This window comes from Psychrobacter sp. CX97, assembly GCF_057396285.1.
The window spans coordinates 1-51,029 of record NZ_JBXYJE010000015.1 but is presented as its reverse complement, the minus strand read 5'-3'; the positions used below and the strand labels follow the sequence as shown (position 1 = coordinate 51,029).

Here is a 51,029-nt window from a genome sequence, read left to right as displayed (position 1 = left end):
TTTGCTGACGACAATAGCACGATGGAACCACCTGATCCCTTCTCGAACTCAGAAGTGAAACATCGTAGCGCCAATGGTAGTGTGGGTCCGCCCATGTGAGAGTAGGTCATCGTCAGCTCCCTATACCTAAAAGCCCCCCTTCATTCGAAGGGGGGCTTTTTCCTTTGCGTTAGTTTCCTTTTATTAATACTAAGTATCATTATGATTTTAGTGACAAAATGATTTGACATATATCGTTTTAGCTGTTAATTTTGGTAAATATTCTTAAAAGGAGTTAAGAGTATTCGATATTAATCTTTAGTGCAAATTGTTACTAAAGTTTTTTGTGTAATATGCTTGTTAGCTCTAAATAAAATATGCAACAATATGTTTGTTAATCTTAGCAAGCATTAACCTCAATTATCAAAAGGAATTGGTAATGAAATTACGCACTTCACTATCGCTAGCTGCGTTAATCACACTTAGCATATCTGGTTGCTCTAAAGAAGCTACTACAGAAACCCCTGAAGAAAAAGCTAACACTTCTGCTACCACTACCGCCGCCTCAAGCGAATCAACTACTCTACGTTTCTCTCATTTTTGGCCAGCTACCTCTTCATTTAGTAAAGAGGTATTAGAGCCATGGGCTAAAAAAATTGAAGCCGAATCTGATGGGCGTTTAAAAGTGGAATTGTACCCATCTGCCACGTTAAGCAAACCACAGGTTACCTATGAAGCTGCTGTGAAAGGTACAGTTGATATCGGTTCACAGGCGCATGGATACACCAATGGTCGATTCCCACTGACACAAATTGCTGAGCTTCCTGGTTTGTCTAGCTCGGCTACTCAAATGGGCTGTATTTTACAAACATTGTATGAAGATGGCACCATAGCAAGCGAATATGAAGATTCACATATTTTATTCATGTACGGTGCTGGTCCAGGTGCTTTGCACACAACCAATAAATTAATCAAAACCCCAGAAGATATGAAAGGTATGCGTATTCGTCGTCCTTCAGCCGTAGCTGGTGATATTATCGAAAGTATGGGTGCCTCTCCAGTTGGGCTACCGGCAAATGATATGTATACCTCTCTACAACGTGGTGTTGTTGATGGTTTAAGCTTTCCTTGGGAGGCCGTTACTACTTTTAAGATTGACGAAGTCACTAAGTATCATACTAATATCCCATTCTACAGCTCAGGTCTAATGGTAGCAATGAACAAGGATACCTATGAAAAGTTACCGGATGATTTGAAAATAGTAATAGATGATAACTCAGGTATGGCTCTCGCTAAAAAAGTTGGTGAGGTATTTGACAAGCATGACAAGACAGCGCTGCAAAATGCTAAAGATTTAGGTCATGAAGTTGTTGAAATTCCAGATCCTTTGAATGATCCGGCATGGAAAGGTCCACTAGAAAAAGGTACCAATAAATACCTAAGTGATGTAGAAAAGCTTGGTCTTGATGCACAGGGTGTTTATGAAAAAGCCAAAGCTGCTAGTGCTGCCTGTAAAGTATAATTGAATAAGGTGGAATGAATTATGCCAGTTTTGGCTAGTATTAGTAATTTTTTGAAAAAAATATGTGAGGCTATTGGAGGCATAAGTTTAGTTATTATTGTTCTAGTAACTATTACAGATGTAATCACTCGATATATATTTAAGCTCACTGCAGGGGGCTTTGGTTTTACCATAAAAGGTACAGTTGAAATTGTATCTTATATGATGCTATTTGCCTTACTGGCTGCTTTTGCGGGATATGTCGAACGATCACAAGTAATCGTGGATGTTTTCACTCAAAAAATGCCACAAAATGTAAAAGGTTATTTTATGGGTGTTTTCATGATTGGTTTTTTTGCCCTAGGTGTTATTTTCGTGTGGGGCCTATATGAAAGTGCTCTTGATGCAGCAGAGTTCGGCAAGGTAACACAAGATCTTAGAATTTCAATGACACCTATTTATGGTTTTAGCGCTTTTATAAGTGTCATCCTAGCGGTTAGAGCACTGATTGAATCTATCAATATTTTTAGAACGGGTGAGTTTTATGACGCCGAGGAGACAGGCTCATGAGTCCAGAAATTATTGGTGCGATTGGTTTAGTGTGCATGATTTTATTGGTATGTTTGAGAGTACCTGTTGCTTTAGCTATGTTAGGTGTGGGCTTGGTTGGCTTTGGCGCAGTAACCAGTCCTGATAGTGCTTTACAAATGCTTCGTGATATTCCAACAGATGTTTTGGCTAAGTATGATTTTAGCGCCATTCCTTTGTTTATTTTAATGGGTGTTTTTGCAGCTCACTCAGGAATGGCGGGTAAACTCTTTGATGCTACTAGGACTATATTTGGTGGTGTAAGGGGGAGTTTGGGTATTGCAGGTATAGGGTCGTCTGGTATTTTTGCTTCTATTTCTGGTTCGTCTCTAGCGACAGCATCTACAATGACGCGCGTCGCTTTACCACAAATGGAGAAATACGGATATCAGCCTGGCTTTGCATGCGGTATTTTAGCCGCAGGTGGTACTCTTGGTATCATGATACCACCGAGTATTGCTTTGCTTGTCTATGCGATTCTAACTGAGCAATCTGTTGGGGACATGTTTATAGCTGGCTTCCTACCAGGTATTTTAGGCATGGTCATGTATTCGATTACCGTAATGATTATGGTGCGTTGGAAGCCGCATCTTGCAAAGCGTGGTGAACCAACAAGTTGGAAAGAGAAATTTCTGTCTTTAACGGGTCTTATACCGTTTGGATTTATATTTGTGGTCATTATCTTTGGTATTTTCTTTGGTTTATTTACCCCAACCGAAGGAGCAGCCGTAGGTGCCTTTGCATCATGGCTTTATGCTGTGTTCAAAGGCATGCGCATTAAGGGCTTAAAGCAGTCTTTGATTGAAACACTTGCGCTTTCTGCTGTTGTTTTCTTTATGTTATTAGGTGCAGAAGCGTTAGGTTATTTCATTTCAGTATCTAGATTATCTTATTCGTTAGCTACCTGGATTGGCGGTTTAGCGGTAAGCCCAATGACAGTAATGATTTGTATTTTAATCATGTACTTTTTGCTTGGGTTGTTCATGGATGCACTGGCTATGTTAGTTATTACCATCCCAGTTGTATATCCGATTATTCTTGCATTAGGATTTGATCCTGTATGGTTCGGTATTATTGCCGTTTTAACCGTCGAACTTGGTTTAATTACACCGCCAATGGGTATGAACATCTTTGTGATTAAAGCCATGGCACCCCATATAAAACTTGGTGATATGTTTAAAGGGGTAACTCCATTCATTGTTTCGGATGTTTTAAGACTGATTATTTTAGTTTCATTCCCTGCTATATCACTGATTCTCTTGAACTAAAATAAGCCTAAATATTTTATAATCAAAAGCCACTCTGTCAAGTTAACAGGGTGGCTTTTTTATAGGGTAAATACAGTGTTATTATAGGGATAAGATTATTAAGTTATACAGTTATCAGTATTAGGCTTCCAAAAGGTCAGCCTTTTAGAATGCGAAATGATACTATACGAATAATATTGCGATAAACTATAGGACGATAGTGAATACTTATGGCTGTTGATTTATCTAACACACTTATTGTGGCAATTTCTGCTACCGCACTTTTTGACTTATCTGAGTCCGAAGCCTATAGAGAAGAGTTATTAAAGAATAACCCACATGATGCAGTTTGGCAGTTTCGTGAATACATGCAAAAGCGAGAAAATGAGCCTTTAAATATTGGTGCAGGATTCCCACTTATTCAAGCCATTTTAAACTTAAATACGTGTATAAACCGTACTAACAGTTACGAAAATGAAACCCCATTGGTAGAAGTTGTTATTGTCTCAAAAAGCTGCCCTGAAACGGGTATTAGAGTTTTAAATGCGATTCGTAAGCGCTGTATGTCAATTACTCGTTCAGCATTTATCTCTGGAGCTCAGGTGGCAGACTATATTGAAGACTTTAAAGTTGATCTATTTTTAACGACTAACAGAGATGATGCGCAAAGTGTGGCTGATAGACAGATATGTGCATGCGCTATACTCGATGCTACCCCTGTGAATACCTATACACTCGATACACATCAATTGAGAATTGCTTTTGATGGAGATGCGGTATTATTTGATGATTCAGGTGAGCTACTTTATAAAAAACAGGGTCTGCAAGCTTTCCATGCTAGAGAAGCTGAAATGACAGACTTACCTATCGACAAGGGTCCTTACGCTGAGTTATTGATCAAACTGTCACATTTGCAAAAAAGTTTGCAATTAGATCAAGAAAAGCAGCCTATTCAAATTGCATTAGTCACTGCTCGTAATGCTCCGGCAGATTTACGTGCTATTAAAACGTTACGCCAGTGGGGTGTTAATGTTGATATGGCATTTTTTTTAGGAGGACTCGAAAAAACGTCGGTATTAAAGACTTTTGCACCGCATATTTTCTTTGATGATTCGATCAAGCATATTGATGCGGTAAAACAGTTTGTTCCAACAGGGTTAGTACCTTATCATTCTAAATCAGAGCTTAATACACAAACTTGGCATTTAGCCGATGTGTCAGAATAGAAAGCTTAGCTGCACGAGACCTTCCTAACGTTAGTTTTCAATACAACCATACTTCAATAAGCGATATTATGAACTGGCAAAAAATTTTCACAGTCATAAAGCATCGAGGATCTCAGGTTATCGGTTTGTATGCATTCATTCTGATACCCATGTGGGTTATGTACTTTTTGAATCGTACAGTACTTTTTAATATTTGGAATGCTTTCGGTATTATTCCTCGTACCTTAGAGGTTACTAGTGTAGTGGGTATTGTTGCGTCATGGACCATGCACGGTAGTTTTGCTCATTTAATGGGAAATACGTTAACCCTAGTTCAAATACTTTTTTTGTTTGGATTATTTGAGCACAATGCTTATAGCACAGTTGTTAAGCTGATTATTGGTGCGGGCTTAATGACTTGGGGCCTAGGGTCTCCTTTTTCGTTGCACATTGGCGCATCAGGGCTAATTTTTGCTATGCTAGGTTATATGATTGGTGGGGCGATTTTTGCAAGACGATGGGGGTATCTTGTTGCTTGTATGATAATGGGAACGAGCTACTGGTTTGTTTTGAAGCAAGGGTTGGTGCCACAGTTGGGTATTTCTTTTGCAGCGCATTTTGGCGGTCTCTGTATTGGCTTACTGATTGGGTCAAATTCACAATATAAGCAAAATACTGCTTATTTAGACCGTTAACTTTGAGTATATCGGGCAACAGAGTTTAAAATTTGTTAAACTAGCGCATATATATACCTAGCATTGCCAATGAGAGAGTCATTTGAGTGATGCTAGGCTTTTTTCAGTTTGTAGGGAGTAGATGCATGGCAGAGCGTTCAGCCAAGCAATTAGGGTTAAGTAAGGCGGATTTGCCAAATTCCATTATAGAAGTCATTGCAACTCTTACCAAGAGTGGTTTTGAAGCATTTATAGTGGGGGGTGGTGTCCGAGATACACTTCTAGGATTAAATCCGAAAGATTTTGATGCGGTGACTGATGCCAAGCCCCATGAAATCAAAGATTTATTTGGTAAGAGATGTCGTATCATTGGGCGTCGCTTTCAATTGGCTCATGTTTATTCTGGTCGTGACATGATCGAGGTAGCCACGTTTCGCGCTCCACCTACTGGCAGTGAGAATACGACCAGCGATGGAATGATTGTCAGAGACAATGTATGGGGGGATATACACCAAGACTTTGAACGTCGCGATTTTTCAATTAATGCAATGTACTATGAGCCTCTAAAAGGGGTGGTATATGATTATTGTAATGCATATGATGATATACAAAGCAAGACTTTGAGACTGCTAGGTCATGCACCTACTCGCATTGAGGAGGATCCAGTTAGGCTTTTAAGAGCACTTCGATTTAAAGCTAAGTTGGGCTTTGAGTTTGATTCAGCCTTGGCAGAGCAATTTAAAGATGAGAACTGGGGGTTATTGGATCAAGTTTCTCCACATAGGCTGTATGACGAATCACAAAAAATGTTTACTGGCGGTTATCTTGTTCCGTTATTGCCATTATTATTTGAATACGGGGCCATAGAACATCTGATCATATATCCACCTAAACAGCCGACAGCATTGGTAAGTCAGGTTGCCATTAACACGGATAAACGCATTGCCATGGGTAAAAGTATTAACCCTGCATTTTTTTATGCCGCTCTATTATGGGATAACTATTTATATCAGCTGGCAAAGTTTAAGAAAAAGAATATGCCGTTTCATGATGCACAAATGCAAGCGGCAAGTAAGGTAATTGACCGTCAGCGTATCAAAACAGCAATCCCCAAGTTTGCTGAACAGTTTATTCGTGATATTTGGTTAATGCAACCAAAACTGGCTAATCCTCGCGTAAAACAAATTGCCCAGCTTGCTGAGCATTCGCGTTTTCGTGCGGCTTTTGACTTTTTATTATTACGTGAACAATGTAATGATGAGGCAAATCCGTTGTCAGAATCAACTAATGGTATGGGAGAATGGTGGCAAACCTATCAGACTCTTTCTGAAAAACAAAAACAGAAAGCGATGGATGATTTTGCTAGCGATACCCGACGCGGTAGTAACAAGTCAAGTCGTAATCGTAGCCGAGCGCGCAACCAAAATAGAGATGTTGAGCAGCAACTCTCTAATGATGATATGTCATTAACCGAGCCACATCAAAACGATGCTATAGATAATAAGCAGCCACTCAATAAGCGAGCTACAAAGAAGCATAGCAAAACATCGCATGATACAACTCGAGATAAACTATATTCTCAAGAGCGAGCACAGCTACAAAAACTATCTTTGGGTAAGGTGGCAGGTGAGCAAGCTCAGCTTAGTCATCAGCCTAGTCCTCTATTTACTATCAATGCCGATAAATTAGCGAAGCAAGTACCGAAGCAGCTAGAGGTAGATGCACAGTCAGCAATAAAGAGTGCAAGCTCTAAGCCGGCACAGCAGTCTCATGGGCGTTTACAAAAGAATGCAACCGATAAAGGTAACAACCCTACCAAAGAGCTGGCTGACTCTCAGTTAGAAGCTGAAAATGTTCAGCGTTATAAAAATGGTAGCGTACCGAGTAAGCGCCGTCGTCGACTACCTAGCCAAACTTTAACCCAAATTGAGAGGGCACGTCTGAGGGCAGATAATACCGATGGGAGCACGGCAACAGTTACTAACAATGCGGTCGATAAAACGACTAGGAGCGTCACTGAAAGAGTCGTTAAGAGTAGCCCTACGAATAAGCCCAAAGCAACGGCTGAAGCCCAAGTTGATTCTAAAGCTAAAGTAGTTCGTGCTACTTCAACATCTAAGTCATCCTCAAAAGCTACCTTAAAAGTCAGTAATCAAACGTATCCTAGTCAACAGAGTGAGGTGGTTGTCGCAAAATCGGTTGACTCGATGAATAAAGAACAACCTATAAGTAAAGACATGATACCTAAAAATGAGCGAGTGCCTCAAACACGGCGTAGACGTCAACCTAGCTCAACGCAAACAGTAAAAGAGCGGTTGAGTTTGTAATCGATGAAGTATCGTTGTTATCTTGGTCTGGGTGGAAACTTAACGAATGAATTAGGTACCCCAAGCGAGCATATTTATAAAGCTGTTGATAGCTTGTCCTCTCATATAAATGTGGATAATGTAAGGTTGTCATCATTGTACGCTTCGCAACCTATGGGCCCGCAGGACCAGCCTGATTTTATTAATGCTGTGGCTGAGATCGATACGGATTTATTACCCTATCAGTTATTGGCATTATGTCAAAAGTTGGAACAGGATGCACAACGAGTGCGTAAGCGCCACTGGGGCGAACGTAGTTTAGATGTTGATATTTTACTGTATGGCGACGAACAGGTAACATCAAAGACTCTGACCATACCGCATCAAGGTATTTCTTCACGCAATTTCGTTCTGGTGCCCTTATTGGAGCTTAATCCTTCATTAAAAATGAATGGCAAATTAGTTAGCGATCTACCAATGAGTCAAGATTGGACGGGTTTGAAAAAATTATGTTAACCCTTACTGTGTGAATCAGAAGTGACCTCAAATAGTTATAAATTAATATTAAGTCTTTATCTACTTTAACTGAACTTTAACTGCAAATAATATTTTTCGTAGCGTCTGTTACGATTTTTTATGTCATGTTATCTTAACGAGTTACCCTTATGATTACCTTATCTACACTTAGAGAATTCAAAAAAGAAGGTCGGAAGTTTAGTTGTTTGACTTGTTATGACGCATTATTTGGCAAAATGATGGAAGTTGCACAAGTCGATACGATATTAATTGGTGATAGCTTGGGTATGGTGGTGCAAGGGCACGATTCTACCTTACCAGTAACGGTTGATGATATTGCTTATCATACTGCTAATGTGGCAAGGGCAAACAAGCATGCACTAATTATGGCAGACTTGCCGTTTATGAGCTATGCAACGCATGAAGATGCCATTACCAATGCTAGGCAAGTTATGCAAGCGGGTGCACATGTGATTAAAGTGGAAGGTGGCTCTGAGCTATGCGATATAGTGACAATACTAGCGAATGCTGGTACGCCGACATGTGTGCATCTTGGACTAACCCCCCAATCCGTAAATGTGTTTGGGGGATACAAAGTGCAGGGCAAATCAGAAGACAGTGCCATTCAGCTATTAGATGATGCAATAGCAGTGGTGGAAGCTGGTGCTGCTTTGTTGTTATTGGAATGTGTACCTGCACCACTTGCTAAAAAAGTAACAGACTCTGTAGACGTTCCTGTCATAGGAATAGGGGCAGGCGCCGATACGGACGGTCAAGTCTTGGTTATGCATGATATGTTGGGTGTGACACATGGCAGGGTCGCTAGATTTGTCCATGACTTTTTGACAGATGAGCGTAATCAAAATGGCGACAACAAAGGCAGTGTTGAAGGTGCTTTTGCCTTATTTCATCAGTCCGTCATCGAAGGAAGTTATCCTAAAATTGAGCATCAGTTTAATTAGGGATTGGATAGTTTTTAAGAAGACTTTTAGTCTATTTATATTACCCTAATTGTTACTGATATAGTTGTCTCAACACTTATTTGACAATGCTTACTTAAGAATAGTCACTAGATTTGTGGATTCAGTATTTTTTGCTTATGGATGCATCGCATGACAATAACCCTAACTTCCATTGAATCTATGCGTAATGCACTTGAACCATTACGCAATCAGCAAAATCCTGCCAAAATTGCTCTTGTTCCTACAATGGGTAATTTGCATGCAGGTCATATATCATTGGTGGAGCTTGCTCAAAAGCATGCAGATTTGGTTATCGTCAGTATTTTTGTTAATCCAACTCAGTTTGGGGTTGGTGAAGATTTAGACAGTTACCCACGTACTATTGAAGCAGATACTCAAAAATTAACGGACATAGGCGCTGATTATATTTTTACACCAACGGTAGCTGATATGTATCCTGTCATGCCACCACCAACTCGTGTTTTGGGTGGAGGTATTAGTCAAAAGCTATGTGGTGTATCACGTCCCACTCATTTTGATGGCGTCGGGCTTGTGGTTGCTAAGTTGTTCAATATTGTGAAACCTAACGTTGCAGTATTTGGTCAAAAAGACTATCAGCAACTTGCGATTATAAGGCAGTTAGTAAGAGATTTAAGTTACGACATAGACGTGATTGGCTCTCCTATAATACGGGCACCAGATGGCCTAGCATTATCTTCACGTAATCAATATTTGACTGAGTCTGAGCGAAAGATTGCGCCTATGCTCAATCAAGAGATCACTCGGTTAGCGGCGATGCTGACCGAGGCTCGACATATTAATCCTATGCAACCAAATAGTTTAATAGAGTTAAGTCGTTTAATAAATGAAAGTATTGAACGCATCGAAAAAGCAGGTTTCGAAATTGACTATTTAGAGGTTTTGAATCAGGACTTGACGGATATTTGTGATGTCATTCAAGACCGACATCTTGTTATTGTAACGGCAGCTTGGTTGGGTAAAGCGCGCTTACTTGATAATCAAGAGGTAGTAGTCAATGACCACAGTATACGATAAGTTAATTCCTGAAACTGAGTAATTTCTAAGCTGAGTTCAGCTTAATATCCAACCAGTTATTCGTTATCTTATATAATAACTATAAATATCAGTAAGTAGGCATGAGTGATATCAATAAACACACCTAAAATGAGTAAATTATCATGGATGTTGCGAATAGTGATGTTAAGCAAGTGTTAGTACAGAATAAAGATGATGTGCTTGTGCTTATTGTTTCTGGACGTTCGGGTTCTGGCAAATCCTCTGTATTGCAGATTTTAGAAGACTTTGGTTATTATGCTATTGATAATATGCCATTATCGTTGGTGCCAGATGCCGCAACTAAACTGATAGAAGATGGCTCAATTAGAAAAGTAGCATTGGGTGTCGATGTACGTACCCCTAAAGCCGACTTAAGTAACTTCCAAAATATTCAAGATAGTCTGGTTAGTCGTTACGGAAAAAATAATGTAAAAATTATATATGTTACAGCGCAAGAACCTGTATTGGTTGCCCGTTTTGATGCAACCCGTCGTGTACATCCGCTAATGGCTACACAGGACGGCCCTGTCTTTAATCTACCAAATGCTATTCGGAAGGAAATCGGTATATTAAAGCCGATTTCAAGTCGAGCGGATATTAAAATTGACACCAGCCAATTAAACATTCATCAATTGAAAGAACGGGTACGTGAACATATTGGCGTGGATAATAAAGTGACAGTAAATTTGCTATCCTTTGGGTTTAAACATGGTATCCCTATCGATGCCGATTTCGTCTTTGACGTTCGAATTCTACCTAATCCACATTGGAAACCTGAGTTACGTTCAAAAACGGGCAAAGACGATGAGGTTAAACAGTTTTTTTCCGAGTATCCAGAAGTAGACGAGATGAAAGAAGATATATTTGAATTTTTGAATCGTTGGCTTCCTGATTTTTTGCACAACAATCGCCATACCGTAACGGTGGCCATAGGCTGTACAGGTGGGAAACATCGCTCAGTGTTTATCACTGAAGGAGTATGCACTAAGCTTTCAAACAGCCTACCTGCAGAGTTGAAGGTAGTCGCTAAACACCGAGAAAAACCAAATTGGGGCGTATAAAGTCCTTTTGCTTTTGATGGTACCGCGCGTTTATTAACTCTAGATCTAATACTCCTAGCATTTGTCATTATCTTATCGAATGTGCTTTTAGGTGAGTATAAAACCTTATGGATATTGAATTAATAAACCGAACATTTTTATATGATATTAACAACTATTTGAGAGTTTTATGATTGATTGGTCAGAACATGATATGCGAGTTTCTCGTACCGAGCTTAAAAAAGCGCATGAGCGTTTACAAGCATTAGCTGCACCATTGGCTGAATTATCCAAAAAGCAGATGAAAAAATTACCAGCCAGTGATTATTTTTTGGCTGAATTAACGGCATTAGCTGATATCACTAGTGCAAATGCCCGTAATCGTCAGATCAAGCGGGTAGGTAAGCTCATTAGTGAAGAGGACCGCCATGCTGTGATCAACGCTCTATTCCAAACTCGCTTTAGCCCAGAGCAAGCAGCTAAAGTGGAAGGCTGGTATACGCGGTTGAACATTAATGATGAAGGTACACTTAAGCAATTTTGTAATCAATTCAAAGCTGCCGAGCGAAATAGTGTTTATCAGCTTCTACTATGGATTGAGTATGCTAAGCATATGGATGATGATGAGCTACTTTCTGAATCTCAGGCAGATTTAGTCAGCTATATTAAAGAAGTTGCTATTCTGACACAGCTAATGTGATCTGGCACTAATAAGAGGTATAAGCACTATTCCATACCTGCTTAACTTAAAGGTTTAATACCCGTATCACATCATACGCCGGCGTTTCATATGGATGCGCCTGTTTCAATGCTCTAATGACCTGATGGATGTGATCATCGTCAATTACCATTTCAACACGCCACTCTTCCACCTGCTCAATATTATCTTGTTCTCCAATATGCGGGGTACTGCCTGCAAGTGGTTTAAACTGCCCCGTCCCTTGTACTTGCCAACAGCAATGTGAATAATTACCAATATGTCCTGCACCAGCTTCAAATAAAGCGGTCTTGACCTTCTCTAGGGCCGTGGATGGGATAAATACAGTTAATTTATACATGCTGCAAACCTGTTTTCTACTAGAATCTTAGGAAAGAGATGATCATAAAATATTAAATTAAAAAGCTGAATATGATAACGATCACATTCAGCTATTGTGGGGGTTGGTTTTATACAATCTGTGTAATCAAGGCAGAGGCACACCGATACGTTCTGCAACCTCTTCATAAGACTCAATAACGTCCCCTAAGCTTTGACGAAAACGATCTTTATCAAGTTTCTTTTTGGTTTTCTTGTCCCAAATACGGCATCCATCAGGCGAGAATTCGTCACCTAATACAACTCGGTCATGGAAGACCCCAAATTCTAGTTTAAAATCCACTAGCATTAATCCACCATCATCAAACAACTCTTTTAATACATCGTTAACTTTATAAGTAAGCGCTTTCATTTCTGTTAACTGTTCAGGTGTAGCCCATCCCAAAGATACTGACAAAGATTCATTAACCATAGGATCGCCTAATGCATCATCTTTAAAAAATAATTCGTAGGTAGGCGGGGTTAGCGGTTGACCTTCCTCCAGACCTAGACGACGCACTAAGCTCCCTGCTGCGAAGTTACGAATGACGCATTCAACAGGAATCATATGCAAACGTTTGACTAGTACCTCATCATGGGATAGTTGCTTCTCAAAGTGCGTTTCAATACCTGCTTCAGCGAGCTTTTGCATGATAAATGCATTGAATCGGTTATTTACCTGTCCTTTACGACCCAACTGCTCAACTCGTTCACCATTAAACGCAGAGGTATCATCACGAAAATGCAGAATCAGAAAGTCTGGATTGTCTGTTTCATAAACAGATTTGGCTTTGCCTTTATACAGTAGTTCTTGTTTTTGGATTTGCATGATGACTGTCCTATACAGATTGCTAAGCATTATATTAAAGTGAATAAATATTAAAGCGTATGAACGACACGATTGTATTTGGGACGCTTCTATAGAATACGTAACGAAAAAAAGCTATTTGTTGAATGAAAAATTTATACCTGTCCCAAAAACCAATCAACAGTACCAAATTTGCCAAGCCTACTGCTGGTAAAGTTGGAGATTCTGTTGCTTGCTAATTAGGTTTTTGGTTTTGGTATTACCTACCAAATGGTTATTTGTTATTGTAGTCGAAAAGTAATCATCCGCTATTGATTAGCTGATGTTGTTGGTACTTGGCGGTAGGGCTTAGGTAATTTATAACGTTTACCACTTTCGTTTGCTAATTCTAAAGTATTCACACCGACATCTGGGGTGGGGTATAGAGGTATAAATGGTGCTGTCTTTTGTTCAGCAGGTAGCTTAAGGGGTGGCAATTGCTCTGCCTGCTGATATTCTAAACTACCATCATCTATCTTGTTAAATAAACCTCTACTGGTTTGACATCCAGCTATAACACTCACACTAGTAACTATTAAAAGCGATGTTTTCAAAATAGTACGGAATAGGCTGTTTTTTGAGGAATAGATGTTGTTTAATAAGTGCATTGGTCAACCTTAATAAGTCGCAGAGATTTGCCAGTGTTAAAAGTATGAGTAAAAATAAATAATGTGAGGCAAGTAAATAAAGGCAAAATATAAAGTAAAATCAATCGTTATGCCATAATAGCATTAAGTATATGATTATTAAGTCAATTCTAGTCAATTAGTCCAGCATTACGTAGTCCTTGATCTACCTGATCATGAAACTTAGGGTCAAGCCATGTTAATGGTAGACGAATACCCTGCTCAATTTTCCCCATTTTATGCAGTGCATATTTTGCTGGAATAGGGCTAGACTCAACAAACATAAGGGCGTGTAATGGCTCGATACTATCATGAATCTGTTTGGCTGCTGCAAAATCGCCGTTTAATGCCGCTGTGAATATTTTACTCATAGCCCCTGGCACAATATTGGCAGTAACGGAAATATTACCTTTGCCACCATGTCCCATTAACGCCAACGCGGTACCATCATCACCTGATAGTACCGACATACGATCGCCCAGTGTGTTAATGAGAAGCTTACCGCGCTCAACCGAACCTGTGGCATCTTTAATAGCGACAATGTTATCAAAGTCGGCCAATCGTTCAACGGTTTCTTGAGCAATATCGACCACAGTTCGACCAGGTACATTATAAAGCATTTGCGGCATATCAACAGCTTCTGCAATCATTTTATAATGCTGATAAAGACCTTCTTGGGTTGGTTTATTGTAATAAGGCGCCACCAATAAAGCACAGTCTGCGCCTGCTTTTTTTGCCTCAGACGTCAAATGAACCGCCTCTTTAGTATTATTAGCACCTGTACCAGCGATAACAGGAACTCGTCCATTCACATGTTTGACAAAATAGCGGATAACCTCACTATGCTCTTGCATAGATAAAGTGGCTGATTCGCCAGTTGTACCAACGGCAACTAAACAATGAGTACCTTGCTCAATTTGCCAGTCGATCAATGACGCTAAGCGAGCATAATCGACTTCGCCATTTTCGAGCATTGGGGTAATTAAGGCAACCATGGAGCCTTGCAGTTGGTTTTGAATGTCAGAATATAGGTTACTCATACTTTTGCCTTATTGTCTTACTAATTTTCGTGTTTATACGCTTGTGTAAGCCTCTCATCCTGATAGAGCGTTAACTCAATATAGAATGCTTAAATAGTGGGGTAATACTTATATGTTATATAGATAAAAGAGTTCATAATCAAGCTTAATAGACGAGCGTATTGACATACCGTTATTTTGCATAGCTTATTGCATAGATCTTTGAATCGCCCTTTCGGCTAATAACTATTATATTGGCATTTAAGTATTTGCATTTAAGTTTAGCACATTCAACCTTAACCAATCATCAAGCTATTTATCGTTTATATTAATGACAGTGATACTTGGTTTAGATAAGCGAAAGGGAGCACCTCGCTGCCCAAATGAGGGAATAATTTGTATCACTTTAACCCATTTAGCCGTTAACTTGTTTTGAGTTGTTTTGTAGACTTTGTAATACGCCTTAGATACAACAGACTCATCTGGTGCTATTAAAAGTAATAAAGACGATTTTAATGTTGATAAGTTTAGGTCTGCTTCTACTTTATTCTTATTACTGGCAACACTTGCCTCTACTTGACTAGAAGTATCTTGGATAGATAGATAGGGCTTAATACCATTTACTGTATTAGTTAAAAGGATATGGGGTTGGCTTTCTATTTCTTGATTTGTTATTGCTTGATCAAAACCCGATTGATCTCGTATTATTTTAGCGATTAAGGGAACACCAAAGTTTGTGGGAGTCGTGCCAATGACCTCCGTAATACCCAAAGATTCAAAGACGTGGTTTAGGTCATCTTCATGCAAAAATTGGTCAGCATTTTCAGGGTAATAACGATGATCGTGTTCACCTTGAATCGCATAAATAGGTTTATTGATGCCTTTAAGTAGCATCAAGTTACCCACCAAGTCAGCTGGAGGATTGTATAGCCACTCTCCTACAATAATGACAGCTTCGACGTTTAATTGATTTAATCTATCCACCAATTTTATAAATTGGTTGGGATGACTAAATAAACCTAGCCTTAGATTTGCAATGACTGCAATATTTAGAGGTTGTGACGTCTCATTTGTAGCTGGAGAATTGTGGTAGGAAGCATAGTGAACGGTAATTTGTCGAGGGATATAATAAGCACTGTAGAAATACAGAACAATAATGGCTAATAATGTAGCACTAATAAAAATAGATAGAACACTGTTGATAGTCAACATAACCACTAATAATGCCCACCAAGGCATCGTAGGTGCAAGATAATATAAAACCAATTGACCCCAAACCCGTACAAAATGTGCAGGAGGATTATGATTATAGGCTTGCATTAGAGACCATAGAATGACACCTATAATAACGACAATGCTTATTGTAGATATAGCAGGTATCATTAATCCATTACTCAATGAGGCTGTGTTAGCTAAGCTTAGCAATAAAGCGGTACTCTTAAAAGTTGGGTTATCAGAGATTAGGGGCATTTGTTTAATTGCATGACATAATACTCCATGTAAACGGTTCACAATGTTAGAGCATACTGAAACTCCACAAATGTTAGCTTAGTGCATCATCTAAAAAAAATTGCCATACTAAAATCTAAACACACATTATACGACCTATACACAGCATTACAACAGTTTAACGTTACCTTACAATATGATGTATCGTTTCTGACTATCCTATCTTGAGTTCAAATTGTAATTATCTAAAATTATAACTATCTAAATAAGTCAATCCCGATAAACAAGTTAAGACGTTTATGCGTTGGTATATAAAGTTGCTATACTAATAAGCTAAATGTATTAATTTAAACTAGAGTGCTGTTAACGTGATATTTCCACAGTAATGTTTTTGAAGCCATTTTAATTAAACACCTCTATTAAAAAGAAATGCTATCAGAAATCACAGCTTATGAACCTTGCTAACATCACTCTCTTTAAGGCTTTATTTATTATTTAGTTTTGAGTTGCTGATATTAAAAAGATAACTTATAAATACAGCATATAAAAAGTGACATATACAATAAGGATAAAACACATGCCTAATATGAGTAGTGGAGCACCGCATATTAATGAAAATAAGCGTGAGCATGATATTGTCGTTTATGGCGCTACTAGCTTCGTAGGCAAACTCACAGCTCTGTATATTAATGAGTTTGTGTCAGAAATTAACTGCTCTGAAGGCGGTGCTAAAATAAAATGGGCAATAGCTGGTCGGAATTCTAACAAATTAGATGAATTAAAAAAAGAAATAGGCAATGAAAGTTTGCCTATCATCATCGCTGATAGCACAGATAGTGATAGCCTTGATGCCATGACCTCTAAGACAAAGGTAATTATATCAACAGTTGGGCCTTATCTTAAATTTGGAGAACCTTTAATTAAATCCTGCGTAGATAATGGAACCGATTACGTTGATTTAACTGGTGAGACCCTTTTTATTAAAGACATGATGGATAAGTATCAAGAAACAGCAAAAAAGAGCGGAGCGCGTATTGTAAATTCGTGCGGGTTTGATTCTATACCATCCGATTTAGGTGTCTTATTTACTCAAGACTGTGCTTTTATAAATTGGGGTGATAGGTGCGATACAATTAATATGCGTGTCAAGGCGGCTAAAGGTGGGTTATCAGGTGGCACGATTGCGTCAATGGCGACAATCTTTGAAGAGGTAGGAAAGGACAAGTCACGTCGTAAGCAGTTGGCGAACCCATACCTGCTAAATGATGATGCTAATCCGCCCAAATTTCAGCAAACTGATATAAAAAGGCCTAAGTGGGATTTTCAAAATGAGCGTTGGTTAGCCCCCTTTGTTATGGCGTCTATTAATACACGTATTGTACATCGTAGTAACCAACTACTTGGATATGAATATGGGCGTGACTTTAAATATGATGAGGCCATGTGGATGCCCTCAGGTATGAAAGGCCGAATAATGAGCTATGGGATGACTGCTGGCCTAGCGGGGTTTGCAGGTAGTATGGCGTTTAAGCCAAGTAGAGAGTTATTGAACGAGTATGTGCTGCCGAAATCTGGATCGGGGCCTTCTAAAACAGAACGTGAGAAAGGGTATTTTGATATTCGCTTTATTGGATTTACAACGGAGCATCATCAGATACGCACTAAAGTCACTGGTAAAAGAGATCCAGGTTATGGCAGTACTTGTCGAATGTTGGCTCAAAGTGCAATTTGCTTATTCCAGGACGTACCAAAAAGCAATATCAAGGGAGGGTTTTGGACGCCAGCATCTGCAATGGGAGATAAGCTGATTGAACGACTTCAAAAATATGCGGGTATAACATTTGAAGAAGTGGCTACCCCTTAACCCACTTCAATCCAGTGTCTACTTGCATGATATAAATAAAGAGAGGGCAACCTATGTGGTTGCCCTCTCTTTATATGCTTGATGGGTACATTTAATTCAATGTAGTCGGCTAAATTATAAATCACTAGGGTGTTAAGCTAGCGTAGCCTACAATTGTCGCACTTTCACTCGTTTACCTAGTATCCATTTAAGGTTCTTTGACTATGCCAGTTGATTTACCAGCTCTGGAATTGCACATACTCTGAACGTCATTTCTTAAGTCCAGCTTGTTTTAATAACGCACCCAGAGAACCGATCTTTTCAGGGGCTTTCGGGCTTGGTTTGCTAGGTTGACCTCGATTTGAACGTTCATTTTTGCCCGTTGTAGTACGATCTTTGGCTGATCGATTAGCTGTGCGGCGTTTTGATTTTATGGGCTTGCCCTTATCCGTAGTATCGGCTCTATCTGTTTTAGCTTCTAGACTGCGTTTTTCAGTATCAGAACGTTTAGCATTACCAGTATTACCAGAGGCTTCAGATTTCATACTAAAGCCTATGCGATTACGTTTCTCATCAACAGATAAGACCCGAACGTTGACGATATCACCCGGTTTGACCAAATTGATAGGGTCTTCAACAAAGTCATTGGCCATTTGTGATATATGAACCAAACCGTCTTGGTGTACACCCACATCCACAAAGCAGCCAAAGCCTGTTACGTTAGTGACAACCCCTTCAAGTTGCATACCTTCTTCTAGATCACTAATACTATTGACGTCTTCTCTAAATTGAGCCGTTTTAAACTCAGGACGTGGATCATGGGCTGGCTTGGCAAGCTCTTGTTTAATAGAAGCGATACTAATATTGTCATCATTTGCAGCTTCTAAGCCGTCAACATCTAATGTATTAATAATACTATCGTTACCCAAAACCTCTGATATAGATTTACCAGATTTTTCTAACATTTGGGTCACTAATGTATAGCTTTCAGGATGTACACCCGTTGCGTCCAAAGGATTTTCGCCGTTACGAATACGCAAGAAGCCAGCCGCTTGTTCAAATGTTTTAACCCCAAGTCTTGGTACATCTTTTAATTGTTCACGGTTTTGAAAAGCGCCATGCTCTTTACGGTAGTTAACAATCTGCTGCGCAACATTACGGTTTAAACCTGCAATATGAGCCAAGATAGCTGGACTGGCGGTATTAACATCAACACCAACCGCATTCACACAATCCTGTGTGACTTTATCCAAGCTATCAGACAGCTGAGTTTGGTTGACATCATGTTGATATTGACCGACACCAATCGCCTTTGGCTCAACTTTAACCAGCTCTGATAAAGGATCTTGTAGGCGACGGGCTATAGACACCGCGCCGCGTATTGAAACATCTAAATCCGCAAGCTCATCACTGGCAAGTTCACTAGCTGAATAAACAGAAGCACCAGACTCATTGACTACAACAGCGGTTGCTTGAATATCACTATCTGCATCAATGACTTGTTTAATCATGGCATCGGTTTCGCGGCTAGCTGTACCATTACCAATTGCTACCAATTCCACATTATTGGATTTTAAAAGCTCGGATATAGTGGCTTTAGCCTCATCCATTTTATTATCTGGTGCAAACGGATAGACAGTGGCAATAGCAAGGTTACCTTCAGCGTCATGTGCAACATGACCTTGAGCATCAATAACTGCCATTTTGACACCATGTCGTATGCCAGGGTCTACACCAAGTATAACTTTATTGCCTGCTGGTGCTGCCATTAACAAGTGTTGCAGGTTACCGGCAAATACATTAATTGCATCGGCCTCAGCAGCCAAACGTTTTTCGGTTAATAAACGATGCTCAATATGTGGACGCCATTTGTCTTGCCACAAGCTGTTTGCTGCTTGCTGTAAGAATTGGCGACGGGCTTCAGGCTGTTTAGCGTCTAGTTCAAATTTATTAAGTATCTTCTCGATAAATGGGGTATCTTCGCCATCGACCTTTAGGACCAATACATTTTCTTGACGACCACGTAACATAGCAAGCAAACGATGATTGGGCAGTCGAGCTAAACTTTCGCTATGCTCAAAATAGTCACTAAACTTCTCGCCAACTTCACGTTTTTCTTCATTCGCGAGTACAGAATTGATAGTCGCAGTTTTAGCAAAGCCATTACGTAACGTGTCGAGCAGTTCAAGATCTTGAGTCCAGTTGTCAATAATAATGGCTTCGATGCCCGCAAGCTGTTTCTCGGTATCTGAAAAATCGACGTCAACCTCATTACCGCTATCATCTGTGATAGTTGTGGGTTGAGTGTAGCCTTCAAGCGCTTCAACAGGGATAACTTCCTGATTTAATACTTGCTCGGCAATAGTCTCTAAGCCAGCAGCACGTGCTTTGGCAGCTAAAGAGCGTCGACGGGGGCGGTAGGGTAGGTAGATATCCTCAAGCTCAAGCTTAGAGGTCGCATTTTCGATCCGTTTTTGCAAGTCCTCAGTTAGGTTTCCTTGGTTTTGCAGTAAATCAAGAATCTTAGCACGGCGGGTTGCCATATCGCGCTCGTAATTAAGACCTTTTTCAAGCGCTCGTAATTGGCTATCGTCTAACCCTTGCGTTTTTTCTTTACGATAGCGGGCGATAAACGGTATGGTAGCACCGTCATCATATAGCTCTACAAAGGCATTAACTTGAGCAGGTCTAATACCAAGCTCTTTTGCAAGTTTATTATGAATATGGGTCATAACATCAGTCGATAGCGTCGATGTATTTTGGCTTGAGTTATTATTTAAGCTCGTGTTTTGGGTATTGGTTTGGATCATAGCCAGCATCAAAGTTGATAAATGTGACAGGCATTATAACAAATGCTGACTGAATAGAAACGATTTTGCCCATTAATGTTTATTAAACAGGGTGTTAACCCCTAATTATCCGATAAAACCCCTTATTTTATATAGTTATTAGTCAGGCATCCCATTAGTCTCAAATAGATATTAAGGGTTTTTTGACCAGTCACTAGATCATTAAGAGGTATTTAAAGATAAAAGTTCGGTTATGTTTAGCTTTAGTTGACCTTAATTTGATATGGTATACACTTGTTAACTGAGAAAACCAAATCGATACAGCTTTATTGTTTAATAGGCGTGTAATTCTGCTGAGAATCTTATACACTAAATTAAGATCAAATCATTATCCGATATTAGGTTTCCAGAAAGGTTAGCTTTATAAAAAGGAATGTACACCTATAAAAACCTTAACTGAATTATGCTACGCCTGTTTTTAATAGACATAAGTACAAATCCATACCTTAAAATTAATAAGTAACAGTAAAGGAAGGAATCATGACAGACAGCAACGTTAATAACTCTGATACGTTAACCCATCGTATTTTAGTGGTGGATGACGATGCCAGATTGCGCTCGCTATTACAGCGTTTTTTAGAAGATGATGGTTTTGTCGTGCGTACTGCCCACGATGGTGGTCAGATGGATAAGTTAATGCAGCGTGAATTGTTTTCGCTTATCGTACTGGATTTAATGTTGCCAGGTGAAGACGGCATCAGTATCTGTAAGCGCTTGCGCGAAGAAAATGCCGATGTACCGATTATTATGCTAACCGCCAAGGGTTCTGATAGTGATAGAATTGCTGGTTTAGAAGCAGGTGCCGATGATTATTTGCCGAAGCCATTCAATCCCAAAGAGCTCTTGGCACGTATTAAAGCAGTTCTTCGTCGCCACAGCCGTGAGTTACCAGGTGCACCTTCTCAGCAAGTAGAAGTAGTTCAGTTTGGCCCTTGGGCGCTTGATTTATCAACCCGCACGCTTAAACGTGATGGCAACGTAGTAACCCTAACGACTGGCGAGTTTTCTGTATTAAAAGCTTTAGTACAGCATCCACGTGAGCCCTTAACCCGTGATAAATTAATGAACTTAGCCCGAGGTCGCGAGTGGGGAGCGATGGAGCGTTCAATCGATGTGCAAGTCTCACGTCTGCGTCGTTTAATTGAAGACAACCCGTCTCAAGCCCGTTATATTCAAACGGTATGGGGTGTTGGTTATGTGTTTGTGCCAGACGAAGAAGAAAGCCATTAGACCTATTCCATGATTTATTTATAAGTCATAAAATTATTAGGGCCTCTTTGATCCTTAAGACATGTAGCAGATGTAGCTGACCGTAACTATTTTTTAGTCAATATTTCGTGAAATTTTGCATGTTTAACAGACTTCAGTTAAGAGCTAATGTTAAAAAGGGCTGTCGATTGCTATTATAGTCGACAGCCTTGTTTGTTGCTAACAGTGTTTTGATAGATAGCTCATTGTGAATAATTGTAGGGTGTTTAGATTTAATCAGCTTAGCTTAGCGCAGTTGACTATCTTTACTGCCTCGGCGATTAAATAATTCGCGTGTTTTAATGTGAGCTTCAATCTCGCTTTGACACGTGACACAATGCTCAACACCAGATAGAGCCAGTCTTCTTGCTTCAGGAATTGGCTGACCGCATTCGTCACAAAACTCAAGACTGATACCCTTTGGTAAAGAAGCTCTTGCCCTTGCTAAGGCATCACTAACGGTTGCATCCATTTGTTCATGTTCTGCACCGTCTTTTGCCCATCCTCCTGCCATTATGGATTACCTCCTAAAGGTATATTATATGAGCTCCTCATTCACATGGTAATCATCTAAAATGATTTTGACTATATAAAACCTCTGTTACTCAATCTTTTGGCTGCAAGTTAATGACTTGACCCCGAACACCAATGCTATCATCACTCATCAGGTATACGTAAGCTGGCATTAACGCTTCAGGTGTTTTAAGTGACATAGGATTTTCGCCAGGGTAGGCATGAGCACGCATGTTGGTACGCGTAGCGCCTGGGTTGATACAATTAAATCTTAGAGAGGTTGTGTTTTGAGTTTCTTGGGTCAGGATATCACACATCCCTTCAATAGATTGTTTTGATAGAGCATATGCCCCCCAAAAAGCACGAGGTTTGCTGCCTACTGAGCTGGTAGTAAAGACGATAGAGCCATTGTCAGACTCTTTAAGCTGTGGCATAAAGACTTGGTTGAGCATAAAGGTTGCCGTCAAGTTAATGCGCATTACCTTCTCAAACGTCATCACATCGTACATCTCAAGTGGGGTTAAGGCACCCAATACGCCAGCATTGTGTAACACGCCATCAAGTGTGCCAATTTCAGTTTGAATTAAATTTGCCAATTGCTGCATCTCGCTATAATTTGCCATTTCTAAATCCAAAGGCATCATAGCGGGTTGCTTACCGCCCTGTGCTTCGATTTCATCATAAACGGCTTCTAGCTTACTGGCTGTTTTGCCCAGTAGTAATACGGTAGCACCGTATTTTGCATAGGTTAGGGCAGCCACTCTGCCGATGCCATCCCCCGCCCCAGTGACTAAAATAGTTTTATCGGCTAAGCACTGCGGCGTTGGATTGAAAGTGTGAATTTGCTCGTGCGATATTGGATTAGTTGTCATAAGCTCACTTATTATTAGTCAAATATAATACCTTTCGGAAACGGTCTAGGCTTTTCAAACCGAGCTAGACCCTAAAGGTTGTAGCGTTAGGATTGCTTGTCTAATCATACTACTAGTTAAATCAGCATATAATCAGTTAGGCAACTTTTGCGCTAGGTATAGGGTCGTTTAAACATTATATATAATGGAAATTAGCAAATAGGGGTTAACCATAAAAAAGCTGGATTACAGATAATCAAATTTTTTGGACTTAAGCAGTTCGACTAATGCTTCTGGTGTTTGGCTAATATAATCTGCTCCCCACGCCTCTAAATCATCTTGATCTTCAGGGGGAATGTATCCGTAAGCAGCAAGCACAGTTATCATGCCAGCATGGTTACCAGCATGAATATCTCTAATATGATCGCCGACATATATCACGCTATTAGCAACACCGCGCGGTAGACCAAGTTTCTCTAATGCTAAATACATAGGCTCAGGGTCGGGTTTTGTTTTTCGCACATCCTCAGGGCAAACCAAGACTTCGCACCGTTTGTCAAGTTTAAGTGTCTCAAGCAATTTGCTGGCAAGACCACGAGGCTTATTAGTAACGATGCCCCAAGGCGTATCTATGTTTTCTAGATGACGTAAGATTTGCTCGAGTCCTGGAAATATACGACTCTCAACACAAATGGCTGCTTCGTATTCATCCAAAAACTGTTGACGAAATTGCTGTACTCTCTCATCTGAGATAGGCTGATTATTGTAAGTCAGCATTAATTTTACCATAGCGGCAGCACCGGCTGAAACTTGTTCGCGTATGGCAGTACTTGGCGGAGCTTGCCAATTATTTTGTTCAGACATGCGTGTAATGATACGTATAAAGTCGGTGGCGGTATCGATTAGAGTACCGTCTAAATCGAATAAAACAGCTTTAATATAGTGAGTTGACATAAAGGGCATCTAATCTTAATTTAAGTGAGTAATAATAAATAAGTATGAGTTTGATAAGGTTTAATCGCTTTAATAGGATAAAGGCTTGAATCATAAGTCACCAAACCTGATAAGTTACCAAACTAAGTCTACTTAATCTGGTTTAACCACCGCCATCATATAATTAACATCAACGTTTTGTGCTAACCAGTAACGCTTAGTAATAGGGTTGTAATGTAGGCCAATAAGATCTTGACGATGAAACCCTGAGTGAATGGCCATTTTATCCAACTCTGCTGGAGTAATAAATTTTGCGTAATCGTGGGTGCCGCGGTCCAATAAACCCAATACATATTCGGCACCGATAATGGCGAATAGATAAGATTTAGGATTGCGGTTAATTGTAGATAGGACACAAACGCCGCCGGGTTTTAATAAATCATAACAAGCTTGCACGATTTGTTTGGGATCTGGCACATGCTCTAGCATCTCCATACAAGTCACAACATCATAGCTTTCGGGCTGCTGCTGAGCTAACTTTTCGATAGCAATGTGCTGATAACGCAAACGCTCATTTAAGCCGCTCTTCTGAGCATGAACAGTGGCAGCTTTTAGATTTTCAATACCTAAATCAACACCAGTAGCATCTGCTCCACGGCGCGCCATAGCTTCAGTCAAAATGCCACCGCCACAGCCAACATCTAAAACATTTTTGCCAGCTAGGCCTTCTCCAATATACTGAGTAACATTTTGCTCAATCCAGTTTAAACGTAGTGGGTTAATATCGTGTAGGGTAGAAAAAGCGCCATGTTTATCCCACCACTCATCAGCAAGTTGAGTAAATTTACCCACCTCACCCAAATCAACATTATTACCCATATCTAGAGAGCTCTCCTGATTGTCATAACGTTCCTCAAAGGTTTTATATTGAGGTGTTGTGGTACTTTCTGCTGTGCCAGTTGCTGCTGCAATAGTTTCTGTTTCAGAAGTCGATGAGGGGGCACTCGTATTAGATTGTGTCATGAGCTATCCTGATTTAGAATATGAGTTTAGAGCATTATTATGATTGAGATTATACAATAGAAGGTATGATAACGTATTTTAGTTGTTACCCTATATTATCATTATTAGCATGCATGAGAAATGAAAGCGGGATTATAAAAGGTTGTAAAACAGTTTGTTTGAATGTTTTTAGCGCTAAAATCTATCTTATTTTATTTTATCCACATCATTTTACTTACATACTCTGTACGAGGATAAGCCGTTGAATAAATCGTAAAATATGACTAACGTGAAATATGGCTAACAATGTCACAACGTTTAATTAACTTTTCATTAAGATTATTCGGGTGTATCTGGTTCACATGGTAGTAGTAAATACGTTATCATATTCTATAATAGTTAATTATGATTATTTGCCTGTTATAAGTTAATTAAATATCTTAAGTTAGTTAATTATCAATTTATATGTCTGATGAATATCAATATAGATAATCAGTCTTTTTAGAAGCAGTTTTATTAAAAGTAGTCATTCTACTAGACGTTATTTTTATAAAACAGTTAACTTACTGATCATTTTAAACTGAGCCTATTTATTAATGAGTATGTGTTATTAATGAAGTATGTGTTATTAATGAGTATGTGCGCAAAGTGTTTTCATTTATATATAGTTTTACTACTTTATACTAATTTCTCAAAAAGTTTTTTAAGGATTAATAATGAAATTTGATACCAAACGTGGCTTTGCTATAGCCACCCTAGCAGCCGCTGTCGGTTTAGCATCTTTGCCAGCATCTGCAGCAGAATATAGCGCAGGTAAAGATTTTAAAGTCCTCAATAATCCTGAAAAAATTAGTGGCGATAATATTATTGTTCGAGAGTTTTTTTGGTATGGTTGTCCGCATTGCTACTCTCTGAATCCATACATGCAAAAATGGGAAAAAACCAAAGCAGATGATGTGATTTTCTTTGAAACACCCGCTGCGCTGAACCCTAAATGGGAAGCTAATGCTCGAGGTTTTTATGCCGCTCAGCTCATGGGGTATCAAAGTAAGACGCATAATAAGCTATTTGATGCCATTCATAAACAGAATAAAACGTTGTTTGATCAAAACTCGCTGGCAAAATGGTACGCTAGTCAAGGCGTCGATCAGAAAAAATTTAATAGCCTTTATAATTCATTTGCGGTAAGTACCAAGATTGCCCGTTCTAAAGCGGGTGCTAAGCGCTACCAATTAACAGGTGTGCCCGCTGTTGTGGTACAGGGCAAATATGTGGTTCAAGGCGATCCTGCTGAAGTACCAAAGGTAGTTGATTATCTGGTCAATAAAGTACGCATGGACTTAAAAGCAGGTAAATAGCTGTTTATTATAACCTCTTATTATTATCCTTATTTATAGGTAAGCTTTTACAAGTAACCTTTTGATAGGTAACCTTTTATAAGTAACCTTTTGATAGGTAACCTTTTATAAGTAACCTTTTGATAGGTAACCTTTTATAAGTAATCTCTTGATAAGTCAGTTATTATAAATAACCTGCTTTTAGTTTTGCTTTAACCCTGTCTGAAAGTCGTGCGGTATTTTTATTGTTATATATCATTCGATATATGTCATGAAGATGCTGATGTTATCGTGAATCGGTCTTCAATAAACAGGCCTCTGATAAAACGCGATGAATAACAAGCCAGCTTAATCATTAAGCTGGCTTTTTTGCGGTTTTACTCTTTAAGTGGTTATGGCTATACTTAAAGAAATTTAGAGAAAGATAGGCAAGGTAAAACATTGACCCTTTACCCAAACAATAATTGAAACAATAATTGAAGCAATAGGAGCCATTATGCCAGCATTACGCCCAGATGTAGATCCAGATGGTTTATTAGAGTACTCAGTGGTTTACACTGATCGAGCTTTAAACCATATGTCGCAGGTGTTCCAACAAGTGATGAGAGACTTATCAAGCAATTTAAAGGACGTATATGCTGCTGATGCGGTTGCTATCGTACCAGGTTCGGGTACATTTGCTATGGAAGCAGTGGCCCGTCAACTAGCAAACGATAAAGACTGTTTAGTAGTGCGTAATGGTTGGTTTAGCTATCGTTGGACACAAATTTTAGAAAAAGGCAAAATCGCTAAATCATCCACCGTTTTAAAAGCCACTCAAGTTGATGAAGGTGTTGAAGGCGCACCAAATCCATTCGCTCCCATTGCTATTGATCAGGCTGTTGCTGCGATTAAGGAGCAAAAACCTGCCATCGTCTTTGCGCCGCATGTTGAAACGGCATCAGGCATGATTTTGTCAGAGGATTACATTAAACAATTAGCAGATGCGGTGCATAGCGTTAATGGCCTGTTAGTAATTGACTGTATCGCATCAGGGTGTATCTGGCTAGATATGAAGGCGCTTGGCATCGATGTTATTATTTCTGCACCGCAAAAAGGCTGGAGTAGTACCCCTTGTGCTGGCCTTGTCATGCTTAGTGAAAAAGCAGTGGCTCAGGTAGAGACAACTGAATCAGATAGCTTCAGTATTGATTTAAAACAGTGGCTAAATATCATGCGTGCCTTCGAAAATGGTGGCCATGCTTATCATGCCACAATGCCAACAGACGGCCTACGAATATTTCGAGATGTGATGCTAGAAGCTAAAGAAATCGGCTTCGATACCTTAAAAGAAGCTCAGTGGGAGCTTGGCAATCGCATTCGTGATTTGCTTGAAGACCGCGGTATTCAAAGTGTTGCTGCCGAAGGCTATCAAGCACCAGGTGTTGTGGTTTGTTATACCGAAGATGATGGCATGCACAAAGGCAGTGCCTTTGCTGAGTTTGGTATGCAAATTGCTGCGGGTGTGCCACTTAAAGTAGGCGAGCCAGAGAGCTTTAAGACATTCCGTTTAGGTCTATTTGGTCTTGATAAACTAAAAGATGTGGATGGGGCGGTAAGTCGCTTTAAGGCAGTGCTGGATAAGGTAAAACCTGCCTAACTTTGGTAGATTTTAAGGTGGTAACATAAACCAACTCGTTGAGTTGGTTTTTTTGTTTGGTTATTTAGGTTCTGGCCAACGTTAGTCAATGATAGTCACAATAACTGTAAACGCTTGCCTTGTATCGATTTTAAAGTTATTTGACACAGATGACATCTTAGATTACTTCGGCTGTAGCCATCTATGAATGTTAATGCCCCACTTTAGGTTCTTCATGCGCCATAGAGCGTGCCGCATTACGCAGCTCATACTTTTGCACTTTACCGGTACTGGTTTTGGGGATTTCGGCAAATATAATATGCTTAGGTACCTTAAACTTAGCTAAATTTTGATGGCAATGCTCAATCACTTGGTCACGGGTTAAGGTGGAACCTTCGGTAATTTCGATAAAGGCGACGGGCACTTCGCCCCATTTTTCATTAGATGCCGCCACTACGCCGCAGCTACTGACTTCTGGAAGCTTATACAGCACATTTTCAATCTCAATACTTGAGATATTCTCGCCACCAGAGATGATAATATCTTTTAATCTGTCCATAATTTTGATATAGCCATCTGGGTATTTGACCCCTAAATCACCAGTGCGGAACCAGCCTCCTTCAAAGGCCTTTGCAGTTGCTTTCGCATTTTTTAAGTAGCCTTTCATGACCATGTTACCTTTTAACGCAAGCTCGCCCATTTCTTCTCCATTAGGGGAGACAGGCTCTGTGGTACCCTGTTTAAATACTTCAAAACCAGTCATAAGATGGGAGGCAACACCTTGGCGAGATTTTTTTGACGCTCGTTCCGAAATGGTTAAGGCCTCCCAAGATTGATGTTCGGCACAAATAGTAACGGGACCATATACTTCGGTTAAGCCATAGACATGAGTAATATTGAAACCCATTGCTTCCATCTTCTCTAACATAGCTTCTGACGGTGGTGCCCCTGCGACAAAGCCTTTTACTTCATGGCCAATCGCTTGTTTAAGCGACTCGCTACCAGCGGCAATCATATTATGTACAATGGGTGCAGCGCTATAATGTGTGATCTTGTATTTAGCGATTAGCTTTAAGATAAGCTCGGCATCAATTTGGCGTAGACAAACATTAACACCAGCCCGTTCGCCAATAGTCCAGGGGAAGCACCAGCCGTTACAGTGGAACATAGGCAGTGTCCATAAATAAACGGCATGCTTTGGCATATCCCAATCTAAAACATTAGACACTGCATTCAAAGCCGCACCTCGGTGATGGTATACAACGCCTTTTGGCACTCCTGTTGTGCCAGAGGTATAATTGAGTGAGATGGCATCCCACTCATCACTGGGATAAATCATCTGATCAAAGGCTTCTATTGCCTTTTCATCTGCAAACTTGCCTGATGCAACTAGCTCCTCATAAGTCATTGTGCCAAACGGCTCTACATTTGGTAGCGCTGCATCAGTGGCATGGATAATAATAATATTGGGAAAGGTTTCTTCGATAAGCTCAATGAAATGAGCAAATTCGCTATCTATAATAAGCACTTTTGATTCTGAATGTTGTAAGCAAAAGGTCAGGGCGTTGATATCGAGGCGAGTATTGAGTGTGCACAAAACGCCTTGTGACATGGGAACACCATAGGCGACTTCTACCATAGCAGGCGTGTTTGGCATCATAACCGCCACGGTATCGTCTTTGCTAACGCCCAGATTCTTTAAAGCATGAGCAAGCTGGCGACAACGCCTTTGTGTTTCTGACCAAGTGTAAACAATAGGGTCATCTACTAGATTGTCGTAAATTATAGAGGGGCTGTCAGGGTAGACAGCGGCGGTACGCGAAAGAAATTGCAAAGGCGTTAAAGGTTGGTGATTGGCTGGTGTTTTTGTCAGCCCAGTACTGTAGTCGGTCATATTCTGATAATCCTTTATCTGTGAGGTATAAGGGTATGTTAGGAGGTATATACTTTATTTCTTTAAATAGTGATGATTACGCATTCAAATTCGTGTGTTTAGTGTATAAATTTAAGGGGTTGCCTGTGAATATTTATAAATATTATAGTAGGCGGTAGATTTATAGTGTAGTGGCTCAATGATAAAAAATAAAACTTTAGACGGATACGACATACTTATCATGACCTATATAAATAAGCATGTGCTAGCATAGTCATGACATTTAATATATCAGTGCGTACGTATTAACTCAAAAAATTTTATACAACCACGGGTTGTTTAACTTAGGTTTTGTTGAATGTTTTCTTTATTAATTAAAAAGTTACGTTAGTATGTAATGCACTCAATCTCCCCCGTACTTATAAAAGCATAAGGATATACTATGGCAGCCAACGCTACCTTGAATGACTCTATTCAATCTAATACCATACCGTACCCCCACATATTTGAGCCTCTTGATTTAGGTTATACCACACTTAAAAACCGTATAGTTATGGGTTCAATGCACACAGGGCTTGAGGATCGATTTTATAACTATGGCAAATTAGCGGCCTACTTTGCCGAGCGAGCCAAGGGTGGGGTAGCGATGATGATAACGGGTGGCATTTCTCCCAACCGAGAGGGATGGCTATTGCCTGCAGGTGGCACCATGAATAATAAAGCTGATGTCATTAATCATCAACGAGTGACTCGTGCCGTGCATCGTTACGACAGTAAAATCATTATGCAAATCTTGCACAGCGGTCGTTATGGTTATCATCCTTTTGTGGTATCAGCAAGCCCCATTAAATCGCCAATTTCTCCTTTTAAACCGCGTCAGATGAGTATTAAGAATATTCAGAATACTGTTGATGACTATGCTCGTGCTGCTAAATTAGCCAAAGAAGCGGGCTATGATGGTGTGGAGATTATGGGTTCAGAGGGTTATCTGCTCAATCAATTTCTATCGAGTCATGTCAATCAGCGTACTGATGAGTATGGAGGAGATATTCATGGCCGCATGAAGTTTGCTGTTGAGGTGGTACGTGCAGTGCGTCAAGCCGTTGATAATGATTTTATCATCATTTTCCGATTGTCTATGATTGATTTGGTGCCAGATGGCAATGTGATGGATGAAGTAATTACCGTGGCAAAGGCATTAGAAGCAGCAGGCGTAACCATATTTAATACTGGTATTGGCTGGCATGAAGCACGTGTGCCTACTATTGTTACCAGTGTACCTCGAGCCACCTTTGTGGATTATACCGCTGAGCTTAAAAAACATGTCACTATCCCAGTGATGGCGGCAAATCGTATTAATATGCCAGATACCGCTGAGCAAATACTGACAAAGGGTCAAGCAGATCTCATTCAAATGGCACGCCCATTCTTGGCAGATCCTGACTGGGTTAACAAAGCTCAAAAGGGCCAAGCGGATCTTATCAATACCTGCATTGCTTGTAATCAGGCGTGTCTTGATCATACTTTTGAAAATAAACGCTCGACGTGTTTAGTTAATCCACGTGCTTGTTATGAGACTGAGCTTAAATATGAGCCCGCAAAATTGCCGAAAAAGATAGCCGTCGTTGGTGGTGGAGTTGCAGGAATGTCAGCCGCAACCATTGCCGCCAAAAGGGGCCATAAGGTTACGTTATATGAAGCTAAAGATATTTTAGGCGGACAGTTTAATTACGCTAAAGTGATTCCGGGTAAAGAAGAGTTCTTTGAAACCATTCGCTATTATATAAATGAGTTAGACCATCAAGGTGTTACCGTTCAGCTTAACACCAAAGTAACGCATGAAATGATAGAGAAGGAAGATTATGATCATGTCATTATTGCAACTGGCGTAGTTCCACGTAGTTTGGTTGGGAAGCTAGACGGGGTAGACCATCCTAAAGTGATTAGTTATGCGCAGCTTCTAGCCGGTGAGAAAGCCGTTGGCGATACCGTTGCCGTGATTGGTGCTGGCGGTATTGGTTTTGATGTTAGTGAGTATTTGACGGCTCGTCATGGTCAGCCCCTTCATGAGCTTGGTCCTGAGACGTTAAAAGACCCAAGCTATCGCCCAGAGCCACAATCAGTAGAAGATTGGAAAGAGGAATGGGGGGTCAACGATGACGCAAACTATCAAACTGAGGGCGGACTTAAAAATCCCGAGACTATCGCGCCAATGCGTCAAGTATATCTCATGCAAAGGAGTAAAGGTCGCCTAGGCAAGGGTCTTAACAAAACCACAGGCTGGGTACATCGCGCTCATATTAAAGCGCATGGTGTTAAACAATTGGCTGGCGTTCAGTACGAAAAAGTGACTAATGAAGGTATCTGGATTACGACTGCTCAGGGGCATAGTCAGCTTCTGCGGGTAGATAATATCATTGTTTGTGCTGGGCAAGAGTCGGTTAATGATTTGATGCCTGCTACAACAAATGCGCATAATATATCTATGAAAAAAAGTAAGGCGCAATATCATATTATTGGTGGTGCAAAGCTTGCTGCTGAATTAGATGCCAAACGTGCCATCCGTGATGGGGCAGAGCTTGCTGCTAGACTTTGAAGTTGGAGAAAAGAGTTAAAGAGTTCACACGCTCTAACCTTTAAATAGTGATAAATCGTTTAGCGGATTGGGTAAATAGCTAATTGCACAAATAGCTAATAACTCACTTTATAAGGGAAGTTTTTATATTTATATCCCTGAGGGTTAACTATTCAAAAATTTATATAGCGTATAGGATACAACGTTAATTTAAGTTTAGATTTATAAGCATGAAACCCATATATGTTATGGTTTAGTAGGTGTTTATTATAGGTATTTTTAAGCCAAATATACAAGGCAATTATAACGATGCATAATCAGTCACTAAGTATAATATTGTCGCATGATAACGTTATAACGAATAACAGTAAGGATAGATGATGGGCTATGAAAAATTATTTGACCCTGTGAAAATGGGCACGCAAACGCTTAAAAATAGAGTGCTTATGGCACCGCTTACCCGTTTAAGAGCAATTGAACCAGGTGATATTCCAACGCCACTTGCTCAAACTTATTATAGTCAGCGAGCAGGTTCAGGATTAATCATTAGTGAAGCGACTCAAGTCTCTTTTCAATCCAAAGGCTATTCTGGAGCACCGGGCATACACACTGATGCACAAATAGAGGCGTGGAGAAAAATCGTCGACGCGGTTCATGCCAAAGGCGGCAAAATTGTGGTTCAGCTATGGCACACAGGTTTGGTTTCTCATAAGAGCGTTCAGCCAGACGGTAAACCGCCGATATCTGCATCTGATATTGATGTTGGGGTGCGTACCTCGTTGCGAGATAGTAATGGAAATCCCATTCGAGCTGAAGCTACGCCGCCACGTCCAGCAACTTTGGATGAGATTCATCAAGTCATTAGCGACTTTGGTTATGCCACTCGCTGTGCTAAACAAGCAGGATTTGATGGGGTGGAGATACACGGTGCACATGGTTATTTACTGCATCAATTTTGGGCAGAGCAAACCAACCAGCGTGATGATGAGTATGGTGGTATTAAAGAGAATCGAGCACGCTTAATGTTGGAAGTAATCGATGCGTGTGTTGAGGCTTGGGATGCTGATCATATTGGTATCCGAATCTCGCCTCTGGGTTCTTTTAATAACATTGATGTGGGTTATAATGAAGAAGAAAGCATTTGGTTAATTGAGCAGATTAATAAACGCGGGATTATGTATCTACATTTGTCTGAACCGGATTGGGCAGGGGGGAGACCATATACAGATGAGTTTCGCAAAGCAGTTCGTGACAGCTTTGATCACATGATAATCGCTGCGGGTGGGTATACGCCAGAAAAAGCAGTGACGCTTATTGAAGCTGGTTTAATTGATGCTGTTGCGTTTGGGCGAGATTATATTGCTAATCCCGACTTGGCTGAACGTATAAAGATGGGTGCTGAATTAAATGAGCAGGATCCTAAAACTTTTTATGGCGGTGCTGAAGAGGGATATACTGATTATCCCTTTATAGATGAAAAGTAGTGATTGATAAGTAGTGATTGATAAGTAGTTATGGATGGCAAATTAGTATTCTTATCAATGATCATTGTCGCAGGTTGTTTTTTACATTTTATTCATAAGATAACACCTAACTCTTTTAAATCGTCTCTCTTATTTTAGTGTGATAACTTTTATAATATATATAAGATAGTTTTGTTTTAAGATGGTTTTTATCTAATAGGATTTTGTTCCAAAGAGAGGGAGACAAACGAAAAAGATATAACCCCTAAAAAAAAGTCATGCAAAATTTGCATGACTTTTTCATTGGCAGAAGCGCTAGCTATGTTTGTTACAACAGTAAATTTACGTTTCACTCGTCAAAAAAACGCATTAAGCCATTCAATAATAAATCATCACGAATACGTACAGGATGCTTAAGATGTTGAGCAAGAATGGGCGCATCACCGCCAGTAATGGTTAATTCATAATTAATATGACTATTTGATACCTCATTAACGGCGCCAACAATTGACAGTAATATACCTCGATGAACAGCGTCGGAGGTATTTATGCCTGGGTCAATACTGTCAAATGTCCCATTCGCAATGGTTATTTGTTTGGTGCCTGAAAATAAGGCCTCTCTCTGTAAATAGATACTGGGGAAAATATAACCACCGATGTGATGGGCATGATCGACTAGATCTATGGTTAATGCAGTACCACAGCCTATGATGCACTGACATTTTTTGCGGTCTACAGCGCCAAGGATTTGGAGCCAGCGGTCAACACCCAACAGTGTGGGGTCGTAATCACTCATTAAGAGTGGATGTTTTGCGTCAACATGGACAAACTCAAAGGGAATGTCTAGTACGGCTAAGGATTTAGCAACCTGAGTGTTAATTTGTTGACCGAGTACTGACGAGATGCCAATAAAATCCGGTGCAAAATTGGCAAAGCGGTCCGTTAAGCCAATAAGTAGTTCAGCGGGGGCTTGCAGATGCTGTCTTGCTTTGCTAGTAATCGCTTGACCAATATCATCAGTCAGCCAGTATTTCAGTCTTGTGTTGCCTAGATCTAGCCACAGCTTCGCCATAAATCATCCTTAAAATGCTAGCGTGAAAATCAGTAAAACTGATGATGTTTTTTACTCTATATAAATTTAACGTAACCGTATGAGAGGGTGGCCTCATTTAGATTATTGACTCAGAGAAGGTTAGTTTATTGCATAGCTTGTCTCAATAAAATCGACTACAGTGTTGACCTCCCTGAATGTACCAGCTTTATTACAAGGGGTCGATCGCCTGATAGCGAAATTATTTGAGTTCACCTATAAATGAGGGTAAGCTCTAAATCAGGCCGTTATTATTTCATCATATGGTAATTCTTTCAAATAGGTCATTAAAAAAAGTGTTGTAAAAAGCTGCTATAAAAAAAGGCGCTATACAGCGCCTTTTTATATTAATTATACGATTTAGCATCAACGACAAATAAAATGTTGACGGGTGTTGCCTAGTATAAAGGTTATGCCTGTTACAACGTTATCTATCTTCTAGAGCCCGTGCGGTTAACTTGCGCAATTCTTCTGGAGACGACCATAGACCTTCAAGATCATAAAAACCTCGGGCTTGCGATGTCATAATATGAACGACGACACCTCCTAAATCAACCAATGTCCAATCACTGTCTTTTTCGCCTTCACGGCCAAGTGGCATAAAACCATTTTTCTTGGATATCTCGCCAACTTTGTCCGCTAAAGCACTAACATGACGTTTTGATGTACCTTCGGCAATAACCATGTATTCCATAACATCAGTTAGTTCCCGCACATTGAGTACGGTAATATTTTGAGCTTTAACCTCATCCAATGCACTTTGAACCATAGTTAGGCATTCTTGTAGCTTTTCATCGCTCATTGGTGCATTTTGTTTCATTGTAACTGTCATATTTTTCCTATCGGTTTTGCTGTATCTACTAGATAACGATCGTTTTAAAATATCCAAACAGCAGGTTTAAACGTGATCTAAGAGTATTAAAGAGCCAGTTCTTAAAAATGAATAGTACCTGAACTATCAATTCATTCAGAACGATATAAGTTATTTTGCATAATATACGAATAAACTTCAGCTGGCAAAGTAGATTTTGCGGTTTTAAAATCATTATGAGCAATTGCTGCTCTTATCAGGCTACTTGAAATCGGTGCTACGCTATGGGAATCAATATATATGCGTCCATGAGGGCTGGTTTTCAAGCTATCATGATCGGTCGTAATTTGAAGTTGCAGATTTATAGATAAAGATTCCACAATATCGCTGATTGACTGTGGGTTATCTCTGGGTATAACCCAAAGATGGGCATACTGGGTTAGTTGTGCTCCTTTTTTCCACCTATCTAAACTGGCAATACTATCTGCGCCAAGTACAAAAATGATACTGGCATGAGGGTATTCTTTTCTAAGCTTAGTTAAGGTGTCTATGGTATAAGTTGGCGGGGTTTGCCAAATTTCATGCTCACTAACATGGTACTGAGTTTCCAGCGTTGCTACAGATGGGTTAGCTTCTGGTTTAGCCTGTGCTTGTAAAGCGTCGCAAACTAAGCGAAGCATATTCAGGCGATGTTGAGGGTCTGTACTTGCTGTTTTCAAGGGCGAGCGGGAGGTGGGTAAAAAACTGGCTTGGATACTTTGCCATTCATCAGGGGGCTGAATGTTTGATGTGGCAGATAAAGTCCTATAGACATGAGTTAACATTGCCACATGACTATTATGAACGGGATCAAAAGAGCCGCCTAGATAGATATGGATAGGTAAGTTTTTTAGCATAGGTGTTTTAGCATGAGTTTTTTAGCATAGGTGTTTTTGCATGAGTTTTTAGTCAAATTAATTAGAAGCGGTTAAAGTGTGCACTTTGCTTGCAGTACAGAGTTGAATAAACAGCTATCCTCTAAGCTTGATTGCCTTGTCAGCATTTTAGACTACTTTAACCATTTGCGGTTATTTAATATGACAGTGGTCAATATGAATTGCGCATATCATTACCCAATTTAATGGGGTATAAAAGTTGGCAAACTTAAGTCTAAGTAGCAATAATTTTATCAGGATTACCAGAATGGTATAAGGGTTACTAGAATTTATAAGGATTACCAGACGACGTAATGCATAATCTAAAGGCCGGCTGGGAATACCAGCCGGCCTTCTTAATAGTTTCAAAAAAGTCAGACTTAAACCTTTCGAATATTTACCTAACCAATTAAGCGACGAGCTTAATGGATTAAATGATCAGTTAAAATACTCAATTGCACTGATAGCTTTAAACCTCATCACTACTGGCTTGGATAGCGGTTAAAGCAATGGTATAAACGATATCATCGACTAATGCACCACGAGACAGATCATTAACGGGTTTGTTTAAGCCTTGCAGCATTGGACCAACACTCACAACATTTGCACTACGTTGCACGGCTTTGTAAGTGGTGTTACCTGTATTTAAATCTGGGAAGATAAATACATTAGCCTGACCTGCTACCGGAGAATCTGGTGCTTTAGATTTACCAACGCTGCTAACAAAAGCTGCATCGTATTGAAGCGGACCGTCAATGACTAAGTCTGGGGCACGTTCTTTAACGATACGAGTGGCTTCAATGACTTTTTCTACATCTGCACCGGTTCCAGATGACCCTGTTGAATAACTAATCATCGCCACTTTTGGCTCGATACCAAACGCTTTCGCAGAAGCAGCAGATTGAATGGCAATCTCCGCAAGCTCTTGAGCGTTAGGATCTGGATTGATGGCACAATCGCCGTACACAACCACTTGCTCAGGCAATAGCATAAAAAAGATTGAAGACACTAATGAGTATTCTGGCGCTGTTTTAATAAGCTGGAATGCGGGGCGCACTGTATTGGCAGTCGTATGAATGGCACCAGATACTAAGCCGTCAACTTCATCTAAATGAAGCATAGTGGTGCCAAGTACCACGGTATCTTTTAGTTGTTCAGCTGCTTGCTCAGGTGTTGCTTTACCTTTACGTCGCTCAACAAACGCAGCGATATATTTGTTGATATCGATTGTATCGGGATCAATAATTTCTATATCTTTAGGTAGCGTCACGCCACGCTCATTTGCCACCTTTTCAACATCCTTACGGCGAGCGATAAGCACACAGTTTGCAATACCACGACTTTGACAAATGGCCGCCGCTTCAACCGTCCGTGGTTCAGAACCTTCAGGCAAAACAATTCGCATTTTTGCCTTTTGCGATTTACTGACAATTTGATGACGGAAAGCAGAAGGAGACATACGTACTTTGTAGTCTCGTTTAAAATAATCGTTAATCCAGTCGATATCTAAATGGGCGGCCACAAATTCGGTAACTTTTTTAGCGCGTTCTACATCATCTTGTGGAATTTCATTGGTAATATTCGATAGGTTGTGAACGGTCTCTAAACTGTTTGTTTTAACACTCATAACAGGTAGGCCGGCGCTGAGTGCTGGCTTACAAAGGTCTAATACTGTTTTGTTAGGGATAATATCGCCTGTCAATACGATACCTGCCATGAGAATGTTGTTCACTTCAGCCATTGCCGTTGCTAATAGTAGATCTTCACGGTCGCCAGGCGTAACGATCAGTGTGCCGGGTTTAAATACTTCCCCTATACGTGAAATAGTTCGTGCCGTTAGGCTGGTATTTAATACCCGACGGGATTTGGCGTTACCTTCATTTAACCAAGTAGCCCCTAAGTTTTGGGCAATATCCCAAGTGCGAGGCACTGATAAAATATCGCTAAAAGGTACCACGCCAATTAAATGAAACTTCTCGGTTGCAAACGCAGGAGCATGGGCTTTCATTGCCGCCACAAACGTATCTTCTAAATCTAGCTTAGCGCTACCCGGCAGCTGGGCAGAGCCTGAGTCTGTAGCGCTTAAGTTTGTTGAAGCACCTTTTGTCGAAGCATCGTCTGTCGAAGCATGGCCTGAAGAGACGGCACTTGGAGATACAGGTACATTTTTGGCGCGCATTAAAATGCAGCCTATAGTACGAAGACCAGCGATACCGCCATATTCTCTAGCATGAACATCCAACTTATCAGCAAGAAGCTCAGGCTTATTAAGATCCGCTTTACTGACTAAGATAACTTTAGCATCTAGCGCATTTGATAGAGCATGGTTAACATCGGTTGCGTAGTTTACCTCTTCAGTCGGTTGTAGGCCTTCACAAATAGCGACATCATAGTCTTTAGCCAGCTGCTGCTGTTTGACAACCACTTCTTCCATTATATCGTCTAAGTTACCGTTACTTAAGGTACGCTCTACACGATTACGAGGGATTGATGAGGGAGGATTTAAACCAAAAGTGCGTCTTGCGAGCTCACTTGAGCTGTCGAGAGTATGCTGAGTATCGAATGAGTCATCTTGGGAGAAGGGCTTCATAAAGCCAGCTTTTATTCCCGCATGTTGTAGTGTTCTAATTAGACCTAATGCAGAAGAAGTCAGGCCAATGCCTCGGCCGGTGGGCACAAGTAATATTGTTTGCATAAACGAATCCTTATTTGTTTTAAACGTGGCTATTATTTTTATTGTTGAAAGAGGTGCTAGAAAGCTTTGCCTCATGTTCCCGTGCTATATTTTTACTTAGCTATATTTTTGTTAAGCCATATATAGTCATGAGTGATAGCGATAAGTGTTGACCTTCATGCTAAGTCTAACAATAGAAAATACCTACACTCTTTTATAAAGCCCAATTGACAACGTCGTTAGTTATAGGATGATTCAAACCCGATTAGAAATAATAATAAGGCACTATTAATACACAAATATGATTATGTGCTAATCAGGTGCTCATCCATTATTTATGTCTTTGTGTTATAACAGTCCCAGAACTTCGCGGGTTTCTTGCGCAATTTGGTACTCTTCATCCGTCGGAATAACCCAAAGCTCGTAACGGCTCGATTCAGAATGGAAACTACCTTCTTTACCACCAAATAATGCTTTATTTTTATCCGCATCTACTGCTAAGCCAAAATGACGCATAACGTCAACAATGCGAGCTCGAATGCCAGCAGCATTTTCGCCAATCCCACCTGTAAAGGCGATGCCAGTAATTTCAGGTAAAGCGCATGAGATAGAGGCTAAGTATTTTCCGACTCGGTAGCAGAACATCTCATAGGCAAGTGCGGCATCTTTTTGACCAGGATGAGAGTCATCATTGGCAATCTCTTCAATGGTACGCATATCATTTGACACACCGGAAACACCTAAAAGTCCACTTTCTTTATTGAGTAGTGTATCAATCTCTTCAATGTTTAAGTTTAATTTGCGTTTTAGGTATAAATGTAGGCCAGGATCGACATCGCCACTGCGTGTACCCATCATTAAACCTTCTAGAGGCGTTAAGCCCATACTGGTGTCTAGGCTTTTACCGTCATAAACAGCAGACGCTGAGCTACCATTACCCAAGTGAGCCACTAACCAGCCATGAGGGCCTTCAGTTTCAGTAATTTGGCTAGCACGATTTGATACATAAGCGTGTGACGTGCCATGAAAGCCATATCGACGGATATAATGACTTTCGTATAAATCTTTTGGAATGGCATAACGAAATGCTTTAGGCGGCATCGTTTGGTGAAAAGCGGTATCAAAAACCACCACTTGAGGAAGGTCGGGGTGAATGGCTTGAACGGCTTCAATACCAGCTGCGTTGGCTGGATTGTGTAATGGCGCTAACTCTTTAAGACGTTTAATTTCACTTAATACGTGTGGCGTTATTGCCTGAGCATTACTAAATTCGCGTCCACCATGAACGCCGCGATGACCAACCGCAATAGGTTGTTGATTGCCCAGTACCTCCATGATTTTTACAAGGGCGGCTTTGTGGTTGGCACCCGGAATACGAATTTCAGTTTTCGTACCATCTAATTCTTTATGAACAATACGCGCATGGTCAAGTCCCAAGTTTTCCGCAAGGCCGGTAATGCGGTGTTGATTATCCTGACTAATTAAGGCGTATTTGATAGATGATGACCCACAGTTGACAACTAGGGTAGGTTTAGTAATGGAGGTATGGCTCATAAAGTGTCCTTGCAAGAATATTTGACATAAAAAAAGGGTGCTGACTGCTAAAATAGCTATTGGTTAAGATTCAGGCCCAGCAAGATAAAAAGGCCTACTGGTTACGGTGCATAATAGGTTTATTTTTGAGTGGAGTAACTATTTATTATATTATTTTATTATCTTATTATTTACTTTATGTTCTTATCTCATTTACTTTTATGTGAGTGGATTAAATTCCATGATACAACTCATGGTTTATATAAAATTTGCAACATTCGCGGCATTTGAGTAATAACGAATGAGTAAAATAAAAGAAGGTGGGTTTAAAGTGCTGATCAAGGTGTCTATTAAATCCATATTATTTATATGTTCAAATTGTCAGCTTGTAATAATGGGTTACTATGGTATCAAAACTGAGTCGTTAAAATTAGGCATAAAAAACATCAGCATTATAAAGACGCTAATATACAAAGTGTTTAGCATTAGCAAACAGAATAAGTGTCTCTATATTAACTATCTGTATATAAAGATATTATGACTATAAAGGCTTACTAAACAGTTGGTTAATCAAAGGAAGGCGTATTTATTATTCAGCAAATAGGGCTCATATATTTACTTGAGTTATCATGCCTAGCGATATAATACTATATAAATAAGTATAACTACATTTATCTCGTTGAGATTACCTATTTTAAGAACGTCTGTAAAGGAGTAATGAAGATCAATGATAAAAACATAAGGGTTTTAAGATGTCTTCTATAAGTTGTCAATAGAGATAATAGTTTTAGGCAAGCCTAGAGATTTTTGCTACTATGAAAAGCTTTTTATTTAAGTTTGTTATGATTTTTAGTTTATTATAAATGGCTAAATGAGGGCTTTGGCTGTAACAAACAATACAAAAATTTGGTTGATAATATGACTTTACAATCTGTCAAAAACACTAAAAAACCTTTTGCTAGAGGTGCTTATAGCGTTATCGCAATCTTGGTATCGTTAACGGGATGTGGCCAAAAGGGCGACTTATATATGCCAGAGGAAGCCAATAGTAATACTGACTTTATTCTTTATAAGTACAATAAAGATGAAAATGATATTAAAAGTTTGAATTCAGATGAGCCTGAGGGAAGTGTGGATATAGATAGTATTACTAATGACCCAAACGATTATTAAGAACGTATAATAATTTGGGCATATCAAATATTTGCAAATTAGCACTATTAATTACTAATCCTTTATCTAAACTGCATTGCAGACTAAGCGCAAACCCAAGATAATGTGAGAACGTGAGTCTATATAAAAAGAATACGATTGGCTTTTCTTGTCGCCCTCGCTTACCATGCTCGTTTGTTGGCTTATGTGGTCGTCTATAATAATTTAGATTTTTACCGTATTGCCCCCTCTTATAATGATTTTGATTGACTCTCAAACTGATAACATTTATTCAAAATGGATACCCACGGAAATGATAAAAAACGACCCCTGTCAAGACAACCCTGCATACCCTGCTACTGAGAAAAACGATATGGGCCTACGTATTCATCCAGAAGCTTTTGTGGATAAAATACCTGCACTGGATTATAAGCAAAACGTGCTGCATATTGAGGGGATAAGTGTTGACGCTCTAGTAGAAAAATATGAAACCCCATTATACGTTTATTCAAAAACTGCCATACTGGATGCCTACACAGCTTATACTACCAGCTTTGCAGCTATTGACCATCAGGTCTGTTATGCAGTAAAAGCCAATTCAAATTTAGCGGTTTTAGGGGTTTTGGCGAAAGCAGGCTCAGGTTTTGATTTAGTATCCGGTGGAGAGTTGGCGCGCGTACTGGCTGTTGGCGCTGACCCCAGTAAAATTGTTTTTTCTGGGGTGGGCAAAAGCCATGCTGATATTAAAGCAGCATTAACAGCAGGCATTGGCTGTTTTAACGTTGAATCTTTAAGTGAGCTTGATACGATTAATACAATTGCAGGTAATCTTGGCGTAGTTGCCCCCATCTCCTTGCGAGTAAATCCTGATGTAGATGCAAAAACGCATCCTTATATCTCCACTGGACTTAAAGATAATAAGTTTGGAATTAGCCATGACGTTGCCATCGAAGCCTATCAATATGCAGATAAACTTGAGCATCTAAATGTTGTGGGGATTGACTGCCATATCGGTTCGCAGCTCACTGAGATTACCCCCTTTGTAGCCGCACTTGATAAATTATGTGAGCTTATTGATTCATTAAAACAAGTAGGTATTGAGCTTACTCACATTGATCTGGGTGGAGGGCTAGGGGTTACTTATCTTGATGAGGTGGTGGCTGAGGTCAATACTTTTGCTGAGGCATTACTCCCAAAATTACAGGAATTAGGATTAAAAGTATTTTTTGAGCCAGGTCGCAGTATTGTTGCCAATGCCGGTGTGCTACTTACATCGGTTGACGTATTAAAACCCACAGCACATAAGAATTTTGCTATTGTTGACGCAGCAATGAATGATTTAATTCGACCTTCACTATATCAAGCTGAGATGGCCATCATACCCGCAAAACTCACTAATCTTAACGATGAAAGACATTGGGATATTGTCGGTGCGGTATGTGAAACAGGCGATTTTCTAGCTAAGAACCGTATGTTAGCTTTAACGGTAAATGATGTTTTAGCAGTAACAGGGGCTGGAGCGTATGGCTTTGTGATGAGCAGTAATTATAACTCTCGCCCTCGCTGTGCTGAAGTTATGGTAGAGGGCAATCAGCACCAGCTGGTGCGTAAGCGTGAGACAATTGAGCAGTTATTTGTAGGCGAAAGCCAGTGGCAATTGGATTAGTGCTTATTTGTTATTAGATTATAATTAAGGCGTTCCTAAGATATTGAATAAAAGGTAACAGATTACCTAGGCCCTGTATCATAATTGATACGGGGTTTTTTAGTGGATAGACCTTTATAGTCGGCGAACTTATAAAGAGTCACGGTGTTAACCTCGTTAAGCCTACTTCAGTAGTACTTGCAATCGGTTGCCTTGTGACTACTTTAAAGTTCTTTGACTATAGTGGATAGACCTTAACCATTGCGATTTAGTCAGATTTAATTGAATATAGCTACATACAGGTTCACTTAATCAAGCTAAACCAATTCCAACAGTTCAATATTATCAATGTCATAATCTGCATGTTAAGATAGAATAAATATCAAATTTAAGGACAAACTATGCTTATTGAGTTTACTAAAATGCACGGTCTGGGCAACGATTTTATGGTCATTGACCTTGTAACACAGCGTTTAGATTTGACCCCACAAATGATACAGCTTTTAGGCGATCGCCATCGCGGCATCGGCTTTGATCAGTTGTTAGTGGTTGAGCCACCCATGCGTCCAGATGTTGATTTTCGTTATCGTATATATAACGCAGACGGTACTGAGGTAGGACAGTGCGGCAATGGTGCTCGCTGTTTTGCGCGGTTTGTACAAGCACGTAAACTTTCGTTTAAACAGCGCATTCGTGTAGAGACTAAGTCAGGAATTTTAACGTTAAGTACCGACAGTTATGGATGGGTACAAGTTGATATGGGCAAGCCAAGGTTTGAGCCATCAGAGATACCTTTTAAACCAAAAGCCATTACAAAGATTCAAAATGCATATCATCTGAATGTTGAGGGTACGCCTGTGCAGTTATATGTTGCAAGTATGGGAAACCCACATGCTGTTATTAAAGTCGATGATATTTTAGAGGCTGATGTTGAAAAGTTAGGTAAAGCTATTGAGTCGCACCCAGCATTTCCTGAAAAGGTAAATGTGGGTTTTATGCAGATTATGAATCAGCGTCATATTCGTCTGCGTGTGTATGAGCGAGGGGTTGGCGAGACCCAAGCGTGTGGTACAGGGGCTTGTGCAGCTGTTGCTATAGGTATTCGTGAAGGTTGGTTAGATGAAGCTGAAGACGTTCGCGCCCAGCTATATGGTGGCAGTCTGCTGATCAGTTGGTCACCTGGTTATTCAGTAATGATGACGGGCCCGACAGCCTTTGTGTATGAGGGTGTATTTAGTCCCGATGGACTAATGGCACAGGCTGGTGTCAAGATAGATGATTAAGATAGAAGAGGCCAGCGACAGTAGCAATAGCAAGACACTCATAATATCAATAGTGTGGATATTGATAGTGAGGATATCGATATTATGAGTGATATGTCGCCACATATGGTAGCACTGTTAGAGCCAGTGGAACGATGGTTAAACGAGCTGTCTGTACGCAAATTATCTCCGCATACCATTGATGCCTATTATGCTGCTTTATACCAATTGGCATGTTATGTTGAGCAAGCAGGGCTGACGTGGACACGCTGTGATAAACGACAATTAGCGAAGCATATTGGCAATCGGTTGGAGCGAGATGCATTAGCCATATCTAGCGTACAGCAAGAGCTGTCTGCTATTCGTCATTTTTATAGTTGGATGATTGAGCAAGGGCTGGCACGTATCAATCCAACGACGGGTTATAAGCTTAAACGCTCGCCTAGACCTCTACCGTCTATCGCTGATGGCGATCTTATCACTCAGCTATTAGAGCAACCAATGCCCGATACGCCTGAGCAAGCGAGGTTGTGGATACGTGATAAAGCCATGTTTGAACTTCTATACAGTAGTGGCCTACGTGTTGGCGAGCTGGTAAGTTTAGATGTTTCTGATTTGAGAGTAGATGCAAGCGGCGAACGAGGGCAGATAAGGGTAACCGGAAAAGGAAATAAAACCCGTTTAGTGCCTGTGGGTGAAAAGGCACTACAGGCAATTACCACTTATTTGCCACATCGGTATTTGTGGGAAGAGCACGGTGATACCGCTTTATTTATTAGTGAAAAGTTAGGAACACGGCTTACCACTCGTGCTGTACAGCAGCGTTTAAAAGTAGTCGCAACAAGAGCAGGCATTGCGCAAAATATGTATCCACATTTATTGCGCCATTGTTTTGCATCGCATATGCTTTCTGGCAGTGGCGATTTGCGAGCGGTACAAGAGATGTTAGGACACAGCAATATTAGTACCACGCAAATATATACCCATGTTGACTTCGCTAAGCTAACTCAGGTATATGATAAAGCGCATCCTAGAGCCGTACACAATAAGGTCATTTATGGTAGTAATCAATAGTTTAAATGAGCCTAGCTTATCTTGCCTACCATAAGCGGTAACCATTTAACACAAACGATGACAGTGATGAATTGGCATATTCTGCCGGCAGATTTGTTGTGCCTGCTTGTCAAAGGGTGCGGTAATTAAAGCATATTCTGTCGATAGTCTGGTTTGATCAATCTTAGCAATCAGCTCGCCATTTGCGTTGGCAATAGCACTATGACCCCAAGTGTCTCGGCTCGAGTTATTACCGTAATGAGTACCCCCTTGAGCAGAACCGACTAACATACACTGCGCATCTAAAGCTCGAGCCTTAAGTAGTAGCTCCCAATGAGCCTTACCCGTCTGATAGGTAAATGCAGAGGGCGCAGTCAAAATATCTGCTCCTGCTTGATGTAATCGCTGTGCTAATGCTGGAAAGCGTAGATCAAAACAGACCATCATCCCTACAGATAGTTGTCGTGTATTTAAAGTGGTGTTTGTACTGCCAAGTAAATTGGCCATATCGCATGTGGCAACGACCGTTGTATTACCGGCTTCAAATGTGCGACCTTCGTCATAGCTACCCGTACTATCAGCCACCTCCGCTTTGAACAAATGTATTTTATCATAACGGGCGATGCGTTTGCCGTCAGGTGCAAACATCTGGCTTACTTGTCTTAGTTTATCATTTGGTACAGGCGTGCCATCAGGACGGTAGGGACATGGTAGCGTACCGGCCAAAATAAACATTTGATGCTTAGCAGCCAGATTGGCATACCATGTTGATATTTCATCAAATCTTTCGCCAAGTTCTTTTTGTCTGCCCATCTTACAAGCATTTTCAGGCAAAACTAGTAAGTGTACACTTTCAAGCTCAGCTTTTTTGGTTGCATTGCTTATAATAGATAGATTATCATCAATCACTTTTTGGCTATTAAGCTGAACACATCCGATTATGGGTTGATTCATAGAAAATTATCACTCTTTATAAGTAAGCTAAATGAAAATTAATAGACCGTTTTTTGTTAATCTTATCTTTTAACTGGGTGTCAGTAATAGACTTGGGTTGTGGTATGCAATTCGACGGAGCAATAGCACTGCTGCATATCTACGATACTATTATTAGTCTAGTTAGGTTAGCATAGAACTAGGTGATATTGTCTTTGAAATTATTTGAACTCTGAAAACGGTAACCAATTGACAGCCATTCTCGAAATAAATTAACAAATTGTATTCAATTAGTCTATGTCATTTTTAACACTGGTTCCTTAAAATCAACAAAATTTTGGTAACCGTTTACGCCTTTAAAGCTTATGTTTTATCGGTTTTTTTGATCATTGTAAGTTAGCAGATTATGCTTTTTGATGCTCTATCTGTAGCATGTCATATTACTATACTAGCGTGCTATATTTAATTTACAACAGCTATAAACGATACTTATGCAATAAACAAAAGCACCAAAAAACGATATCTAGGCATGACACGATATATGCTGGGCAATTTTTACAAATAGAGTTTTATCACTAACTTGTGGCTTATAAAAGCGTTTACTTTAACATATCAAGTAATCCTTTCGTCTATATTAAAAACAACTCTAAATAACAAGTAAACCTATCATGAGTATTTCATTTGGTTTGGGTAGCAATTTAACCACGTCGCTATCAACCTCTCAAAAGCTGACCCCCCAGATGCAACAAGCTATCAAGCTGTTGCAGATGTCAAGTGTTGAGCTGGAACAAGAAGTGCAAATGAAGCTGGATAGTAATCCACTACTTGAGCGTGTGGAAGAGGAGACTATAAATGCCGATGACTTTGATAGCATAGAAGAGTTAACGCGTTTGGAGTCAGATTCAGATTTTGTACATGATGATGGTTACAATGATAAATACGATAATGATAAGTACGAACATGCTTATGATGAACCATTTGAGACTAACGCTGACAAAGATATCTATGCGTCATCCACTGCTTTATCTCGTGATGATCCTCAGGGTCATAATACAGAGCTTAATGGCTCAGAGAATAGTGAGCCCCTAAATAGTGATTTAACAGATTTAGGCGCGGATAATAATTTTGATACAGACCCCCTAATGGAGTTGTCGAATCTAAAGTCATCAAGCGATAAAGTCCAATCTAATCAAGATAGTGATTCTTTAGAAAGTAATTATCTAGAAAGTGACTTTCAATATAATGACAAGCAATATAATGACAAGCAAGATAGTAACCAGCAAGATGTCAAAGACACTAGTGAAAATATGGCAGAAAACACGCTTGGTGAGTATGAAATTGATACAAACTGGGACGAAGTGTACACGCATGCGCCAACCGGCCTAGCCAGTCGAGACTTTGATGACATTGATGATTACCAAGGTGCTACTTCTGTTAATCTTCAAGATCACATCCGTTGGCAACTAAATTTTAAGCATTTGTCAAATATTGATATTTTAATTGCTAACTACTTAATTGATGCTATGGATGAGTCTGGTTTTATTCGGATTGAAATTGATGAGCTTAAACAAAACTTTGATACCATGTCTAGCTTTTATCAATGGGATGAGAAGATAGACTATGAACAAATAGAGATGATGTTCCATGTCATTCAATCTTGTGAGCCGCTAGGGGTTGGTGCTCGAAATCTAGCCGAATGCTTACAGATTCAATTGAGAAAGCTTCCTGAAAAAACACCCTATCGAAATCTAGCCATTAATCTATTAGATAAGTATGAGTATCTAGTCAGTAATAACATTAAGGCCTTGATTAAAGAGACAGGTGTCAAAAGAAATGAAATAAGTGACTGCTTAGCTTTGATACGCAAACTGAACCCTTCGCCAGGTACCGCGTTTTTAAATACCCAATCAAGTTATGGCACAATTCTTGCCGGCTATGACGTTCCTGATGTGTTGGTTAGTATGGTTCAACAAGATGATAATAGTGCTCCTATTTGGCAGGTTAAGCTAAACCCTGATACCTTACCTAAGCTCAAAATAAATAAAGAGTATGCTAATTTGGTAAAGCGGGGTGATGACAGTCCAGACAATGTTTATTTACGTGATAATCTGACTGATGCACGATTATTTATTCGTAGTATTGAAGAGCGAAACCAAAACTTACTGAAAGTAGCCACTCGGATTGTTGAACGTCAGCAGGATTTTTTGCTCCAAGGTCCTACTGCCATGAAGCCTCTGATTTTAAAAGACATAGCTGAGGCGGTCGACCTCCATGAGTCTACTGTTTCACGGTTAACAACCAGTAAAAGTATATTAACGCCAAAAGGTTTATTTCCGTTGAAATACTTTTTCTCATCGCACGTATCCAGTAGTGAGGGTGATGTATCCTCTACTGCAATTTGTGCCATGATCCAACACTTAATCGATAGCGAAGATCCAAAGAAACCTCTTTCAGATAGGGCGATTCAAGAGTATCTCGAAAACGAAGGTATAGACATTGCTCGGCGCACGGTATCAAAGTATCGCGAGGCTATGAATATTGGTTCATCAACCCAGCGTAAGATAAAATTCTAAAGCCATTTTATCAATTGCCTTCTCGTTACTCAAAACCCTCTATATTAACCTACTTATACGCATTAATTAGTTAAGTTAATCGCTTTGATCGATTCGAATACCTTGCCCATATCTTGAAAGTGCCAAGCGGCGGGTGCAAGATATTGTCGTCTCCTATTATGTGGACAATAATAAACCTATATACGGTTGCCAAGCCGTAGCATAAAAGACAAAATTTTTCGATTATATCGACTTATAGAAATATTAACAGTTATATTTACAAATATTTACACTAAATGCGCTTGTTTGTTTTGTAAATTCATGACAAATTAAAGATGCTTACCTGATATAAATATGTTTCTATAAATATTATAAATAGGTAAGCTGGCTTAATAAGGATATTAAGTTGAGTGATTTCTAACGTACCGTCATGTATTAGAAGCAATAAAGAAATTAATATGACGGTATATTAATGAACACCTCCAAAATTACATTGATTTTGAGTCTTTATATTTATTTGGTTTTTGTTCATTAAACTGTCTGTTAATAAGTTGCTTGAGGTATTTATAACCTCTACAAACAACATAAGGATTTAAGCGTATGAATATTTCAGTTAGTGGTCATCATATTAGTGTAACCGAGGCCTTAAAAGAGGCGGTAATGGATAAATTATCTAAAGTTGAACGCCACTTTGACCAAATTCAGACTATTAAGGTTATTTTATCTGTAGAGAATAGTAATAGCGATTTAAATAACCACAAAGCAGAGGCAATAATGCGCGTCTCAGGTCAAGAAATGTTTGTGCAAGCGCAGGAAGATGATATGTACAAGGCCATCAATGTTATGGCTGACAAATTAGATCGTCAAGTAAGAAAGTATAAAACTAGAATGGAGAGGGGTAACCGCTCATCTAAAAGAGAATTAGCGTATGGGCAATCTTCTACCGACTCTGACACAGGTTCTGATTCTGAAGTTGCCTGATCTGAAGTTGCTTGATAGGTGCCTTAATAGGGCCAAATACTAAAACCTTATAATCAGAAAAGCCATAAAAAAGACTTTAATTGTTTTGAACTGACCCCCAAAAGTTGGACACAACTTATGGGGTATTTTTATGCGTTACAATCTAGATTTTAAGATCAAAGTCATAGGATACTATAAGCAAGGACATACCGGTCATGCCACAGCAAAGAAGTT

The 51,029-nt window shown here is 39.8% G+C and carries 40 protein-coding genes and 1 rRNA gene; 24 read left to right on the top strand and 17 right to left on the bottom strand.

What is annotated here, in order from left to right:
* The first annotated feature begins 3 nt into the window (after positions 1-3).
* The 12 genes from rrf to yjgA all read left to right on the top strand — a co-directional run bounded on the left by rrf (position 4) and on the right by yjgA (position 11,795).
* A 5S ribosomal RNA gene (rrf, locus tag AC2SLL_RS11210) occupies positions 4-118 on the top strand.
* A 300-nt stretch (positions 119-418) separates the two neighbouring features.
* The gene (locus tag AC2SLL_RS11205) at positions 419-1,501 is read left to right on the top strand and encodes a TRAP transporter substrate-binding protein (protein ID WP_486531776.1); all 1,083 of its coding nucleotides are present in this window, start codon (positions 419-421) and stop codon (positions 1,499-1,501) included.
* Positions 1,502-1,522: 21 nt separating this feature from the next.
* Complete coding sequence (locus tag AC2SLL_RS11200) at positions 1,523-2,050, top strand: TRAP transporter small permease (protein WP_486531775.1); 528 nt, start codon at positions 1,523-1,525, stop codon at positions 2,048-2,050.
* Positions 2,047-3,336, top strand: coding sequence for a TRAP transporter large permease (locus tag AC2SLL_RS11195; protein WP_486531774.1), 1,290 nt, complete (start codon positions 2,047-2,049; stop codon positions 3,334-3,336). Before AC2SLL_RS11200 ends, AC2SLL_RS11195 begins: the two co-directional genes overlap by 4 nt.
* Before the next feature lie 209 nt (positions 3,337-3,545).
* A complete protein-coding gene (locus AC2SLL_RS11190; RefSeq protein WP_486531773.1) occupies positions 3,546-4,541 on the top strand; it encodes a 5'-nucleotidase in 996 nt (331 codons plus the stop codon).
* 68 nt (positions 4,542-4,609) lie between these two features.
* Positions 4,610-5,215 carry a rhomboid family intramembrane serine protease gene (locus AC2SLL_RS11185; protein ID WP_486531772.1) on the top strand — a complete coding sequence of 202 codons (606 nt, stop codon included), beginning with the start codon at positions 4,610-4,612 and terminating at the stop codon, positions 5,213-5,215.
* A 125-nt stretch (positions 5,216-5,340) separates the two neighbouring features.
* A complete protein-coding gene (gene pcnB / locus AC2SLL_RS11180; RefSeq protein WP_486531771.1) occupies positions 5,341-7,521 on the top strand; it encodes a polynucleotide adenylyltransferase PcnB in 2,181 nt (726 codons plus the stop codon).
* A 3-nt stretch (positions 7,522-7,524) separates the two neighbouring features.
* The gene (gene folK, locus AC2SLL_RS11175) at positions 7,525-8,016 is read left to right on the top strand and encodes a 2-amino-4-hydroxy-6-hydroxymethyldihydropteridine diphosphokinase (RefSeq protein WP_486531770.1); all 492 of its coding nucleotides are present in this window, start codon (positions 7,525-7,527) and stop codon (positions 8,014-8,016) included.
* Between the two features lie 149 nt (positions 8,017-8,165).
* On the top strand, positions 8,166-8,978 hold the full coding sequence (gene panB / locus AC2SLL_RS11170; RefSeq protein ID WP_486531769.1) for a 3-methyl-2-oxobutanoate hydroxymethyltransferase: 813 nt from the start codon (positions 8,166-8,168) through the stop codon (positions 8,976-8,978).
* Between the two features lie 150 nt (positions 8,979-9,128).
* Positions 9,129-10,034, top strand: a complete 906-nt coding sequence (gene panC / locus AC2SLL_RS11165; RefSeq protein ID WP_486531768.1) for a pantoate--beta-alanine ligase — start codon at positions 9,129-9,131, stop codon at positions 10,032-10,034.
* Positions 10,035-10,177: 143 nt separating this feature from the next.
* On the top strand, positions 10,178-11,116 hold the full coding sequence (rapZ, locus tag AC2SLL_RS11160; RefSeq protein ID WP_486531767.1) for an RNase adapter RapZ: 939 nt from the start codon (positions 10,178-10,180) through the stop codon (positions 11,114-11,116).
* 169 nt (positions 11,117-11,285) lie between these two features.
* Positions 11,286-11,795, top strand: coding sequence for a ribosome biogenesis factor YjgA (yjgA, locus tag AC2SLL_RS11155; protein WP_486531766.1), 510 nt, complete (start codon positions 11,286-11,288; stop codon positions 11,793-11,795).
* A 46-nt stretch (positions 11,796-11,841) separates the two neighbouring features.
* Here the strand turns inward: yjgA and AC2SLL_RS11150 are convergent, their stop codons facing one another.
* The 5 genes from AC2SLL_RS11150 to AC2SLL_RS11130 form a co-directional block, all read right to left on the bottom strand.
* Complete coding sequence (locus AC2SLL_RS11150) at positions 11,842-12,153, bottom strand: NGG1p interacting factor NIF3 (protein WP_486531765.1); 312 nt, start codon at positions 12,151-12,153, stop codon at positions 11,842-11,844.
* A 126-nt stretch (positions 12,154-12,279) separates the two neighbouring features.
* Entirely contained in the window at positions 12,280-12,993 is a 714-nt protein-coding gene (purC, locus tag AC2SLL_RS11145) for a phosphoribosylaminoimidazolesuccinocarboxamide synthase (RefSeq protein WP_486531779.1), read from the bottom strand.
* 293 nt (positions 12,994-13,286) lie between these two features.
* Positions 13,287-13,625, bottom strand: a complete 339-nt coding sequence (locus AC2SLL_RS11140; protein WP_486531764.1) for a hypothetical protein — start codon at positions 13,623-13,625, stop codon at positions 13,287-13,289.
* A gap of 149 nt (positions 13,626-13,774) precedes the next feature.
* Complete coding sequence (gene dapA / locus AC2SLL_RS11135) at positions 13,775-14,683, bottom strand: 4-hydroxy-tetrahydrodipicolinate synthase (protein ID WP_486531763.1); 909 nt, start codon at positions 14,681-14,683, stop codon at positions 13,775-13,777.
* Positions 14,684-14,974: 291 nt separating this feature from the next.
* On the bottom strand, positions 14,975-16,174 hold the full coding sequence (locus AC2SLL_RS11130) for a hypothetical protein (RefSeq protein WP_486531762.1): 1,200 nt from the start codon (positions 16,172-16,174) through the stop codon (positions 14,975-14,977).
* Between the two features lie 514 nt (positions 16,175-16,688).
* Between AC2SLL_RS11130 and AC2SLL_RS11125 the strand changes: the two genes are divergently transcribed.
* A complete protein-coding gene (locus AC2SLL_RS11125) occupies positions 16,689-17,975 on the top strand; it encodes a saccharopine dehydrogenase family protein (protein WP_486531761.1) in 1,287 nt (428 codons plus the stop codon).
* Positions 17,976-18,223: 248 nt separating this feature from the next.
* On the opposite strand, the gene AC2SLL_RS11120 is transcribed toward AC2SLL_RS11125, so the two are convergent.
* Positions 18,224-20,764 (bottom strand): Tex family protein, encoded by a 2,541-nt coding sequence (locus AC2SLL_RS11120; RefSeq protein ID WP_486531760.1) that lies wholly within the window; start codon positions 20,762-20,764, stop codon positions 18,224-18,226.
* Positions 20,765-21,283: 519 nt separating this feature from the next.
* On the opposite strand from AC2SLL_RS11120, the gene ompR reads away from it, so the two are divergent.
* Positions 21,284-22,033 (top strand): osmolarity response regulator transcription factor OmpR, encoded by a 750-nt coding sequence (gene ompR, locus AC2SLL_RS11115; protein WP_486531759.1) that lies wholly within the window; start codon positions 21,284-21,286, stop codon positions 22,031-22,033.
* 265 nt (positions 22,034-22,298) lie between these two features.
* Here the strand turns inward: ompR and AC2SLL_RS11110 are convergent, their stop codons facing one another.
* The 4 genes from AC2SLL_RS11110 to ubiG form a co-directional block, all read right to left on the bottom strand.
* On the bottom strand, positions 22,299-22,565 hold the full coding sequence (locus tag AC2SLL_RS11110; protein WP_486531758.1) for a DksA/TraR family C4-type zinc finger protein: 267 nt from the start codon (positions 22,563-22,565) through the stop codon (positions 22,299-22,301).
* A gap of 91 nt (positions 22,566-22,656) precedes the next feature.
* Entirely contained in the window at positions 22,657-23,436 is a 780-nt protein-coding gene (locus AC2SLL_RS11105) for a YciK family oxidoreductase (RefSeq protein ID WP_486531757.1), read from the bottom strand.
* A gap of 225 nt (positions 23,437-23,661) precedes the next feature.
* Complete coding sequence (locus AC2SLL_RS11100; protein WP_486531756.1) at positions 23,662-24,369, bottom strand: HAD family hydrolase; 708 nt, start codon at positions 24,367-24,369, stop codon at positions 23,662-23,664.
* A gap of 132 nt (positions 24,370-24,501) precedes the next feature.
* Positions 24,502-25,227: a bifunctional 2-polyprenyl-6-hydroxyphenol methylase/3-demethylubiquinol 3-O-methyltransferase UbiG gene (gene ubiG, locus AC2SLL_RS11095; RefSeq protein WP_486531778.1), complete on the bottom strand. Its 726-nt coding sequence runs from the start codon at positions 25,225-25,227 to the stop codon at positions 24,502-24,504.
* Positions 25,228-26,066: 839 nt separating this feature from the next.
* On the opposite strand from ubiG, the gene AC2SLL_RS11090 reads away from it, so the two are divergent.
* The gene (locus AC2SLL_RS11090; protein WP_486531755.1) at positions 26,067-26,708 is read left to right on the top strand and encodes a thiol:disulfide interchange protein DsbA/DsbL; all 642 of its coding nucleotides are present in this window, start codon (positions 26,067-26,069) and stop codon (positions 26,706-26,708) included.
* Between the two features lie 475 nt (positions 26,709-27,183).
* Positions 27,184-28,326: an aminotransferase class V-fold PLP-dependent enzyme gene (locus AC2SLL_RS11085; RefSeq protein WP_486531754.1), complete on the top strand. Its 1,143-nt coding sequence runs from the start codon at positions 27,184-27,186 to the stop codon at positions 28,324-28,326.
* A gap of 190 nt (positions 28,327-28,516) precedes the next feature.
* Here AC2SLL_RS11085 and AC2SLL_RS11080 read toward each other — a convergent pair whose 3' ends face one another.
* Entirely contained in the window at positions 28,517-30,199 is a 1,683-nt protein-coding gene (locus tag AC2SLL_RS11080; protein WP_486531753.1) for an AMP-binding protein, read from the bottom strand.
* Positions 30,200-30,620: 421 nt separating this feature from the next.
* On the opposite strand from AC2SLL_RS11080, the gene AC2SLL_RS11075 reads away from it, so the two are divergent.
* Together AC2SLL_RS11075 and nemA are read left to right on the top strand one after the other, a co-directional pair.
* Positions 30,621-32,774 carry a 2,4-dienoyl-CoA reductase FMN-binding domain-containing protein gene (locus AC2SLL_RS11075; RefSeq protein WP_486531752.1) on the top strand — a complete coding sequence of 718 codons (2,154 nt, stop codon included), beginning with the start codon at positions 30,621-30,623 and terminating at the stop codon, positions 32,772-32,774.
* A 359-nt stretch (positions 32,775-33,133) separates the two neighbouring features.
* Positions 33,134-34,237 carry an N-ethylmaleimide reductase gene (nemA, locus tag AC2SLL_RS11070; protein ID WP_486531751.1) on the top strand — a complete coding sequence of 368 codons (1,104 nt, stop codon included), beginning with the start codon at positions 33,134-33,136 and terminating at the stop codon, positions 34,235-34,237.
* Between the two features lie 328 nt (positions 34,238-34,565).
* Here the strand turns inward: nemA and AC2SLL_RS11065 are convergent, their stop codons facing one another.
* The 5 genes from AC2SLL_RS11065 to AC2SLL_RS11045 all read right to left on the bottom strand — a co-directional run bounded on the left by AC2SLL_RS11065 (position 34,566) and on the right by AC2SLL_RS11045 (position 41,259).
* Positions 34,566-35,288 carry a pantothenate kinase gene (locus AC2SLL_RS11065; protein ID WP_486531750.1) on the bottom strand — a complete coding sequence of 241 codons (723 nt, stop codon included), beginning with the start codon at positions 35,286-35,288 and terminating at the stop codon, positions 34,566-34,568.
* Positions 35,289-35,733: 445 nt separating this feature from the next.
* Positions 35,734-36,108, bottom strand: coding sequence for a ribosome silencing factor (gene rsfS / locus AC2SLL_RS11060; RefSeq protein WP_486531777.1), 375 nt, complete (start codon positions 36,106-36,108; stop codon positions 35,734-35,736).
* A gap of 161 nt (positions 36,109-36,269) precedes the next feature.
* On the bottom strand, positions 36,270-37,013 hold the full coding sequence (locus tag AC2SLL_RS11055; RefSeq protein WP_486531749.1) for a nicotinate-nicotinamide nucleotide adenylyltransferase: 744 nt from the start codon (positions 37,011-37,013) through the stop codon (positions 36,270-36,272).
* 487 nt (positions 37,014-37,500) lie between these two features.
* Positions 37,501-39,726 (bottom strand): phosphate acetyltransferase, encoded by a 2,226-nt coding sequence (gene pta / locus AC2SLL_RS11050; RefSeq protein WP_486531748.1) that lies wholly within the window; start codon positions 39,724-39,726, stop codon positions 37,501-37,503.
* A 327-nt stretch (positions 39,727-40,053) separates the two neighbouring features.
* Entirely contained in the window at positions 40,054-41,259 is a 1,206-nt protein-coding gene (locus AC2SLL_RS11045; RefSeq protein WP_486531747.1) for an acetate/propionate family kinase, read from the bottom strand.
* Positions 41,260-42,156: 897 nt separating this feature from the next.
* Between AC2SLL_RS11045 and lptM the strand changes: the two genes are divergently transcribed.
* From lptM to AC2SLL_RS11025, 4 genes are all read left to right on the top strand, one after another.
* Complete coding sequence (gene lptM, locus AC2SLL_RS11040) at positions 42,157-42,411, top strand: LPS translocon maturation chaperone LptM (protein ID WP_486531746.1); 255 nt, start codon at positions 42,157-42,159, stop codon at positions 42,409-42,411.
* Between the two features lie 292 nt (positions 42,412-42,703).
* The gene (gene lysA / locus AC2SLL_RS11035; RefSeq protein ID WP_486531745.1) at positions 42,704-44,056 is read left to right on the top strand and encodes a diaminopimelate decarboxylase; all 1,353 of its coding nucleotides are present in this window, start codon (positions 42,704-42,706) and stop codon (positions 44,054-44,056) included.
* A 380-nt stretch (positions 44,057-44,436) separates the two neighbouring features.
* Positions 44,437-45,318, top strand: coding sequence for a diaminopimelate epimerase (gene dapF / locus AC2SLL_RS11030; protein ID WP_486531744.1), 882 nt, complete (start codon positions 44,437-44,439; stop codon positions 45,316-45,318).
* 84 nt (positions 45,319-45,402) lie between these two features.
* A complete protein-coding gene (locus AC2SLL_RS11025; RefSeq protein WP_486531743.1) occupies positions 45,403-46,371 on the top strand; it encodes a tyrosine recombinase XerC in 969 nt (322 codons plus the stop codon).
* A 45-nt stretch (positions 46,372-46,416) separates the two neighbouring features.
* Here AC2SLL_RS11025 and AC2SLL_RS11020 read toward each other — a convergent pair whose 3' ends face one another.
* Positions 46,417-47,304, bottom strand: coding sequence for a nitrilase-related carbon-nitrogen hydrolase (locus tag AC2SLL_RS11020; RefSeq protein ID WP_486531742.1), 888 nt, complete (start codon positions 47,302-47,304; stop codon positions 46,417-46,419).
* Between the two features lie 647 nt (positions 47,305-47,951).
* On the opposite strand from AC2SLL_RS11020, the gene rpoN reads away from it, so the two are divergent.
* Both rpoN and hpf read left to right on the top strand, forming a co-directional pair.
* The gene (gene rpoN, locus AC2SLL_RS11015; protein ID WP_486531741.1) at positions 47,952-49,856 is read left to right on the top strand and encodes an RNA polymerase factor sigma-54; all 1,905 of its coding nucleotides are present in this window, start codon (positions 47,952-47,954) and stop codon (positions 49,854-49,856) included.
* 579 nt (positions 49,857-50,435) lie between these two features.
* Positions 50,436-50,816 (top strand): ribosome hibernation-promoting factor, HPF/YfiA family, encoded by a 381-nt coding sequence (gene hpf / locus AC2SLL_RS11010; protein ID WP_486531740.1) that lies wholly within the window; start codon positions 50,436-50,438, stop codon positions 50,814-50,816.
* Positions 50,817-51,029 lie beyond the last annotated feature (213 nt).

What these genes read in the sequence shown, in the direction of transcription:
- panB (WP_486531769.1), top strand. Translation starts at nt 8,166, where the DNA reads ATGATTACCTTATCTACACTTAGAGAATTCAAAAAAGAAGGTCGGAAG.
- yjgA (WP_486531766.1), top strand. Translation starts at nt 11,286, where the DNA reads ATGATTGATTGGTCAGAACATGATATGCGAGTTTCTCGTACCGAGCTT.
- AC2SLL_RS11200 (WP_486531775.1), top strand. Translation starts at nt 1,523, where the DNA reads ATGCCAGTTTTGGCTAGTATTAGTAATTTTTTGAAAAAAATATGTGAG.
- AC2SLL_RS11085 (WP_486531754.1), top strand. Translation starts at nt 27,184, where the DNA reads ATGCCAGCATTACGCCCAGATGTAGATCCAGATGGTTTATTAGAGTAC.
- folK (WP_486531770.1), top strand. Translation starts at nt 7,525, where the DNA reads ATGAAGTATCGTTGTTATCTTGGTCTGGGTGGAAACTTAACGAATGAA.
- panC (WP_486531768.1), top strand. Translation starts at nt 9,129, where the DNA reads ATGACAATAACCCTAACTTCCATTGAATCTATGCGTAATGCACTTGAA.
- dapF (WP_486531744.1), top strand. Translation starts at nt 44,437, where the DNA reads ATGCTTATTGAGTTTACTAAAATGCACGGTCTGGGCAACGATTTTATG.
- hpf (WP_486531740.1), top strand. Translation starts at nt 50,436, where the DNA reads ATGAATATTTCAGTTAGTGGTCATCATATTAGTGTAACCGAGGCCTTA.
- AC2SLL_RS11025 (WP_486531743.1), top strand. Translation starts at nt 45,403, where the DNA reads ATGAGTGATATGTCGCCACATATGGTAGCACTGTTAGAGCCAGTGGAA.
- nemA (WP_486531751.1), top strand. Translation starts at nt 33,134, where the DNA reads ATGGGCTATGAAAAATTATTTGACCCTGTGAAAATGGGCACGCAAACG.
- AC2SLL_RS11110 (WP_486531758.1), bottom strand. Translation starts at nt 22,565, where the DNA reads ATGGCAGGAGGATGGGCAAAAGACGGTGCAGAACATGAACAAATGGAT.
- AC2SLL_RS11020 (WP_486531742.1), bottom strand. Translation starts at nt 47,304, where the DNA reads ATGAATCAACCCATAATCGGATGTGTTCAGCTTAATAGCCAAAAAGTG.
- rpoN (WP_486531741.1), top strand. Translation starts at nt 47,952, where the DNA reads ATGAGTATTTCATTTGGTTTGGGTAGCAATTTAACCACGTCGCTATCA.
- AC2SLL_RS11080 (WP_486531753.1), bottom strand. Translation starts at nt 30,199, where the DNA reads ATGACCGACTACAGTACTGGGCTGACAAAAACACCAGCCAATCACCAA.
- lptM (WP_486531746.1), top strand. Translation starts at nt 42,157, where the DNA reads ATGACTTTACAATCTGTCAAAAACACTAAAAAACCTTTTGCTAGAGGT.
- AC2SLL_RS11125 (WP_486531761.1), top strand. Translation starts at nt 16,689, where the DNA reads ATGCCTAATATGAGTAGTGGAGCACCGCATATTAATGAAAATAAGCGT.
- AC2SLL_RS11065 (WP_486531750.1), bottom strand. Translation starts at nt 35,288, where the DNA reads ATGGCGAAGCTGTGGCTAGATCTAGGCAACACAAGACTGAAATACTGG.
- pta (WP_486531748.1), bottom strand. Translation starts at nt 39,726, where the DNA reads ATGCAAACAATATTACTTGTGCCCACCGGCCGAGGCATTGGCCTGACT.
- rapZ (WP_486531767.1), top strand. Translation starts at nt 10,178, where the DNA reads ATGGATGTTGCGAATAGTGATGTTAAGCAAGTGTTAGTACAGAATAAA.
- AC2SLL_RS11190 (WP_486531773.1), top strand. Translation starts at nt 3,546, where the DNA reads ATGGCTGTTGATTTATCTAACACACTTATTGTGGCAATTTCTGCTACC.
- pcnB (WP_486531771.1), top strand. Translation starts at nt 5,341, where the DNA reads ATGGCAGAGCGTTCAGCCAAGCAATTAGGGTTAAGTAAGGCGGATTTG.
- ompR (WP_486531759.1), top strand. Translation starts at nt 21,284, where the DNA reads ATGACAGACAGCAACGTTAATAACTCTGATACGTTAACCCATCGTATT.
- AC2SLL_RS11105 (WP_486531757.1), bottom strand. Translation starts at nt 23,436, where the DNA reads ATGACAACTAATCCAATATCGCACGAGCAAATTCACACTTTCAATCCA.
- AC2SLL_RS11075 (WP_486531752.1), top strand. Translation starts at nt 30,621, where the DNA reads ATGGCAGCCAACGCTACCTTGAATGACTCTATTCAATCTAATACCATA.
- lysA (WP_486531745.1), top strand. Translation starts at nt 42,704, where the DNA reads ATGATAAAAAACGACCCCTGTCAAGACAACCCTGCATACCCTGCTACT.
- ubiG (WP_486531778.1), bottom strand. Translation starts at nt 25,227, where the DNA reads ATGGGTAATAATGTTGATTTGGGTGAGGTGGGTAAATTTACTCAACTT.
- AC2SLL_RS11205 (WP_486531776.1), top strand. Translation starts at nt 419, where the DNA reads ATGAAATTACGCACTTCACTATCGCTAGCTGCGTTAATCACACTTAGC.
- AC2SLL_RS11090 (WP_486531755.1), top strand. Translation starts at nt 26,067, where the DNA reads ATGAAATTTGATACCAAACGTGGCTTTGCTATAGCCACCCTAGCAGCC.
- AC2SLL_RS11055 (WP_486531749.1), bottom strand. Translation starts at nt 37,013, where the DNA reads ATGCTAAAAAACTTACCTATCCATATCTATCTAGGCGGCTCTTTTGAT.
- AC2SLL_RS11185 (WP_486531772.1), top strand. Translation starts at nt 4,610, where the DNA reads ATGAACTGGCAAAAAATTTTCACAGTCATAAAGCATCGAGGATCTCAG.
- AC2SLL_RS11140 (WP_486531764.1), bottom strand. Translation starts at nt 13,625, where the DNA reads ATGCACTTATTAAACAACATCTATTCCTCAAAAAACAGCCTATTCCGT.
- AC2SLL_RS11120 (WP_486531760.1), bottom strand. Translation starts at nt 20,764, where the DNA reads ATGATCCAAACCAATACCCAAAACACGAGCTTAAATAATAACTCAAGC.
- rsfS (WP_486531777.1), bottom strand. Translation starts at nt 36,108, where the DNA reads ATGAGCGATGAAAAGCTACAAGAATGCCTAACTATGGTTCAAAGTGCA.
- AC2SLL_RS11045 (WP_486531747.1), bottom strand. Translation starts at nt 41,259, where the DNA reads ATGAGCCATACCTCCATTACTAAACCTACCCTAGTTGTCAACTGTGGG.
- AC2SLL_RS11100 (WP_486531756.1), bottom strand. Translation starts at nt 24,369, where the DNA reads ATGTCAACTCACTATATTAAAGCTGTTTTATTCGATTTAGACGGTACT.
- AC2SLL_RS11150 (WP_486531765.1), bottom strand. Translation starts at nt 12,153, where the DNA reads ATGTATAAATTAACTGTATTTATCCCATCCACGGCCCTAGAGAAGGTC.
- AC2SLL_RS11195 (WP_486531774.1), top strand. Translation starts at nt 2,047, where the DNA reads ATGAGTCCAGAAATTATTGGTGCGATTGGTTTAGTGTGCATGATTTTA.
- dapA (WP_486531763.1), bottom strand. Translation starts at nt 14,683, where the DNA reads ATGAGTAACCTATATTCTGACATTCAAAACCAACTGCAAGGCTCCATG.